Origin of the sequence: Rhizobium sp. NPDC090279, from assembly GCF_044769665.1 — a bacterium.
GTDB lineage: Bacteria > Pseudomonadota > Alphaproteobacteria > Rhizobiales > Rhizobiaceae > Rhizobium.
The window spans coordinates 227,534-282,556 of the sequence record NZ_JBIVYI010000002.1 but is presented as its reverse complement, the minus strand read 5'-3'; the positions used below and the strand labels follow the sequence as shown (position 1 = coordinate 282,556).

Here is a 55,023-nt window from a genome sequence, read left to right as displayed (position 1 = left end):
CCGCGCCTTTTCGGGCTTCATCTCCGTCATCGCCATCATCGCGCTGTTGACCGGCATCATCGTCGATCCGATCTGGTGGGTGGCGTTGCGCGCCGTCACCGGCTTCTGCACCGCCGGCACCTCGATGATTATCGAGAGCTGGCTCAACGAGCGCGCCACCAACGAAAGCCGCGGCGCGATCTTTTCGCTCTATATCGGCATCACGCTGATCGGCGCCGTCGCCGGCCAGATGATGGTCCCCTTCGCCGACATCCATACGCCCATCCTCTTCATGATGTGCGGCATCTGCTATTGCGTCGCCATGCTGCCGACCACGCTGTCGACCGCCGCCTCCCCGCAGCCGCTCAAGGCCGTCAGCCTTGACCTGAAGGCGCTCTACCGCAATTCGCCCGTCGCCTCGATCGGTATCCTGCTCGTCGGCATCGCCAACGGCGCATACGGCACCCTGGGCGCCGTCTTCGGCGCCAATGCCGGCCTTTCCGAGAGCGATATCGCGTTGATGATGAGCTTGACCATCTTTGCCGGCGCCGTCATGCAGCTACCGGCCGGCCGCCTTTCCGATCGCATCGACCGCCGCTATGTGCTGGCGGGAATGGCGGCGGTCGCCGCACTCGACGGCCTCCTGCTCTTCCTTTTGAAGCCGGGCAGCCCCTTCTTCCTCATCGGCATGGTCGTCGTCTATGGCGCGGTCGCCAACACGCTCTATCCGATCGCTGTCGCCCATGCCAACGACTTCGCCGCGCCGGAGGATTTCGTCAAGGTTTCGGGAGGCCTGCTGCTGCTCTATGGCATCGGTACGATCATCGGCCCGACGCTGAGCGGCCCGGTCATGTCCTCCATCGGCCCCTACTCGCTGTTCTTCGTGACCGCCATCGCGCATGTACTGATCACGGCCTATTCGATCTTCCGCAGCCGCCGTCGCGCCGCCAAACCCGCCAGCGATCGCGACGCCTACACGACCATGCCATCCGCCAATGCGCAGATGATCACGCCGGAGAGCATGACGCTTGCGCGCAGTGACACTTCAAAAAAGGACGATATATCTGTAAATTACGGCACCTGATCCCGTTTGAAGGGAAAGGAGGAGCCGAAATGAGCATTTTCGACGATGATCGCCCGAAGCAACCGTCCGCCCACGAGATCGGCAGCGATCTGTCGCTGCTATCAGTGGACGAGCTGAAAAGCCGCGTAAGCCTGCTCCAGGGCGAAATCGCCCGGCTGGAAGAGGAAATCGCCACCAAGGCCTCCGGCCGCAAGGCGGCGGATAGCCTTTTCCGTTTCTGAAGCGCTTGTTCCAGGACGCCTGCCGCAGCACAAAATCTGTGCGGCGCAGTCCTGGATTAAGGCATGTTCAACTGAATATTAAGCTTTACGACATATTACTATGACCATCCAGATTCGCTCTGGACTCAGACAGTTCCTCCACTTGGCGAATTGGTCTGATTTTTCTCCCTGTTTTACCTTGAGAGCCGCTTTTGCGGCTCTTCTTTTTTGTCCTGTATCACGGACCCCGCCGAAACTGTGGAGATTAACCCTTTCTTAAGAATCGCCTTGCGAATTTCAGTTAAAACAACCATCTTAAAGTCATAAAAGCGGATGCCGAAAGCTCTTAGGGACTTGACCGGCTTTTCCTGAACAAAAGTGTTGCGTGAAGCAGGGATTTATTCGATGTCGGAACTTGGGTTGAACACGATCAGCTTTGCTGGCCATGCCGCATCGTCGGCGCAGTTCAGGGCACTATATTCTGAAGGCATGTCGCTGGTCGAGGAAACCGCAGGCTATCTCGATGGCCAGGGCCGCGCAGCCTCCAAGGTTCTGCCGCGCATGGCCTCCGTGCTCTACGCCGCCGAATCCATGCGGTTGACCACCCGCCTCATGCAGATGGCCTCCTGGCTGCTTTTGCAGCGCGCCGTCAACAATGGCGAAATGTCCCGCGATCAGGTGCTGGCCGAAAAGAACAAGGTTCGCCTCGACGGCTTCAACGTCGATCGCACGGCACCCGGCTGGAACGATCTGCCGGAATCCTTCCGCGATCTCGTCGAGCGCTCGCTGCGCCTGCAGAACCGCGTCGCCATCCTCGATCGCGAAATCTACCGTCCGACGGAAGCTGCCATCGTTCCGGACAACCAGAACAGCGTCAAGGCGCAGTTGACCTTGCTGCAGACCGCATTCGGCGGCAACTAAGCGTTAGACCATCCGCAATGACTTTGAACCGGTCGCGCCTGGCGCGACCGGTTTTGTTTTGGCAATCCAACACGCAGAAAAGCCACATGAAGCCTAAGCCCAGGGTAGAAAACGGGCAAAGCTTGACGGATTCCGCGAAACATCTGTAGAAATGACGGTCTGTTTCTCCCGATCGGAGAGACAGACAAGCCGATATCGAACATGCTTGGAGGACCCAATGCGCCGACTCACTTCTCACGAAAATCAAATCCGAAATTCTGAGAAGATGATGGACCATGCGCACATTGAATCTGGGCATTCTCGCCCATGTAGACGCGGGCAAGACTAGCCTTACCGAACGGCTCCTTTTCGACACCGGCGTTATCGCCAAGCTCGGCAGCGTTGACGCCGGCAACACGCAGACCGATAGTCTCGAGCTCGAAAGACAGCGCGGCATCACCATCGCCGCCGCGGTGGTTTCCTTCACCATCGGCGATGTGTTGGTGAACCTCATCGACACACCAGGCCATCCAGACTTCATCGCCGAGGTCGAGCGAGTGCTGCAGCTGCTCGATGCAGCCGTGGTCGTTGTGTCGGCGGTCGAGGGCGTGCAATCGCAAACCCGCGTGCTCGTGCGGGCCTTGCGGCGTCTCGGCATCCCCTTCGTGTTCTTCATCAATAAGGTCGACCGCCTCGGCGCGCGTTACGATGAGGTTCTTGAGGATCTTTCGACCCATCTGTCGGTTCGCCCTATTGCGATGTCTGATATCAGCGAGGCCGGCGGCAGGCTCGTCGGGGTGGAGGATGTCGATATCGGAAGCAATCCTCATGTCTCGCCTCTATGCGAGGCGCTTGCGGCGCACGATGAGGAATTGCTTGAGGACTATGTCCTGACACCCGAGCGCCTGACGAAGGAAAGGCTGGAGCATATCCTTGCCGATCAGGTGGCAAGAGCTTTGATCCATCCGGCATTTGCCGGCGTGGCGACGACGGGTCTCGGCGTCCCCGCCCTGATATCGGCAATCGAGACATTGCTGCCGAGCCGCAGGCCGAACCCGGATGGACCTGTCTCCGGCACAGTCTTCAAGATCGAGCGCGGATGGGGTGGGGAGAAGCTTGCCTATCTCCATCTGGCATCGGGCACGATCAAGGTTCGCGACGATCTGGCGCTGCCAAACGGCCCGGCAAAGGTCAGCAGCATCCAGCTTTTCCGAGACGGTCGGGCAGACAAGGTCACCCATATGAGCGCGGGGCAGATCGCCAAGGTCGGCGGGCTCGCCAATGCCCGCATCGGCGATTGGATCGGCACGGAAACTCCAGCCGGCACTCTTCGTCATTTTGCTCCACCCACCCTGGAAACCCGCATCCGGCCGATGCGTCCCTCCGAAAACGCGGCACTCTGGCTCGCCCTTGCCCAGCTCTCGGAGCAGGACCCGCTCATCAACTTGCGTACCAATGAGGAAACCGGCGACATCTATGTCTCGCTTTACGGCGAGGTGCAGAAGGAAGTCATCCAGGCAACCTTATCGAGTGAATTCGGCCTGGATACCGTCTTCGAGGAAAGCACCGTCATCTATGTCGAGAGGCCGGTTGGAACCGGGAACGCTATCGAGATGATCTTCAGGGAACCCAATCCGTTCTTGGCCACGGTCGGGTTGCGTGTCGAACCGAGGCCAGAAGGCGCCGGCAATAGCTTTGCCTTGGAGGTGGATGTGGGCCAGATGCCCGCAAGCTTCTATCGCGCCGTCGAGGAAGCCACGCTCGAGACACTGAAGGAAGGGCTCTTCGGCTGGCAGATCATCGACTGCCATGTCGCCATGACGGCGGCTCGACAGACTTCGCCGGCGAGCACGGCGGTCGACTTTCGCAAGCTGACGCCGCTGGTGCTGGCATCGGCGCTTTCCTCAGCGGGCACGATCATATGCGAGCCGATCGAGTATTTTCACATCGAAATACCGGCAACGGCACTGGCAGGCGTGCATGGCCTGCTCGCAAAATCCGGTGCATCGACGAAAAAATCGCTGATCGACGATGGCGTGGCGCGGCTTGAGGGCACGGTAGCGTCGTCCATGATCCAGACCATTCAAAGACCGCTGCCGGGATTGTCAGGTGGCGCGGGCGTCCTCGATCATGCCTTCGATCACTATGCGCCGCTGACCGGTCCGCAGCCTTTGCGAGAGCGCACGGGCGTAAACCCATTCGACCGTGCCGATTACCTGCGGCGCATGCGATGAAGCGCCGAGGCATTAGTTCAACGCAGAAAAGCCCGGCAAAACCGGGCTTTTTTCAGACAGAAAATCGCAATGCGATTAGATGCCGAGACCGCCGAAGCGCTTGTTGAACTTCGAAACGCGACCGGCGCGGTCCATCATCTGCTGATTGCCGCCGGTCCAAGCCGGATGGGACTTGCTGTCGATTTCGAGGTTCATGACAGCGCCTTCAGAACCCCAGGTCGAGCGGGTTTCATATTCGGTGCCGTCGGTCATGACTACCTTGATCGTGTGGTAGTCGGGATGGATGTTGGCCTTCATAACAATCTTCCTGTCATGCCAGGGTCCATTTGTCGCAAGCCATTGCGGCAACCGAACCGATTGAATAAATGAAGCCGCAGTCCGCTAAAGGCCACGGCTTCCAATTAAGATGGCGTGCCTATACATGAAGGCTGCGGCGATAACAAGGGGCGAAACGCCGAGTCCCTTGCGGATATGGGGATTGGAGACGACTTGTCAGAGACTGGCCAGGCTGAGGAAACGAAAAACCGATCAATCCGTCCTCTCGGGCGACTTGCGCCATATATCAGGCGTTATCGAGGCATGGTGGCCGGGGCATTCATATCGCTCGTCATCGCCGCGGTTACGTCGCTTGCCCTGCCGGTCGCCGTCCGCCGCATGATCGACCACGGCTTCGATGTGGCCGACCGCGGTCTGATCGACAGCTATTTCGTCGCAATCATGATCATGGCCCTGCTGCTCGCCGCGGCAAGCGCGCTGCGCTACTATTTCGTCATCTCCATCGGTGAGCGCATCGTCTCCGACATGCGCCGCGAGGTCTTCGACCACGTCACGCGGCTGTCGCCCTCCTTCTTCGACGTCAATCAATCCGGCGAGATCGTCTCGCGGCTGACGGCGGACACGACCCAGATCAAGTCTGCGGTCGGCGCCACAGCCTCCGTCGCGCTGCGCAACCTCATCCTCTGTCTCGGCGCCATGGTGATGATGATCTTCACAAGCCCGAAGCTGTCGAGCATCGTGCTGATCGCCATTCCGATCATCGTCCTGCCGCTTTTCAGCTTCGGACGCTCCGTGCGCAAGCGCTCGCGTGCCGCACAGGAGACCCTTGCGCAGGCATCGGCCTATGCCAACGAGACCATCGCGGCCAACCGCACCATTCAGGCCTATAACGGCGAAGATGCCGCCGCATTACGCTACGGCAGCGCCGTCGAGGACGCCTATCAGGCGGCGCGCGCGGCGATCAGATCCCGCTCGCTGCTGACGGGTTTTGCCATTGCCATGGTCTTTGGCAGCATCGTCGCCGTTCTTTGGGTCGGTGCGCAGAACGTTCTCGCGGGCACGATGTCGGCCGGCACGCTCGGCCAGTTCCTGCTCTATTCCGTCATCGCCGGCTCCTCGCTCGGTTCGCTGTCGGAAGTCTGGGGCGAGCTTTCGCAAGCTGCAGGCGCTGCCGATCGCCTGGGCGAGCTGCTTGCCGAAGTATCGCCGATCGCGCCTCCGGCAAATCCCCTGCCCTTGCCGCAGCCGCCGCAGGGCCGCGTGGAATTCTCCGACGTCCATTTCTTCTACCCGTCACGGCCAGGCAGATCCGCGCTGCACGGGCTCTCTTTCTCGGTGAAGCCGGGCGAGACTGTCGCGATCGTTGGCGCCTCGGGCGCCGGCAAGAGCACCATCTTTTCGCTGTTGCTGCGCTTCTACGATCCGCAGAAGGGCCGCGTCGCCCTGGATGGCGTCGATGCGCGTGATGTCCTGCCGGATGCCTTGCGCGAGCGCATCGCGATCGTGCCGCAGGACACCACGATCTTTGCCGCCTCGATCCACGACAATATCGCCTTCGGCCGGCCTGGCGCCTCCCGCGACGAAGTACGCGCCGCCGCCGTCGCGGCGCAGGCGGACGAATTCATTTCTCGCCTGGAGAGTGGATACGACACCCAGGTCGGCGAGCGCGGTATCACCCTTTCCGGCGGCCAGCGCCAGCGTATCGCCATTGCCCGCGCCATCCTGAAGAACGCGCCGATCCTCCTGCTCGACGAGGCAACGTCCGCCCTCGACGCCGAAAGCGAGACCCTGGTTCAGAAGGCACTGGAAGGTCTGATGGAAGCCCGCACGACGCTCGTCATTGCCCACCGTCTGGCAACCGTGCTCAAGGCAGACCGCATTCTGGTGCTGGATCAGGGCCGCATCGTCGAGGAAGGCACGCATCAAAGCTTGATCCGCCACGGCGGCATCTACGCCAAGCTTGCGCGCCTGCAATTCGACGCCGGCATCGAGGAACATATGCTCGCCGCGAAATAGCGATAACCGGGCAAATCATGCCCAATACAACCTTGTAGAAATAGCTTCGAAATTGCGTTAGATTTTCAACGTTATCCCGCGCTGACGCGATTCTAGGAGACGAGAAACCATGTATAAATTTGAAGTCTACAAGGACAAGGCCGGCGAGTTTCGCTTCCGCTTCAAAGCTTCGAACGGCGAAACCATGTTCGGTTCCGAAGGCTACAAGGCGAAAGCTTCGGCCCTGCATGCGATCGAATCGATCAAGGCCCATGTCGGCGGCGCCGTCATCGACGACCAGACCATCGCCACCGCATAATATCTCGCGTCACACATTCGCTGCAAAGCCACTCGCGGCCGGCTGCCCTTTGGGCATGCCGGCCGTTTTGTCTTATCGAGAATAAATTTCAGAAATCCGAACACTTCTGTCGAAATCATCCTTGCCCGAGGCTCATTGTATCGAAGCGGCAGGACGCCGTTTCGCGGGCGGCGTTGCTCATTCTGGAATCAGGTCCACAATGATGCGCCGACCGGTCTCCAGCCAAAACAGCGAGTGGGAGTAGCTCCATGCAATATGCCTTGATCATCCGAGAAGCACCCGAGGATTTCAAACGCCGCGAAGATCCCGTCTACAAGAACGGCTGGGTCGCCTATACCCAGGCCCTTGTCCAGGCCGGCATCATGACCGGTGGCGCCGGCCTGACCCCGCCCGAGACGGCAACCGTCATCCGCCGCCGCGGCGAGGATCACGATGTCCAGGACGGCCCCTTCCCCGAAGGCAAGGAACAGCTTGGTGGCTTCTATCTGATCGACGTGCCGGATCTCGACGCGGCGCTGGAATGGGCCGTGCGGGTGCCGATCTCGCAGCATGGCTCGGTCGAAGTCCGGCCGCGCCTGCAGATGTAGACCTTCATGCTATCCGATGCCCAGCGTGCCACCGAACAGGTGGCGCGCCAATCCTATGGCAAGCTGATCGCCTTTCTCGCCGCACGCTCGCATGATGTGCCGGCGGCGGAAGATGCCTTGTCGGAGGCGATTGCGGCAGCGCTGCGCAGTTGGCCCGAACGCGGCATTCCCGACAGCCCGGAAGCCTGGCTGCTTGTCGTTGCTCGCCGCAATCTGCTTCACAGCGCCCGACATGAAACTGTCAAAGCCGCGGGCCGCGCCAGGATAGCAATGGCGATGGAGGAAGCGGAAGAGCGCATGAACGCGGATCATCAGGTCTTTCCGGACGAACGACTGAAACTGCTCTTTGCCTGTGCTCATCCCGCGATCGACGCCTCCGTTCACGCAGCATTGATGCTTCAAACAGTGCTCGCCATCGATGCGGCCACCATAGCAAAGGCCTTCATCGTGTCGCCTCAGGCCATGAGCCAGAGGCTCGTGCGGGCAAAGATCAAAATCCGCGAAGCGCGCATCCCCTTCAGCATTCCCGAGCAGCCCGTGCTGCCGGAGCGGTTGACGGGCGTGCTTACGGCTATCTATGCCGCCTATGGCCTCGGATGGGAGGGGCTCGGAGACAGCGAAAAGCAAGGCTCTCTGGCGGACGAAGCCATCTGGCTAGGCCGCGCGCTGTATGCAACCCTGCCGCAGGAACCGGAAGCAATCGGCCTGCTGTCGCTCATGCTTTATAGCCACTCCCGCCATGGCGCCAGGCGCGATGCGAACGGACAATACGTCCCTCTCGATGAACAGGAGACGGATCTCTGGAATACAGAAATGATCGTCGAGGCCGACAAGCTGCTGCGAAAAGCTGGCGCATTCGGCCGTTTCGGCCCGTTCCAGTGCCAGGCGGCGATTCAATCCGTGCATGCCGAACGGCGACGGTCCGGCACCACCGACTGGCACGCGCTTGCCAAGCTTTACGAGGCGCTCCTGATGATGAAGCCGACGACAGGCGCACGCATCAGCCAGGCAGCCGTTGTCGCCAAGGTAAGAGGCCCTGGCGCGGGGCTGGATCTCCTGAACCGGATGGCCGCACGCGATATCGCCAGCTATCAACCCTATTGGGCCGTTCGCGCTCATCTGCTCGCCGAAGCCGGCGACACGGACAATGCGACGATCGCTTACCGCTCGGCGATCGGATTGAGCGGCAGTGAAGCAGTGCGGCAATTTCTGCTGCGGCGCCTTGAACTCATCTCGCCGATCAGCGACTGACGATTATTTTTCAGTCAGCTTCAGCTCGATACGGCGGTTGGTGGCGCGAGCATCCGGCGTATCGCCAGGGGCGATCGGCTGGAATTCGCCGAAGCCTGCGGCAACAAGCCTGTCGGCGGGAACGCCCTGCGAGATCAGGAACTTGACGACGGCGATGGCGCGTGCCGAAGACAGCGCCCAGTTATCGGGATAACGGCCAGTTCCCGAAAGCGGTACATTGTCCGTATGTCCGTCGACGCGCAGCACCCAGTTGATTTCAGGCGGAATTTCTTTGGCGAGATCAATGAGAGCCGCCGCAAGCTTGGCCATCTCCGTCTGGCCGGCCGGATTGAGATCGGCCGATCCGGACGGGAACAGCACTTCGGATTGGAATACGAAACGATCGCCGACGATACGGATATTGTCCCGGTCGGAAAGGATTTCGCGCAGGCGGCCAAAGAAGTCGGAGCGATAGCGGTTCAGTTCCTGCACTCGCTGCGCCAGCGCCACGTTCAAACGCCGCCCGAGATCGGCGATCTTCACCTGCGACGATTGATCCTTGGACTCGGACGCCTGAAGCGCCGCCTCGACCGCAGCAATCTGGCTGCGCAGAGCGGCAATCTGCTGATTGAGGAGGTCGACCTGGCTCAGCGCCCGCGCGCTCACCTGCTTCTGCTCATCGAGATCCTGCGAAAGCGAACCCACACGCTGCTCCGCTGCCTGGCTGCTGCCGGAACCGGCAGCAAGCAGGGACTGCAGCCGCGAGCGCTCGCTCTCCGCCGCTGACAGCGATGCCTGCAGATTGGCGACGGCATCCTCCAGATCCTGCTTGCCGCCCTTTTCCAGCGCCAGCTGCTGCACCAGATCGTTGATGCGGCTGTTGAGACGGTTGAGCACCTCGTCACGCCCGGAAATTTCACGGCTGAGGATGAACTGGCCGACGACGAACACCGTCAGCAGGAACATGATGGCCATCAGCAGCGTGGACAGCGCATCGACGAAACCGGGCCAGTAGTCGACGCTTCTCTGGTGGCGTCGGTTGCGGGCGAGCGCCATGGCCTACTTGCTCCCGGTCTTCTCGGTGTGGCTGATGCGGTCGGCGAGACGATCGAGCGTGCGACGCATCGATTTGGCCTCTTCCTGCTGCGCTTCGATCCAGTCACGCAGCATCTGCTGTTCGTTGCGCATGTTCTTGACCAGTCCCTGAATGCCTTCGGCAAGGTTGGCCATGGCCGTCACCGAGCGCTGGCCGCCGCCTTCATCGGCAATCTTGCGCAGATAGTCCGACAGCGCCCGCACGTCCTCCGAAGAGGCGCCGGCAGCATTTTCGATGACGGGCGCGATATCCGAGCCGACATCGGTGACGGAGGAAAGCCAGTTTTCGAGCTCGGTATAGAAGCGGTTCTGCGCGCGGCCGGCCTGCAGATCGAGAAAGCCGAGAATCAGCGAGCCGGAAAGACCGAGCAGCGAGGACGAGAAGGCCGTGCCCATGCCGACCAGCGGGCCGGAAAGGCCCGACTTCAGGGCGCTCAGAATATCGCCGCTGTCGCCGGTGCCGGCATCGAGGCCCTGGATGACGTCATTGATCGAGCCGATGGTGCCGATCAGACCCCAGAAGGTGCCGAGCAGGCCGAGAAAGACGAGGAGGCCGATGAGATAGCGCGAGGTATCGCGCGATTCGTCGAGGCGGGTGGCGATCGAGTCGAGGATCGAGCGCAGCGTTGCCGTGGAAAGCTGCATCGCGCGACGGTTGCCGAGCAGCGCCCGCATCGGCGCCAACAGCCGCGGGTTGCGGCCAACCTTGTCGGCATTGCCGACAGCGCGGAAATGATTGAACCAGCGAACCTCCGGCCTCAGCATCAGCACATGGTTGAAGACCAGCAGGATGCCGACGACGAGAACGCCGACGATCAAGCCGTTGAGGCCGGGATTGTGGAGGAAGGCAACCTGGGCCTGACGGAACAGGATGGCCACGATGAAGCCGACGATGACGAGGAAAAGAACCATCGTCCAGAAGAAGGCCATCGGGCTTGAGAGCTTGTAGGCGTAGCTGCCCGACACGTTGTCGGTCGACCCCAGATCCGCCAATTTCACATTTTCCATCACACGCTCCGCCAACGCATCTTCCGCAGGCGGAGACTAGAGCAACATTGTGCCGAATTGAAGAGACGGAAAGCACAAAACAGCCCGTTGGCAACAGACTGTTTTGTCATTCGAAAAAGCGAATGGGGGAATGGCTTACTTCGTCGGGATCGGTCGCTTAACCACTTCGGCGAGTGCCTTCTGGATATGCTCATTGCCGCAGATGATCGAATTCGTGCCGAGCATGTCCGTGCCGCCATGGAAATCCGAAACGAAGCCGCCGGCTTCGCGGATGAGCAGAATGCCGGCAGCGATGTCCCAGGGAGACAGGCCGGTTTCCCAGAAGCCGTCGAAACGACCCGCCGCCACATAGGCGAGATCAAGCGATGCCGAGCCGACACGGCGAACGCCGGCAACTTCGCCCATGACGTGGCGCAGCTCGACCAGGAACTTGCCGTGATTGCCGCGGCCGAGATGCGGGACACCACAACCAATGACGCTATCCGACAGAACGCGGCGCGAGGCTACGCGCAAGCGGCGATCATTGAGGAATGCACCACCGCCGCGTTCGGTCGTGTAGAGTTCGTCGGTGGCCGGATTGAAGATAACGCCGGCAACGATCTCGTCGTTGCGCTCGAGCGCGATCGAAACGGCGAACATCGGAATGCCGTGCAGGAAGTTGGTGGTGCCGTCGAGCGGATCGACGATCCAGCGATGGGCACCGTCCGTGCCCTTGACCTCTTCGCCTTCCTCACCGAGGAAACCGTAGGTCGGACGTGCCTTCATCAGTTCGTCGCGGATGATCTTCTGCGCCTTCAGATCCGCCTGGCTGACGAAATCGCCCGGACCCTTCACCGACACCTGCAGGTTCTGCACTTCGCCGAAATCGCGGCTGAGCGACTTGCCTGCCTTAAGGGCAGCCTGAACCATGACATTGAGAAGAGCAGAACGGGCCATCGGGATTCCTTGGATAATGCACAAAGCGCTGACCGGGCCCGAAAGCAGGCCCCGACGGAGCGGGAGCGTCAGCGGAAATAAAAGATTGGCGGCCTCAAGACCATAAAATCGGGGGAATTTCAAGTGGTGAGGCTACGGCAGGCGCAAACTGACGTCAGATCGGCGCCGATAAGGCTGAATTCGACATCGTCCTACCGCGCCCGCCGATACTTGTTGGCGGCGTCGATGGCCGCCTTCTGCTGGTAATCCTCGATGCCCTGGTAGAAATCCTCGAGTTCAGGGTCCTTGAGGCCGGCGCGGCGGGAAATAACATACCAGGTCGCCCCCGCCACCCGGTCCTGCTTGGTGCCGATAGCGTTGATATAAAGGTGCGCCAGCTTGTTTTGCGCGACGACGTTGCCGCGATAGGCGGCGACGCGCATCCAGTTGAAGCCGTTTTCGAGATCCTGCTTGCCGCCCGTGCCGTTGATGAGCCAGAGGCCCATATCGAGCTGTGCGGTATCGAAGCCGGCATTGGCAGCGCGCGACAGCCATTCGCGCGCGCGCGCCTTCTTTTCCGGCGGCAGGTCGGGAAGGTTGAGATAGAGCTGCGAGACGGCATATTGCGCGTCGGCAATGCCCTGCTCGGCGGATTTCTCATAATAGGGAAGCGCCATCTGCAGGCCCTTCAGCCCGGGATTTTCCGCCGTCAACATCTGGGCTACGTTGAATTCGGCCGAAGGCTGACCCGCTTCGGCCGCCTTCTTCATCCAGTCGTCGGCCTTCTTCTGATCGCGGGGCACATCGCGCCCTTCCATCAGGATCAGCGCGTATTTGAACATCGACGTGGGATCGCCGCCCTCGGCGGCCTTGCTGTACCAGAAGGCCGCATCCTTGGTGTCGCGCTTGACCCCCAAGCCCTGCGTCATCAGCTCGGCAATGAGGGTCTGCGCGGCCGGATCGCCAAGCTGTGCCCGCGGCAATGCCCTCTGAAAGGCGGTCAGGTAATAGCCGCGCTGGAAGGCGCCATAGGCGTCATCCACCTTGCCTTTGAAAGGTTTTTCCGGCGGCAGGTCGGGCAAGTTTGCCCCCATGCGCTCGAAAACGCCGACACCTTGGGATGGCTTGATATCGCTGTCGGCCTTCGGTTCGGCGCCCGGCTGGATTTTTTCGCTCTTGAAGGTGCCCGCATCGGCGCCCAAAGGCCGCGTCATGACGTTGTCGTTACGCTGCGGTGCATCCGGCACGGTAGAGTCGTCATCGGATTGTGCGTTGTCGTCCGGGCGCGCGCCCTTGTCCGCCGGCTGCGAAACGCCCGGCAGCGACGTATCGCCGTTACCCGATTGGGCTACAGCCAAAAATGGAAATGCCACAAGCCCGGCTGCAAGCACGGCAAGAAAGGATCGATGGCGGAATCGAGGCGTCGACGACATGAATCGCTATCAATCCTCAAACCGTGGCGCTTTTTCGTCCAGAAGCGCATTCACCTCCGCAACGATGGACGGGGCTGCCGCAGGATCGGCAAAAACCGCCCGATGCAGCGCGACGAACTCGGCACCCGTCAGGGCCACCTCCAGCGCCGACTTCGGATCGGTGCCGCCCATGATGACGCAGGGAATCTCGATCATCGAGGCCCACCATTCGCCGAGCGCGAGGTTCTTCGGATGCGCCTCAGGCTTGATGTCGCCATCCAGCTTGCCGAAGAAGATATAGTCGGGCCGAAGCTCGCCTATGTCCAGCGCGCTGTGTCTCTCGGTGGCGCTGCCGCCGCCGACGATCAGCTTCGGCACGAATTTCTCGACAGCCTCGGTCATCTCCGCGAGATTGCCCGTTATATGCAAGCCGTCGGCCCTGGCGCGGCCAGCGACGCGGCTGTCGCCGGCAATGAGCGCCGCCGCACCGGCGGCCTGAATGACCGGCACAAGCTTTTCCGCATGTTTCTGGAAGCTACCGTCGTCAAGGCCATATTGGGGAATGATCACCGAAGCAACGTCCCCACCCCTTAAGGCATCGGCCACCGCCTTCGCCCGCTGCTCAATATCGGCAATGTCGGGAACGATGAGAACGAGGCGGCAACGGTCTTCGGGCACGGTCATGCGAGCTTCCATATTTGCGTTCATTTATCAGGGATGGCGCACCCATTCGATGCTTGTGAGTAAATCCGTTAGAACTCGCTGACAAGAGGAAACCGACGCTGACCCGCGCACCGCCAGCCCATAAGTTGAATGCCGATGTGAATACAATCCACAGGTTGGCATTTTCGCTCGAACCCAAATAGGCTTATGGAATGGCTCGATGGCATTCGAAGAAAGATCCGTATGAACCAAATGAAACCAGGTCGTTTGATAGCGGCATTGATGATAAGCGTCGCACTTTGCACTGCTCATACCGGGGCTTTGGCTGATCCGGATGAAGCGTTCGCCGCATATCTGAAATCTGACTATGCAACGGCCTTCACACTCTATCGCGATAGAGCACTGAAAGGCGACACAGCCGCACAAGGCATGCTCGGAAGCCTGTATGCTTACGGACGCGGGGTGAAACAGGACGACGCCCAGGCGGCCTACTGGTTCCAGAAGCTGGCGAATCAGGGCATTGCGAAGGGGCAGTTCGCGCTTGGTGAAATGTATCTCGTAGGCCGCGGCGTACCGCAGGATTACACCAGGGCAAGCGAATTGTTCCGCAAAGCCGCGGAGCAAGGCGAGCCATTTTCCGCATTTTGGCTGAGCAAGCTATATGAGCTGGGACAGGGCGTCCCCCGAGACCCGTTACAAGCCGCCTATTGGGAGAAGAAGTCTGACCAGAACATGCCCGACCTTTCCAATATTTTGCCGCCGCAGCTGCAAAAATAGGATGTAACGGGCGCTAGTTATCATGCAGCGCACAATTAACTTGCCGCCCTTTGGCGTTTGACGTAGCTTTCCGCCATGTCGACCATGGACCCTTTCGCAGCCATCGCGGACCCGAACCGGCGTCACCTGCTGGAGGAATTGCGCCGCGCACCCAAGACGGTCAACGAACTGGCGCAGGGCTTGCCGATCAGCCGTCCTGCCGTTTCACAGCATCTCAAGGCACTGCTCGACAGCAATCTCGTTTCCGTCACCAATGAAGGCACGAAACGCATATATGCGGTGAACAGCCGCGGTTTCGACAAGCTGAATCTGTGGCTGGATCAGTTCTGGTCCTGAAAAGATCCGCTTCGCATTCGCGGCATTCTGGAAGATTGCAGAATTCGATCGCGGCTGCCGACAGCCGTGACGATACGCCAGCCGCGATCATGGTCTGCCGCCAGTTCACGCTAAGCCAGGGATAGAAACGGCATGATCTCTGGATGGGCAAGCGGCACGACGAACTTGACCTCGTCCAATGCGACCCAGGCCATATCCGTATGTTCATCCCCGATCAATTTGGGCAATCCGGCGGACCAGTCGGTTACCTTATATATGTGATAGGTCGTTTCATACTGGCTGTCCTTGAAGAAACCTAAATAGCGGAAGACGATAGGTGTAACGCCGACTTCCTCGCGAGCCTCCCTGACAAGGGTGACATCAATAGGCTCATCCGGCTCGGCATGGCCGCCGACCAGATCCCAATGCCCCGGATAATGTTGTTTGCTTGCCGCACGACGCGCCATCAACACCTGGCCGCTCTCAATGAACGCCGCCAGTACGATTGTCGTCATGATATCATCCCGGCACTTCGAACTTCGACAGTTTGCAAGAATTGCCTGATGACCGCACCGAGCCGAAACTCGGTGCTGGTAGCATCATCTGCTACACAAGATGGGAAAATTGCGCCAACCCCTACCTCCGACGCATGACGCTGGCGCATCCGTTTTAACGGAAATGCTCATCGATCCTGGCTGGGAAATTGCCTTAAGACCTTTCGATCCGCCTCTCTTGCCCCCAAGATCGATGGCTCTTTGAACTTTGGAAGCGTTGCCTCAGTGAACCGAGGAACGCAGACGCTGGATTTCGTCCTTGACGCGCAGTTTCCTGCGTTTGATGTCGGCTATTTCCGTATCATTGCTAGAGGGAGATGACATTGCCATGTGCAGCGCCTCCTCGAGCGCGACATGTTTCTTTTCGAGCGATTCAAGATGAGCTTGAACAGTCATATGACCCTTCCTTCCTCTGAAGAGCCCTGACCATCCATTCGCCAAGGCCCTAGGTGTCAACCCTCCCACTGTGCCATAATATCGAGCCTTTGTCGAAGGCGAAAACGTGGCCTATAGGCGGCAAATTCGTGATGAAGGATAACTTCCCGTTACCGCCATTTGGTGATAGGAGCTTGCGGAATTCAGGAGGCGGAACGAGTGCGATTCCGCGATATGCTGGGGAAATGAACATGGCCGATCAGGAACAGGCGGAAATCAGGCTGATCGTGGCGCGCTTGCGCCAGGAACACGAGGATTATGATGCCGCAATCAATGCCATGATCCAGACGGGCTGCGATGCCCTTCGCATCCAGCGCATGAAGAAGAAGAAGCTTGTCATCAAGGACAAGCTGAGCAAGCTGGAAGACCAGATCATCCCCGACATCATAGCCTGAGGAGCACAACGCAACGATGATGACCGAAAGACCGCCTGTCGCCATCATCATGGGAAGCCAGTCCGACTGGGAGACCATGAAGAATGCCGCAGACACCTTGGAAGCGCTCGAAATCACCTATGATGCGCGCATCATTTCCGCTCATCGCACGCCCGACAGGCTCATGAGTTTCGCCAAGAGCGCAAGGGACGAAGGCTTCAAGGTCATCATCGCCGGCGCCGGCGGTGCCGCGCACCTGCCGGGCATGGCCGCTTCCATGACGCCTCTGCCTGTCTTCGGCGTGCCGGTGCAATCGCGCGCGCTCTCCGGACAGGACAGCCTTCTCTCCATCGTGCAGATGCCGGCCGGCATCCCCGTCGGAACGCTGGCGATCGGCAAGGCCGGCGCGGTCAATGCCGCCCTTCTTGCCGCCGCCGTCCTCGCCCTCGGCGACGAAGAGATCGCCGACCGGCTCGACGAATGGCGCGCGCGCCAGAGTGCTGCCGTCGCCGAATATCCGATGGACGACCTATGAGCGCTAAGACGATCGGCATCATCGGCGGCGGCCAGCTCGGCCGCATGCTGGCCATGGCGGCAGCGCGCCTGAATTTCCGCACCGTCGTCCTGGAGCCGCAGACGGATTGTCCGGCAGCCCATGTCGCCAACGAGCAGATTGTCGGTGCCTACGACGACGCGGCCGCTCTTGCCGAACTGGCGAAGCGTTGCGATGTCGTAACCTACGAGTTCGAGAACGTCCCGGTTTCCGCCGCCAAAGAGCTTGCCCGACAGGTAGCGGTCTATCCGCCGCCGAAAGCGCTGGAGATGGCGCAGGACCGCCTGACCGAAAAGAGCTTCATCAACGGCTGCGGCATTCCGACCGCTCGCTTCCATGCCGTCGACAGCCAGGCCGATCTCGAAAGGGCGCTCGCCGATTTCGGTGGCCAGGGCGTGTTGAAGACCCGCCGCCTCGGCTACGACGGCAAGGGGCAGCGCGTCTATCGCTCCGCGGCCGACAGCGCCGACGGCGGCTATGCTGCCTTGGGCAATGTGCCGCTCATTCTCGAAAGCTTCGTATCCTTCGAGCGCGAAATCTCCATCATCGCCGCGCGCGGCATCGACGGCACGGTTGCCTGCTACGACCCAGCCGAAAACGTCCATCGCAGCGGCATTCTCCACACCTCGACGCTGCCGGCAGGCATTTCGGAGCAGACGACGGTTGCCGCCCGGGAAGCCGCGGAAAAGATATTGGCGGCGCTCGGCTATGTCGGCGTTATCGGCATCGAGTTCTTCGTGCTCGCCGACGGCAGCCTGATCGCCAATGAAATGGCGCCGCGCGTCCATAATTCCGGCCACTGGACGGAAGCCGCCTGCGTCATCTCGCAATTCGAACAGCATATCCGCGCCGTCGCCGGCCTGCCGCTCGGAAATCCTCGCCGGCATTCGGATTGCGTCATGACGAATCTGATCGGCGACGACATCGACGCCCTGCCGGAATGGCTGCGCCTTGACGACACGCTGGTGCATCTTTATGGCAAGACCGAAGCCCGGCCGGGCCGCAAGATGGGGCATGTTACACAGCTTCTCCGCTAAGAGCGGCGGGAAAAAGCCCCTGACATGGTTGACAGGGCACGGGCGACAGGGTATTTGCTCCCCACCCTAAAGAGCGCGCCCTGAGCGCGCTTTTGATTGTTAAAAGACACGGGCGAATGTGACATTCCCCCTCAGAGATCGCGGATCAGAAAAATGAAGATCAAGAATTCGCTCAAGTCGCTCAAGGCGCGCCACCGTGACAACCGTCTCGTCCGCCGCAAGGGCCGCATCTACATCATCAACAAGCTGAACCCGCGCTACAAGGCTCGTCAGGGCTGATATAGCGCGCGGCTCAGGTCCCATGGATCGGGCCTCAGTTTTAGTTGATCGCATCAAATTTGGTTTGATCTTCGACATTGGCGGGCTACTATGCCCGCCATGCGCGTTTTTGCTTTGTCATATCTAACCCTGCCGATTCTGCTTGCTCTGACTGCCTCCGCACCCCATGCGGCACTGGCGGATGAGCTGAACCCTGCGGAAAAGCAGAGCCCGGGCGATTCCTCCGGCACCCTGTCGCCCAGGCAGCAGCTCGATAATCTGTTTACGGCGCTGAAGCGGCAGCGCGATCCCGATCAGGCAAGCCTGATTGCCGATCAAATCAATGCCGAACTCAGCGATTCCGGCAGTGCCACCATCAATCTCCTGATGCAATGGGCCGACAAGGCCATTCAGGAAAAGCGCAATGCCGCCGCGATGGACTATCTCGACCAGGTAATATCGTTGAAGCCCGACTATGTCGAAGGCTGGAACCGGCGCGCCACGCTCAATTTCGCCATCGGCGACTATCGCAAGTCGATGGAAGACATCAATCAGGTGCTACGGATAGAGCCACGCCATTTCGGTGCGCTGGCGGGCATGGCGGCCATGTTGACCGAGCGCGGCAACGACACTCTCGCCCTCAAGGCCTGGAATCGTTTCCTCGAAGTCTATCCGGCGAACAGATCGGCCCAGGAAGAAGCGGACAAGCTGTCGGAAAAGATTGCCGGCAGTCGCACCTGATTTTCTGCCACCGCCGCGTCTTACAACATCGAAGTCGCGTCCGACGGGGTGAAAATCCGCAATGATGCGCTAGATTAGTGGCTCACAATATTTGATCCGTGCCGCAATGATCGATTCTCTGCTCACTGCCGTCGTTACGCTTGTCGTCCTTGCTGCGGGCTTTTCCGCCTACAAGACCCGCGCCATCGAACAGGCCTATCCCAATATCGGCGAGCTTACCGACATCGGCGGCTATCGCCTCAACGCCGTGCATCTGCCGCGCCCGGCAACAGCGGATCTGCCCGCGCTCGTCTTCATCCATGGCGCAAGCGGCAATCTGCGCGATCAGTTCGAAGCCTTTGCAGCGCCTTTGGGCGGCCGGGCCGAAATGCTGTTCGTCGATCGTCCCGGCCACGGCTATTCCGAGCGTGGGACAGCCGAAAACGCTTTTCCCTCCGGCCAGGCCGACGCCATCGCCCGGCTGATGGATAAGCGCGGCATCAAGAGCGCCATCATCATCGGTCACTCCTTCGGCGGCGCGATCGCCGCCGCCTTCGGCATGCGTCATCCCGAGAAGACCAAGGGGCTGCTTTTCCTCGCTCCGGCGACCCATCCCTGGCCCGGCGGCGTCGACTGGTATTATACGCTTGCCGCCATGCCCGTCCTCGGCTGGCTCTTCACACATTTGTTCGTCATCCCGATCGGCCTGCGCCGGGTCGAGACCGGCACACTCAGCATCTTCCGTCCGAATACGCGACCGGCAGACTATATAATGAAGACGGCCCCGGAGCTGGTGCTCCGTCCGCACACCTTCCGCCACAACGCAACCGACGTGGTCAACCTGCTTGCCTATGTCTCTGTTCACGCACCGCGTTACAGCGAGATAAAGGCGCCGACGGTCATCATCACCGGCGACAGCGACGATATCGTGCTGGAGGAATTGCATTCGCGCGGGCTCGCACGGGATATCGCAGGCGCCGAACTCGTTACCATCCGCAATCTCGGCCACAAGCCAGATTATGTGACGACTGATGTGGCGATCGCCGCCATGGAGCGGCTGGCGGGCCAGCCGCGCGATCTGCAGACAATGGCTACGCAGGCGGAAAGCCGCATCGCCAGCCCCGATAGCGAGATATCTGGACGAGAATCCTCGTCTCAGGCCGTCACCACATCATAGTCAGGCGCATCCTCGAATACCCGGCTCTGTGGCACGGCCTCGACGGTCTGTCGCACCGCTTGCAACATGATCGATGCCAGCCGCTCCGTCGCCGGGCTCGCCTCCTGCTCGGCGCGATGCAGCACGAGATCGAGCTTCGGCAAAGCCGGCAGACCGGCTTCGCCCGGCGTCATCTGCCGCACCTTCTGCGGCAGGCCGAGCGGCGTGCGCAGTGCCAGGCCGAGGCCGGCCGCTGTTGCCGCCCAAAGCCCCCCAAGGCTCGGGCTGACAAAGGATATCCGCCAGCCGATGCCGGCCCGATCGAGCGTCTTCGTGGCGATGGTGCGCAGTAGGCACGGTGCCTCGAGCGAAGCCAGGGGCATGACCTCGCCGCTATCGGCGTGCCAATGCACAGCGCCACTCGCCGGACCGACCCAGCAGAGCGGCACCTCGGCTATACGATCCATATGCGCCGTGCGGAAACCGTCGCTCCAGGCCAGCGCCAGATCGAGCTTGCCCGAGGTCACCCGCTCCACAAGCTCGACGTTGCGGACCACACGCGCCTCGATACGCACCTTCGGATGCGCGCGGGCGAAGCGGCCCAATACTTCCGGCAGCAGCGTTTCCCCGAAATCCTCCTGTAACCCCAGGCGAACCCAACCCTCAAGCTCTGTTCCGTGCAGCGCCGTGGCCGCCTCGTCGTTCAGGTCCAGCAGCCGCCGCGCATAGCCAAGCATCGTCTCGCCGGCCTCCGTCAGCGCCAGTCCCCGGCCTGCCTTGCGGAAGATCGGCATGCCCGCCTGCTCCTCCAGCTTCTTCAGCTGGGCGCTGATCGCGGAGGTCGAACGCCCGAGCCTGTCGGCCGCCTTGGCGTAGCTGCCGAGGTCCATGCCGGTGACGAAGCTGCGCAGCACATCGAGATCGAAGATAATCTTCCGCATGGATAACCATCCATATTTTTAGGACTATAAATCCTGAATTATCTGATTTTCAGGATGATTATCCGCTGGCATTCTATGATCGTCAAGTGACACGGAAACAGGAGCAATCCCATGCCATTCACCCGCATCACCCTTCTGCGCGGCAAGTCGCCGGAATATTTGAAGGCACTCTCCGACAATTTCCACCGCGCCCTGGTCGAAGCCTTCGAGGTGCCGCCGACAGACCGTTTCCAGGCCATCCACCAGCTGGAGCCGCATGAGCTCGTCTTCGATCGGACCTATTTCGCCAGCACTCCGCGTTCGGACGACTACGTCTTCTTCGATGTCACGACTGGCAAGCCGCGCAGCACCGAGGTCAAGAAGGCTTTCTATCGCCGCGCCGTCGAACTTCTTGGCGACGCCCCCGGCGTCCGTCCCGAAGACATCATGATCACCATTACGACGGCAACGCGCGAAGACTGGTCTTTTGCCGACGGCCGCGCGCAGATGATCGAGCAGGTCTGAGAGCGATGGCTCAGACCACATCGACCCAAACGCCCGCCATCCACCGCGCCGGCACGAACATGCGGCCATCGCCCGACGGTATCGCCAATGCGTCGTTCCTGGTGGAGTCGCTCGTCGAAGGCAGCGAAAACGGTGGCCTGACGGCCATGCGCTGCGCCCTTGAGCCCGGCGTGATGACACGCTGGCACACGCATCCGCACGGACAGATCCTCTATGTCCTGTCCGGCATCGGCCTCGCCGAACGCTTCGGCGGCCCGGCCGAGGAGCTGCGGGCCGGCGACTGCATCAGCTTCGCGCCGAACGAACGCCATCGGCACGGTGCGGCGCCTGAGCACGACTTTTCCTATATCAGCATCCAGGCGGCGCAAGATGGCAGCGCCGTGACCTGGCTGGAGGAATGACCGATGATCGCCATGCAGTATGATTTCCCCCTCCCCGCGGATTACGACATGGCGATCATCGACCGCCGCATCCGCGACAAAGGTCCTTTGCTCGACAATCTCCCAGGCCTGAAGTTCAAGGCCTATCTCACCGCGAGAAAGGGTGACACAGCAACGGGGAGCCGGCAGAATCTCTACGCGCCCTTCTACGTCTGGCAGCAGGAGGAGGGTCTCAGCGATTTCGTCTGCGGCCCCGGCTTCCTCGCTCTGACCGAGAACTTCGGCCGCCCTCAGGTCAATAGCTGGATCGCCTGGCACGCCGAGACGTCCGCGGATATTCGCACCGCCAAATTCGCCACGCGCGAAGTGGTCGCAATCGACGTCGACACATCACTTGCCGAATTCCGCGCGAAGGAGACCGAGACGGCGGCGCGAGCTATAACGAACGGCGAAGCGCTTGCCTCGGTCGTTGCTTTCGAGCCAACTCACTGGACGCTGGTGCGCTTCCACCTGCTGGCCGAACCGCCGAAAGATCCGGCCCGATCCCGTCTGCAGACCTATAATGTCGGGCACCTCTCGCTGCCCGGCGTCGCCTGAAGTGTCACGGAGACAATCTCCCTGTTCCAAAGGAAAGCCAGGCGCTCTATGGATGGAAAGCCTTTCTAAATCAGAAGAGTGATCCCCCATGGTCGATATCGCAATGATCGAAGCCGCCCGCACTCGCCTCGGCGGTCGGGCGCGACGCACGCCGCTTCTCTCCTCGCCCTTTCTCGATGAGATTGCTGGGCGCCGCCTGTTCGTGAAGGCCGAGTGCCTGCAGCATTCCGGCTCCTTCAAGTTTCGCGGCGGCTGGTCGGCTGTTTCGGCGCTGGAACCGGCCGTGCGCGCCAGGGGCGTCATCGCCTTCTCGTCCGGCAATCACGCGCAGGGCGTGGCGCTGGCCGCAAAGCTGCACAGCATTCCCTCCGTCATCATCATGCCGACGGACGCGCCCAAGCTGAAGATCGCCAATACCCGCGCCTTCGGCGCCGAGGTCGTCCTCTATGACCGCATCAGGGAAGATCGCGACGAGATCGGCACACGCATTTCCAAGGAGCGTGGCCTGACGCTCATCAAGCCCTTCGACGAACCGCAGGTGATCGCCGGCCAGGGAACGACCGGGCTGGAAATCGCCGAACAGGCCGCCGAGGAAGGCATTGATATCGCCAGCGTACTCGTCCCCTGCGGCGGCGGCGGCCTGACCTCGGGTATCGCTCTCGCGCTCGAATCCCGCGCTCCGGGCCTCAAGGCGCGCCCGTGCGAGCCGGAAAATTTCGACGACACCACCCGCTCGCTGGCCTCGGGCAAGATCGAGCGCAATGTCGCGCTGCAAGGCTCGATCTGCGACGCCATCATCACGCCGCAGCCGGGCAACATTACCTTCCCGATCCTGAAGCGCCTTTGCGGCCCCGGCCTCGTCGTCACGGATGAGGAGGCGCAAAAGGCTATGGCACTCGCCTTCACTCGGCTGAAGATCGTCGTGGAGCCGGGCGGCGCAGTCGCGCTCGCCGCAGCACTCTTCCATGGCAAGGATATCGACGGCGATACGGTGATCGCGGTCACATCAGGCGGCAATGTCGACCAGGACGTCTTCGAAGCGGCTCTGAGCCGCCACTAACCTTCAGTTTGCGGCGCGACGGTAGAGCGCCAGCGACCCGGCAAGAGCCAAAAGCGCGCCGCCACAGGCGCGCTCGAGCCACTTTGCCCCTTCGGACTTCAGCACACGCACAGCCTGCGAGCCGAAAACGGCATAGCCGAACATGATCGTGAAATCGAGCGCGGCGAAGATGGCGCCCAGAACCACATATTGCTGCAGCTGCGGTGCAGCCGGTTCGATGAACTGCGGCAGGAAGGCCGAGAAGAAGAGATAGCCCTTGGGGTTGGTGACCGCGACCATGAAGCTTTTCAGGCCGATGGCAAAGGCCGTGCCCTTCGGCTGACTTGCGCTCGCCTGCAAGGCGCCGTCGATCGTGCCCTTCGAACGCAGCATCATGATGCCGAGAAAGGCGAGATAGGCCGCACCCACCCATTTCAGGGCCGAAAACCAGAATTCGGAAGCGGCCAGCAGCGCCCCGAGGCCGATGGCAACGGCGCTGATGAGGACGGCATCGGAAAGGACGGCACCGATCATACCCGGCAAGGCCCGCCTGACGCCGAAACGCGAACCGTTCGTCAGCGCCAGAAGCACGGTCGGGCCCGGTGTCGCGATCCCAATGAAGGAGACGGCGGCGAAGGCTAGCAGCGTGGTGAGATGCATGGTGGTCCCTCCTCTGGAAGGGAGGAAGGTTGCATGTGGTGTGGCGGTTAGCAAGGGGGTTCAAAGAGGCCTTGAGTCTGCCGCACCTCTGATACCCCCTCTGTCCCTGTCGGGACATCTCCCCCACAAGGGGGGAGATCGTTGGGAACATGCTGTCCGTTCTTTTCCAACCAACAGGCTGTGTTTCTGTATACTCAATATTCGTTTGAGGAGCATCGACGCCCCGAGTTACCAATCTCCCCCTTGTGGGGGAGATGTCCCGGAGGGACAGAGGGGGGTGCCGCACCCTCCACAAACGCGGCAACCGATGACCACAACCTCAAGCGCGCCAATTACTCAACCAACCCCGCATCCTTGGCCGCCAACGCGCCAATCGCCGACCAGTCCAGGTCCTCGCCGCCATGCGCCAGCAGGGTCAAAAAGCGGTCACGCAGCAGGCTCGCAAGCGGCAGCGGCACATTCAGCGCCTCGCCGGCGGCCAGCGCGAGGCGAATGTCCTTCTGGCCGAGCGGTGCGGTAAAGCCGGCCGGCTGGAACTTGCGGTCGGCGATCAACCCGCCATAGGTCTTGTAGACGGACGCATTGAACAGCGTCGACGTCAGGAGATCGAGATAGGCAGTCGGTCGACACCGCCCTTCTCGACGAGCGCCATGGCCTCTCCGAGTGACTCGATGACCGAGGCTATGAGGAAATTGCCGCTGAGCTTGACAAGATTGGCAGCCTTCGGCTCCTCGCCGAGAACGAAGGTGCGCTGGCCGATGGCCTCGAAAAGTGGGGTGACCGTCTCCATGGCATCCGGTGCGCCTGCGGCGGCAACAAATAGTTTCGCGGCGGCAGCCGCTTCCGGCCTGCCGAAAACCGGTGCGGCAACGAAGCGTTGACCGGCCGCTGCATGTTCCCTCGTCAGCCGCTCGGACATGGCGACGCTGATCGTGCTCGCGGAGATGTGGACAGCTCCCTTGCCCAGGCTTGCGAGAACGCCGCCATCGCCATGAACGACGGCCGACAGTGCATCGTCATGAGCAAGCATCGTGAAGACAGCTTCGCCGCCGCAGGCTTCCGCCACCGTTGCGGCAACCTTGGCGCCCTCGCCGGCCAAAGCCTCAGCCTTGTCGCGCGAGCGATTGTAGACGGTCACCTCATGCCCAGCCTTGGCGAGGTTGACGGCCATGGCGCTGCCCATCTGGCCCAATCCGATAAATCCGACTTTCATTGGCATATCTCCTTCTCAATTCGCCTGCCTGGGGGATCGCAGGCGCTTCGACCTCAAGAAAAAACCCGCCGTCTTTCGACAGCGGGTTTCGGATGTTTCAGGGTGCTGCCGTACTCTTATGCCGGCAATCACACGCCGGACTGGCCGTCAGAACCGATATAGGCAATGCGCAGCATGTTGGTGGCGCCCGGCGTGCCGAGCGGTACGCCTGCCGAAATGATGATGCGGTCGCCCGGCTTGCCGAAGCCCTCTTCGGCAACGATGCGGCAGGCATTGTTGACCATATCGTCAAGGTCGGTCGCATCATGCGTGACCACACAGTGCATACCCCAGACGACCGACAGGCGACGGGCGGTCTGGATGATCGGCGACAACGCCAGGATCGGAACCTGCGGGCGCTCGCGCGAGGCGCGCAGACCGGTCGTGCCGGATGAGGTGTAGCAGACGATGGCGGCGAGCTTCAGCGTCTCGGCGATCTGGCGGGCGGCAAGCGAGATCGCATCGGCGCCGGTCGCTTCCGGAAGCGCGCGCTGGGCATAGATGATGCCCGGATAGTGCGGCTCGCGCTCGATCGTGCCGGCAATCGAGGCCATCATGGAAACGGCTTCGACCGGATAATCACCCGACGCGGATTCTGCCGAGAGCATGACGGCATCCGCACCTTCGAAGACGGCGGTCGCAACGTCGGAGACTTCGGCGCGGGTCGGCACCGGCGCGGAAATCATCGATTCCAGCATCTGCGTGGCGACGACCACCGGCTTGCCGGAGCGGCGGCAGGCGCGGATCAGCTGCTTCTGAATGCCCGGAACCGCCTCCAGCGGCATTTCCACGCCGAGGTCGCCGCGAGCGACCATCAGCGCGTCCGAAAGCTCGATGATTTCCTCGATGCGCTCGACAGCCTGCGGCTTCTCGATCTTCGACATCAGGCCGACGCGGCCATGCGAGATCTTGCGGACTTCCGTCAGGTCTTCAGGGCGCTGAATGAAGGACAGCGCCACCCAGTCGACTTCATTGGTGGCGAGAACGGCATCGAGGTCGACACGGTCCTTGTCGGTCAACGCGCCGACGCCGAGTAGCGTGTCGGGCAGGCTGACGCCCTTGCGGTCGGAAATCTTCGTACCGGAAATGACTGTGGTGACGATGCTCTTGCCGTCGCACTTTTCGGCGCGGAGCGCCAGCTTGCCGTCGTCGATCAGCAGGCGATGGCCGGGCTGAACCGATTCCAGGATTTCCGGATGCGGCAGGAAGACGCGGGTGTTGTCGCCGGGGATGTCTTGATTGTCGAGCGTGAAGGTCTGGCCGGGCTTGAGATCGACCTTGGTTTCAGCAAACTTGCCGACGCGCAGCTTGGGACCCTGCAAGTCGGCGAGAATGCCGATCGGACGACCACAGCGGCTTTCGACGGCGCGAATGCGCTGGATCAGCGTGCGCATCACATCATGGCTGGCATGGCTCATGTTGATGCGGAACAGGTCTGCCCCGGCCTCATGAAGCTTCTGGATCATCTCCTCGGTGGAGGAGGCCGGGCCGAGCGTTGCGAGGATTTTGACTTTTCTGTTGCGTCTCATCAATTTTGGCTTTCTTGGCTGCCCGAGGGTTCGGAAAGCTGAACCATCCAGCTCGCCTGGCGCCCGGTGTCATATTCCTTGAATCCCATCTTCTGATAGCCACGAGCGTAGCAGTCCTTCACACCTGGGATTTTGAATTCATTTTCCGCCACGCACATTTCGACGTCGCCCGTCCAGCGGCCGCCACGGGCCGCATCTTCTGCGTAGAGATAATAATAGCGGGATTGAAGCGGGCCCTCGATCAAGGTGGCGCAGGTATTGGCCGGAATCTGCCACCAGCCCTCCGTCACCCAGCCTTCCTTTGCGCGATAGCCGATGGCTACTCCAACGAGGTTTTGCGTGCCATTGCACGTTCGGAAATCGGCATGAGCCGCATTCGGCATGAAAAAGAACGGCGCTGCGGCTGCGAGAATGAGGAAGGCGATTCGGGCTAGCGGACCTGACCGCTTAACGAAACGTGGCGCGACTTGGCTGGACACGGCTTCCAATTGGCTCCCGGTTATTCGTTGTTGTTGCTTCTTGCGCCGCCATCCCATGAATGTCAACGCAACTCTAATCGATTATATTTTCTTCACGAGATGCTGATGGCGCCATGCGCCGCTCTTCATCCGATCGAAGTTGCGAACCTTGCACCTTCCATCCGCACATGCAATCAAACAAAGAGTTGAAAATTTCAATAACCGACAATCCGCAATGACCGATTTCAGACCGTTTGAATTCATACCCGGCAATCGTGACAAAGGCATGGTCATTCTCGGCGACCATGCCATGCGGCATCTGCCCGCACGCTATGGCAGCCTCGGCTTGCCGGAGACCGCCTTTTCCCGCCATATCGCCTATGACATTGGCATCGAACGTCTGTGCCGCCATCTCTGCGAGCGATTGGGCGTACCGGGCGTGCTCGGGGGTTTTTCCCGCCTGCTGATCGATCCGAACCGTGGCGAGGACGACCCGACCCTGATCATGAAGATCTCGGACGGTGCTATCATCCCAGGCAATCATCCGATTACGGATGAAGAGTGGAACCACCGCATCGAGGCTTTCCACAGGCCATATCACAAGGCGGTCGACGAGACGATTTCCGCAGTAGCTGAGGCGACGGCCAAGGCGCCGCTGGTTTTCTCGATGCATTCCTTCACACCGGCGTGGAAGGGTGTGCCCCGCCCCTGGCACGCGAGCGTGCTCTGGGACAGCGACGACCGTGCCGTCGTGCCGCTTCTTGCAAAGCTCGGTGCCGATACCGATCTCGTTATCGGAGACAATGAGCCTTACGACGGTGCCTTGCGCAACGACACCATGTTCCGCCATTGCATGATGAAGGGCATTCCGCATGCGCTGCTGGAGGTCCGGCAGGATCTGATTGGCGACGAGGCCGGCATTATCGAATGGGCCGAGCGGCTGGCACCGATCTTCGCCGAGATCAATGCCGACCCGGCACTGCATGAATATGAGCGATATCCTTCGCGCACCGGTCCCTACGAGGCGTGAGCCGGCAAGCGAATCGAGGAGAAAGAGATGACCACACTCACCAAGGAACAAGAGATCGAGCTGGAAGCCGCAGCCTTCCGCCGCCTTGTTGCACATTTGCGTGAACGCAGCGACGTTCAGAACATCGACCTGATGAACCTCGCCGGCTTCTGCCGCAATTGTCTCTCCAACTGGTATCGCGAAGCCGCCGAAGCGAAGGGCCTGCCCGTCAGCAAGGACGAGTCGCGCGAGAGGATCTACGGCATGCCTTATGAGGATTGGAAAAATCTGCATCAGGAAGAAGCCTCGCCTGTGCAAAAAGCCGCTTTCGAGCAGAACAAGCCGAAAGATTAACGCTCCCTTCACCAATCCGGCTTGACCTTGCGCGCCATTCGCGGCACGTCAACTGCCCGATCGAATTCGAAATACCGCGCAGGCCCTGAAGCGATGTGCCGTATCGGTGATCAGCCGATCTCATTGCGACCGTCTGCAAGCGACCCTTTAGGACCTTTAGGAGAAGTGCATGGAAGAGAACAGCGTCGAGAACGTAGCCGCCGCGGAACTGCGTCAATTCATCGAGCGGATCGAGCGGCTGGAAGAAGAAAAGGCCGCGATCGGCAGCGACATCAAGGATGTGATGGGCGAAGCCAAGGGACGTGGCTACGACACCAAGGCAATCCGCACCATCATCCGCCTTCGCAAGAAGGACGCGAACGAACGTCTGGAAGAAGAATCCATCCTGCAGACCTACATGGCCGCACTCGGCATGGAATAATCGAGGCCCCTCAGCCTTGCGAGATAAACGGGAGCCGGCTTGCCGGCTCCTTTCTTTTGAGCGCATTACTCCGCGAAAAGGAGATCGATCAGGTCGGCAGTACCGCCCCGCCAGAGTTCGCCCTTACCGGTTCCCGACCATAGAGACAGGAAATCCGGCAATCCCTTCGCTGTCGATGCCCCCCGCATATCCCTCGTGAACTTGTTTTGCGCCGGAAAGGGAAGAATGGCGTCCGGCTTCGCATCCATCTCGTCCATGAAGCGGTTTTCAAGGCCGCGTGCGAAGCGGCCCGAAAAGGCGCGTGTCGTCCGCGTTCTCCGCTCCGGCGTTTCGAGCAGCTTTTTGCGATAGGGCGCCGATGTTCCGGCTTCCGTGCAGGCAAGGAAGGCCGTGCCCATCTGAACGGCCCGCGCGCCCGCCAGCAGCGCCGCCCGGATATCCCCAGCCGTCATGATGCCGCCGGCTGCGATCAACGGCACGCGAATGATGCCGACGCATTGCGCCAGCAGATCGCGAAGGCCGATTTCCGGATCTGCCGCCCTGGCATCGAAAATGCCGCGATGGCCGCCGGCCTCGAAGCCCTGCAGCGTGACCGCATCCACACCGCTCTCTTCCAGCGCCCTCGCCTCATCGAGCGTCGTCGCCGTGCCGATCAGCGGAATACCGGCCTTTTTGGCCTCGCGCACATGATCGACGGGCAGCAAGCCGAAGACAAAGCTCAGGCACGCAGGCTTGAGACGCAACACGGCCTCGAACTGCGCGTCGAAATCCTCCTCGTAAGGAGCCTCAAGCTTTGGCGATGGCAGCTCCAACTCCTGGCGATATCGTGCAGTCGCCTCCAACGCGCGCTCGACCCGATCCGGGGCGACGTCCGGGATCGAATGCGGAATGAAGAGGTTGATCGAAAATGGCTTGTCGGTTCGCTGGCGCACCTCGGTCGCAAAGGCCTCGATGGCCGAGGCATTGTAATAGGCGCCACCCATGGCGCCCAGCGCGCCGGCGGCCGAAGCTGCCGCAACGAGATCCACCGACGTGGGGCCGCCGGCCATCGGCGCGACGATCAACGGATGCTTCAAACCAAGTTTTTGAAAGAGATTGCTGTCCGTAACGGCAGACATGTCCGTTTTCCTTTCAGGAATGTCTGTTCGGGTCTCCATGCAACATAGGCGCGGCGCGGTCGCTTCCCAAGTGGAACCTTGAGAAAAACTGCTGTTCCATCAGCTCCGTCTGAGTGTTGCGGTGCGGGCCTCGATGGCTGCAAACACCGACACCATGTCGAGCCGGCCATTGCCGAGATCGACGCTCTCGCCATAGAGAGTGCGGCAGAGATCGAGAACCGGCGACGCCGTATTGACGGCACGTGCCGCCTCGGCAATCAATTTGGTGCTGTTGAACGCGTCCGCCGTTGCCGCCTGAACTGAAAAATCCCGGGCAATAAGCTTCGGAATTTTCACGCGCGTCAGATCGCTGGCCATCGGGCCGGAATCGATGGCGGCCTGGAAAGTCTTGAGATCGAGCCCGTTGCTCTCGGCAAAATGCGCCGCCTCGGTGAGCCCCGCCAGCATCGTGCAGAGATAGAGATTGACGGTCAGCTTCATCAGCAACCCATTGCCGACAGGACCGCACAGGATCGTTTCGCGGCACATGGGCGCAAGCAGCGGCCGCACCTGCGCAACCGTTTCCGCATCGCCGCCAAGCAGCGCGACGAGCTGCCCCGTCTCTGCCGGCTTCCTTGATCCCGATACGGGAGCTTCGACATAACGCCCGCCGGCGGCAAGGATATCGGCGGCAAGTCGACGCGAATAGTCGGGCGGATTGGAGCCCATCGAAACCACGATGTGCCCGGACACCAGCTTTTCGAAGCCCGGCGTCCCGCGCCGCAGCACCTCGTCCAGCACCATTTCGTTGACCAGCATCAGGATGACGACGCGGGTGCGCTCGAACACCTCCTCGACGCTTGCCGCTACAGTCGCGCCGGCGTCACGCAGGGGGTCGCCGGCGGCAGGTGAGCGGTTCCAGACCACGAGCTTCGTGCCTGCCTTCGCCAGATTGAGGGCCATCGGCTGGCCCATGACGCCGAGACCGACAAAGCCGATCTCCTCGCCCGGCTCGACGCCGGGACGTTCGCTGATGTTGGTCATCATAACAACTCCGATGTTTCGGGTGACGATGCGATCTCTTGTGTCAGAGCCGGCGGGAGGGCTCACATGCCCTTCCCGCCGGGTATCGGTCTATGATCCGCTTAGAACAGTCGGTCCAGCCATTCATGCTTGTCGGGCGCGCGGCCGAACTGGATGTCGGTCAGCGCTGCCTTCAGGCGCAGCGTCGTCGGGCCGGCATTGCCGTCGCCGATGGTGAAGCCGTGCTTGCGGCCCTTCAGCTTGCCGATCGGCGTCACGACGGCTGCCGTGCCGCACGCAAAGGCCTCGCTCAGGCGCCCGCTCTCGGCATCGGCCTGCCACTGCTCGATCGAATAGGGCTCCTCGCGAACCGTCAGGCCCATGTCGCGTCCGAGCTTGATGAGAGAGTCGCGGGTGATGCCCGGCAGGATCGTACCCGTCAGCGGCGGCGTCTGCAGCGAGCCATCGTTGAAGACGAAGAAGACGTTCATGCCGCCAAGCTCTTCGATCCAGCGCCTTTCGACAGCATCAAGGAAGACGACCTGATCACAGCCTTCACGCTGGCCCTCGGCAAGCGCGGAAAGGCTTGCGGCGTAATTGCCACCGCATTTGGCAGCACCGGTGCCACCGGGAGCAGCGCGCGTGTAGTTCTCGGAAACCCAAAGCGTAACTGCCGATCCGCCGCCCTTGAAGAAAGACGCAACGGGAGAGGCAATGACGCAAAAGAGGTAGTCGGTCGCCGGCCGTGTGCCGAGCGCGACTTCCGAGCCGATCATGAACGGCCGCAGATAGAGCGATGAACCCTCAGCCGTCGGAATCCACGCACGATCGATCCTGACCAGCTCGCGAACGGACTCGACGAACAGATCCTCAGGCAAGGTCGGCATCGCCAGGCGCTCGGCCGAATTGTGGAAACGCCGCGCGTTGGCACCCGGACGGAAGAGTGCCGCCCCGCCGTCGGGCAGGTGATAGGCCTTCATGCCTTCGAAGATTTCCTGGGCATAGTGAAGCACCACGGTCGCCGGATCGAGGGCAAGCGCCTTGCGCGCCTCGATCTTGGCACTGTGCCAGCCGCGATCCTGCGAATAGCGGATCGTCGCCATGTGATCGGTGAAAACACGGCCGAAGCCCGGATTTTGCAGCAGCGCGTCCCGCTCGCTGGCCGTTGCGGGGGTCGAGTTTTTCTCGATATCGAAAGTCAGTTTGCCGCCGTTGCTCATGGCTCCTCCAATGCTTTATCCATCGCGGTTTTCGCCGCCTATCTCCCGAACCGAAATCTAAACCAGATCGGGTGGTGTTTGATTGCGTTTACGCCTGTTCCCGCGCAAGTTTAAGAGTGATTTTCACAAATTTATGAGGTGAATCGCCATTTCCCGATCGGAAGCGGCTCGCTTCTCCCGGAAAGCGCCGATCACAAGGTTTTTGCCAGGGCTTCAGCGGCAGAGGCGCCGGTTTCGTAAGCGCCGTGCGCCGTCGAGTAGCGCGCCCTCGAACAGGCTTCTCCAGCAAAAAACAACCGTCCGTCGCGGGGCTCGCCGAGAACACCCCGAAGATCGGAGGCTCGGGGTGTCGCATAGGAATAGGAGCCGCCGACGAAGGGCTCTCCGGCCCATGCCGAGGCAGCCAGCGGCGATAATTTCTTGCCGATATCTGCGCCGAAGACGCGCGTCAGCTGCTCCACCGAAAAATCAAACATCGCATCGATGCCTTGCCGCTCCAGATCGAGCGCCAGATCCGCGGCGAAATAGGCCTCGATGACCGGCGCGCCGAACGGCTTCAGTTGATAGCCTCCGGTCCGGCGACTGTGCGGCGATCCCATCATATGCGTATCGTCCGGAAACATCTGAGGTTCGGCGACGCGAAGGAAGAGCTTGTTTGCCAGGCCGAGCGGCAGGCGTGACGCCGCCTCGATCTTCTCCGGCAGCGGCGGCCAGAAGGCGATGCGTTCGGCGGCGAGCACATTGGTGGAAACGGTGACGATGACGGCCTTTGCCCGCAGTTCGCCCTTGCCGGTCGAAACTACGATATGATCGGCACCGCTGTGGTCGATGCGGCTGACCGCCGCTCCCAAAACGGTGGGCACCGGCAAGCCATAAGTCGCAACCAAGGTCCCGTAGCCCTGCCGCACGCGCCAGTCGGGACCGGGGCCGGGATCGTAACGACCAAGATCGATTACCGAGGACTTGTCGAGCTCTCCTCCGGTCATGAACGCGCCAACGGCATAAATCCTTTCGCTCCACGGATCGTCGGGGGACAGCATGGCCGACAGATCCGCGTCTTCATCGCCCTCATAGTCATCGACGCGCTCGAAGAAGTCGTTGACGGCAGCGCCTGCTGCCCTGGCATCGGCATCATCCTGCCCCAACCGGTGGCCGCCGTCGCTCCATGGCGCGGGCGTGCGGTCGACGGTCAGGCCGACGTCCTCGGCAATCCCCGTCCAGGCGTTGCTGCGCGCACCATGCAGCCAGCCGCAGCCGAGATCGAGCGCGACAGCATCAGTTCCGAACGGATGGATCGAGCGAGCGCGACCCCCGACGCGATCGGAGGCTTCGAGCAGCACGACCGAGAGATCCGGCCGAAGCAATTGCAGTTGCCGGGCCGCACCCACGCCGGCCGCTCCGGCACCAATGACGGCAACGTCGACCTCGCCGCCTTTCCAGGACTCGATAGGCATTCCAATTCCTCTTCGCGCAGGCGCCGGAGAACGATCCGGCCGCGCGACCTTGGCTGATATGAGGCTCGCCAATCCGCCAGCGCGAACCCTTGCAACCATCTGTAGCCGACCTCAGCGCGGCCTGTAAACGGCCTGAGGACGGCGATACCAAATTGCCGCATTGAGCTGAAACGGCGAATGTCGTAGGTGCTTCACCCAGACAGACGATGAGGAAAGATCGTGCAGAAGCGGATCTTCGCAACAATGCAAGCGCTGATGCGCATTCTAGGCGCCGTCGCATTGTTATCCGTCGGCTTTGCGCATCATCCGGCCATTTCCAACGCCGCCGAACTGCCTTCCCTGGAGCTTGCGCAATACCGCTTACCGGATGGAAGCCTGCCGATCATCTGCACCACCGAGAAGACGGCGGACGGCAGGCAGCACGGCAAGACCCACATGCTGGGCTGCGAGGCCTGCCGGATTTCCGCCGCAGCGCTCCTTCCCCTTCCGCCGACTGAAATCTGCAGCCATCTCGCATTCGTGCGGCGGGATATGATCGCTCCTGAAGATGCGACATTCCGCCGACAGCTCCATCCCCCCAATTGCGGACCCCGCGCGCCACCCGCTTTCCAAGAGCTTGCCTGAGGCTGATTGCGGCAGATGCCGCGGTTGCCGGGCGAGCACCCCTTGTGCCGCCAGCGGATCGGATCGCCATCCGAGCCAAGTCGGCAAACACCCTTGCCATGAAAGCCTTGCGGGCAGCCCCTGCCACGAGGCGCAGAACCCCTCCGAGGAAACCGATCATGATCCGATTGATATGCCGTCGCGCTGCCTTCGGCCGCCACCTTGCCGAGACAGCCGACACCGACACCCCTCTTGCGGCCGAGCCGCACAGCCTTGGAGGCGACCATGCCGACACAGCTCAATAAGACGACGGCCGGGCGCAGCGCCTCTCTCAAGTCCCGCCCGGAAACGCCGATGTTCAAAAAAGAATGGTCCATTCCGGCGATCCTGACCGTCTTTCTGCTCGGCGTCTGCGGCCTGATCGCCTATTTCACCTGGACCCTCATGCCGCCCGCGACGACGACGGTACAGGACCATGTTGGCGGTCCCGTCACGTTTAGCGACGGCAATAGCCATCCGGTCGCCGATCCCGCACCGAAGAAGCTGCCATAGTTAGCGTCGTCGCAAATTGACGGCCGACTATCCCAGGACGCACTTCTTGACGAAATGCAGCCAGCTGTCGTTGCGTCGGACGGTCGCGCGCGGCAGGCCGAACGGATCGCTGCCCGGTCGGGCCCGGCCGCGCAGCGTCGTCGTCGCCGCGCTGTAACCGGCTTCATAGACAAGCACGCGATCGAGCGGCGTTTCGTCGCCATAGGGAAAGCAGAAGGACGAGACGCCCTCATCGAGCAGGTCTTCGAGCATCTCGCGCGAATGCGTGATCTGACGACGCGCCTCTTCCATCGGCAATCGGGGCAGGCGAACGTGATCGAGCGTGTGCGACCCCACCTCATGCCCCAGGCTGTGCCAATGCTTCAGCTGTCCGACCGTCATGCAAGGCGCCTGCGCCACGCCGAGGGGCGCATCCCAGACATTGCCGCCGCCGATCTGATTCACCACCACGAAATTCGTCGCGGTAAAGCCGAATTCCTGCAACACGGGCAAGGCGTTTTCGTAGACATTGGCATAGCTGTCATCGAAGGTGATGGCAGCGACCTTGCCGGTCTTTTCGCCGCGGATGTAAGGCATCGCCTCACGGAGCGTCATGCCCTGGATACCAAGCCTTTTCAGCCACTCCATCTGACTGTGGAAAGCTTCCGGATGGACGACCATGCTTCTGAACGGCGCCTTGCGCGACGGCGGCACCGCAATCTGATGATATGCGAGGATTGGAACAGCCACGATGGATCGCTCAGATCATGCGGCGCGAGCGAAGGGCGATCTTCGCGCGATAGAGCGGCCGCAACACCTCTCTGGACAGCCTCTCGGCCAGCGTCTTGTGGCTCTTGATCGTGCTGCCGCCGAGCTGGGGGGAAATTTCATGCACACCGCCCGGCAGCACCGCCAGCGGGGACACCCGGGTAAACCAGCTCATCTGCACGGTCGTATCGACAGGCCGGTCGAAGACGGAGGTCACCTCCAGCAGACGGATGGCGGCGTCGCGGCTGACGAGCTGGGCCACCATGCCGAGCCCTATGCGCTTCGGCTGAATGACATTGGTCTCTCCCTGGGAGAGAACGCATTGGCCATGCTCCTTGCCCATGCGAAAGGGGAAGCGAATGAACGAACCTGGCTTCAGGCAGGCCTTGGCAGCCGCAAAGGCCGCATGGAACGCATCGTCGATCTCGACGTCATCCTCGAAGATAAGACCCGCATCGATCCCCTGCTCGACAATGGCAGCCCAAGCTTTGCGGTGCGACAGGAAACAGGCGACCTCGCCCATGCTCATGGCAAACGGATAGTATGGCTTCTGCAGCCGACGGCGATAGACGCTTTCGATCTCGGCGGCACTCAGGGTGCGGCCATCAACCGCCTCGATGATCTCGCTTGGCACCGGAAGCTTCGCGGCAAGCCTTTCGACCTGCGGCAAGCGATCGCGGGCGCGATCCAGATGAATGATGAAGCCACGAATCACGAGCTGGTCTGACTGGTCCGGAGCGACGCCGACCGGATTGGGCGCATGAGCAAACTCGAATCCCGCATGAGATCTTTCGAGCGGCATCGCCGAAGACGGGCTGAGTTCCTGGGCTTGCATGAATGGATACCTCGAGGTCATATTTCGCGAGGCTCTAGCAACCCTGAATGAAAGCGAGCTTAGGCAAACCTGAGGCGAAACTGAAATTGGTTGTTTTCAACCGATCTGAACAACTGAAGGAAGGCTAGACGAGCATATTGATGCGGCCGCTCGTCATTTTGTCTTCGACCCAGCGGCGCTCATCCAGCCAGGCATGGCGCTTCCACCCCTCCCAGCTGAAGCCACACAGCTTCACGTCCCATTCGTCCGCGGGCAATCGCGACAGCACATATCGGATGCCGAAGAAGCCGGTGCTGGGAAAGAGCTGATGCATCCGACACTCGGTCACGCCGAGGTCCTCGCAGCCCTCGATGTAGAACTGTGGCGGCATGATTCGGATTTCCTTGCCGGCAGCGCCGACCAGTTCGATCGTGCGCATCGTCCAATCGCTTCTTCTGCCTTTCAGGCGCGAGAGAAGATTGGGCTTGGGGTGATATTTGCCGATGATGTCGGGATGGTAGGCAAGCACGACCTCTTTGGCGGCCATGAAGGTCGCGCTGGTCAGGAAGGCCGGGTCCGTCAGGCGCCGCTGCATCGGCTTGCTGGACGCTGCAAGCATGAGAACATCGGTGCGCGAGCCGCTCATGCCGATCGAGGCTTTCGGCTCGTTGAAGCGCATTGCAAATTCCGCATTGTCCACGATCTCCGAGAGATCGCGCTGCAGCTTGCCGTTGCCAATGATGATTGCCGTCTTGCGAGTCAAATATGCGTATCCATCAGGTCCGAGATCGCCGACCTAATCGAGCCAAATGAAGCCAAACTGAATGACGGACGGAAGAACGACGCAGAAATCCTGACACGAAACTGAAAGCTGGCCCAATGTCACCTACAAGCAACAGATGCGCCCTGAAACCACGCTTCAGCTCCAGTTTGCACGAAGTCTGCGTGTCATTCGGCCCAAGATTGCGATCGCAGATGATTGCCATCCAATCGAATCAAAAAGGAGCCCGAACGGGCTCCCTGAAGCGATGCTGGCACCGATGCCTAGCCTATTCGACTGAATTGAATTTCTTCACCTGAAGGAAATTCACTGCCGAACCGCTGAAGCGTTCGGGATCGATCGACGCCGTCTGCACCTTGAACCCATCGGTATAAACGGCGGTCGGCTGCGCACGCAGCGTCGGGCTCACGAAGCGCGGCGCCTTGACCGGGCGGTTCACGATCTCGACCCGGGCCTTGGCGATCGCCCATTGCGAGATCATCTTCTCCGTCAGCGTCGGCGCGGTCGTCACCGTAGCCCGGCCCGAATCGGCGTCGACGGCATCCTGCTTGTTCGGCCGGCCGCCCTTGGCCGCGATACCGGCGGCAATCGGGCGTTCCTGCTGAATGGTAGGCTCGAAACCATCGTTGAAGCGACGGCTGCTGGCCTTCACCTCGTTGCGGATCGGCGCGAGCGCGGCGACCTGCATCGGCATCTGCTGAGCCGGCCTCTGCTGCGGCAGGACGGCGGCAATTGCCTGTGCGGCGTCATCACCCATGCCATTGCTTGCGGGCGGCAGCTGATCCTTCGACGCGACGCTGTTGGACGACTGGGTCACCGGAACCGCATTATTGGCGTCCGATCGATCCGGACGGCTCTGCTCCAGAGCCGCAATGACCGAAGGCGAAAGCGCACCTGCGTCGGCCTGGTCGTCGGCGGCCTCCTGATCGGCATCGGCGGCAGCCAGAAGGCTTTCAGCCACTTCCGGACGCTGCGCCGGCACCGGGACGGCAGCCAGCTGACCCTTCATGTCAGCCTCGGCCGATGCCACTTCGGCATCACCGGGCGAACGACGATCGAGCAAGGACGGCACGGGCACGTGATAGGAGCGAAGATCGGCATATTGCGGCTGATCCTCCGCATCCGGCATGGCGGCAGCGAGCGCATCCTGAGCAGCGTTACGAGACGGCGAGACGAGAGCGGACGCAACGTCGCTACCGGCAGGCTGATTGCCGAATGCCGGGCGAACCTGCGGAACGGGCGCGTTTACGCTGGCGACCTGAACCTGGACCGGAGCCGGGGCAGCGCTATCGTCACCATCATCACTTGCGGCCGGAGCCGGCTGACCCTTACGAGCAGCCGAAGCGACAGCCACCGGCGCGGCGGCCGTTCCGGTATCCGCATTATCCTCTTCCTCATCCGCACCACCACCGCCGCCGAACAGGCGGGCAAAGAAACCGCGGCGCGGGGAAGAGGAGCTGGCAATCTGGATATCGTCGGACGACATGCGGCGCTTATAATCGGCGACCGCCTGCTGATAGCCCGGCAGCGGCCGGCCGTCTGCAGGAATATGCATCGTCTTCCCATCCGGGAAGAGGCGCACGAGATCCTGGCGATCCATGCGCGGCCATGCGCGCACGCCGCCAACATCCATATGCACGAAAGGCGAACCGGAGGTCGGATAGTAGCCGACGCCACCCACCTGCAGCTTCATGCCGATTTCGCGCAGCTTGGTGAGCTTGACGTCGGGAATATAGAAATCCATCGCGTTGCCGAGCATATGCTGGCTCTTCTTGGCAACGCCGGTATGGGCGGAGCGCGTGCGCAGCATCTCGTTGGTACCCGGCGAACGGAAACCGCAGATCACATAGATGAATTCGTGGGAGCCGCTTTCGCGGTAGACTTCCCAGATCAGGTCGAACAGGTGCGGATTCATCTTGGTCGGCTGATTCTTGCGCCAGTCGCGCAGGATGCGGTTCAGCTTCTCCAGGCCGTCCGGATCGAACTTGCCATTGCGCTTGTAGGTAATAACGGCCTTCTCGCCGGTATGGACGTAATAGATCTTCAGGCTACGGGTTTCCCCGCCGGCCTGGGAGGGAGTGCCAACGAAAACAGGGGTAGAAACAGCCAAAGCAAGGAGGCCAACGGCTACAACCTTGGCCACCTTGCTAAATAGGCTAGAGCACGCAGAATGCCAGCTCAAGCTATTAGGCTTGGTATTTGCACTCAAATTCGGCAATTCGATCCCCGTCCGACAGACAATGTCGCATCGTGTTCCAAATGGCTGTCAATTGCGGTGACACGATGGCAAAAATGCCACACATGGCCGGCCCCTTCATACATGGTGAACGATGCACTAACAAGTGCTTTACGACGGGTAACAAAATATGCTTGCCTAAACGTTAAGCCTTCCCTCATGCGGCGCTTTTTTGCGGGTCATCCGGGTCTATGCCGTAGTCTTTCAACTTGCGGTAGAGAGTTGAGCGGCCGATACCGAGCTTTCTTGCCACTTGGCTCATCTGCCCGCGATAGAATTTGAGGGCGAACCGGATCAATTCTTCCTCGACATCCGCCAGTTTCCTCACATCGCCCGATGTGTTCGTGCTGACGATAACGTTGTCGGAAGCACCGGCCGATGCATCGACCGCAGCAAGCGGAGTGGTTGCAGCCCCCCCATGGGAAATCCCGTAAGAGACCCGTTCGCTCCTTTCAGCCGCAGGAACATCGGCCGAGGAGATATGCGAATTATCCACAACTAAGGTCGGATGCTCGGCGGCGAAATAGCCGGGCAGCTGCGCGGCGATCTGCGGGAAATCCGCATCCAGCAGCTCCGGTCCTTCGGACAGCACCACCGCGCGGAAAATCGCATTTTCGAGCTGGCGGATATTGCCCGGCCAGTCATAGGCCGTCAGCAGCGCGAGCGCGTCGCTGCTGATCCCGAGCGGATGATCGAGCTTCTGCTCCAGCGCAAACCGGTCCGCAAAGGCGCGCGCCAGATGCGGAATATCCTCCTTGCGGCGGCGCAGGGCCGGCATGGTGATCGGGAAGACATTGAGGCGATAGTAGAGATCCTCGCGGAACCGCCCTGCCTTGACTTCTTCGATCAGGTCCTTGTTGGTGGCGGAAATCAGCCGGACATTGACCTTCTGCGCGACGCGCGCGCCGACGGTCTCGATCTCGCCCTGCTGCACGGCGCGCAGCAGCTTGACCTGGACTTCCAGCGGCAGATCGCCGATCTCGTCGAGGAACAGCGTGCCGCCATCGGCCTCCATGAACTTGCCGACATGGCGTTCGGCCGCACCGGTGAACGCACCCTTCTCATGCCCGAAGAGGATGCTCTCCACGAGATTGTGCGGAATGGCGCCACAGTTGACGGTCACGAACGGCTTGCCGGCACGATCGCTGGCGGCCTGGATGGCGCGAGCCACCAATTCCTTACCGACGCCGGATTCGCCTTCCAGCACCACCGGGATGTTCGATTGCGCCGCGCGATGGGCGAGATCGATGACGCGCATCATCGCCGGGCTTGCCGAGACGATGTCGTCGAAGGAGATACTGCTCGAGCGCGACTTGCGTCCGGCGCGGGCCTTCGCCTCGCGCTGGTCGAGCTTCATGGCGTTGGCGATCGATGCCGCGATGCGCTCCGGCGATACCGGCTTGACGACAAAATCGAAGGCGCCGGCCCGCATGGCCTGCACCACGGTATCGATACCGCCCTGCCCCGTCTGCACGATAACGGGCAGGTCGATGCCCATATCGTTCAGCGCACCCAGAAACTCGATGCCGTTCATTTCCGGCATCATGAGATCGAGCACGATCACATTGATATGATCGCTGCCGCGCTTCAGAAACTCGAGGCCGAGACGGCCATTTTCTGCCAAATGGGCAACGTGTCCGTGCCTCTCGATGGCATTCTTCAGCAGACGACGTTGAATCGGATCATCCTCAACAACGAGAATCTGCGCGCCCCCCTTGGCGCTATTATAAACGGTCATTGGTGCCTCACTTCATGCGAAACCTGACGCGAACATTCGCAGAAAGGCTTGAACATGAAGTTTTGCCAAAGCGTCGCATTTTAATCATTATGACGAATGTAAAACCGCTTATGATTCAACCTTCGGTGCAGGAAAATCAGGCCTTGCGGCGGGCTTTCCAGCCGAATAGACACGAACGGATCGGACGATCCGAACAATAAAAGCAGAGGAAATATCGCCCATGAGCCCGACCTCGCTCCACTCACCTCTTAATTCCGCCGCCAGCCAGGCCGCCGGCCAGGTGCTCGGCGACCTCCCCGCCTGGAAGCTCGGCGATCTCTATCCGTCCGCGACCTCGCAGGCTTTCCTTGGCGACATGGAAAGGGCCGGCAAGCTGGCCCTCGGCTTCGAGAAGAAATGGAAGGGAAAGCTTACCGACGCAGCGACGAAGACCGGCGAGACCGGTATCGGCGCGGCCATCAAGGAGTATGAGGCGCTTGATGACATCATGGGCCGCCTCGGCTCGTATGCCGGCCTCACCTATTTCTCCAACACCATCGATCCGGCCAACGGCAAGCTCTATGGCGACGTGCAGGCGAAGCTGACGGACTATGCCGCGCATCTGCTGTTCTTCCCGCTGGAGCTCAACCGCATCGACGATGCTGTCATGGATGCCTGCATGGCGAACGACCCCTCCGCCGGCCACTATCGCCCCTGGATCGTCGACCTGCGCAAGGACAAGCCGCATCAGCTCGACGACCGACTGGAGCAGCTGTTCCTGGAAAAATCCATGACGAGTGCGGCCGCCTTCAACCGGCTGTTCGACGAGACGATGGCCGAGCTGCGCTTCGAGATCGACGGCGAAAAGCAGCCGCTGGAAGTCGCCTTGAACATGCTGCAGGAGCAGGACCCGGAGGCACGCCGCAAGGCCGCCATGGCGCTTGCCGAAACCTTCAAGGCCAATCTGCGCACCTTCACGCTCATCACCAATACGCTTGCCAAGGACAAGGAAATTTCGGACCGCTGGCGCGGCTTCGAGGATATTGCCGACAGCAGGCATCTGGCCAACCGTGTCGAGCGCGAGGTGGTGGATGCCCTGGCGGCGGCCGTGCGCGAAGCCTATCCGCGCCTCTCGCATCGCTATTACAAGCTGAAGGCCAAGTGGCTCGGCATGGAGCAGATGAACTTCTGGGATCGCAATGCACCGCTGCCGGAAACGCCCAATGCGCTGATCCCCTGGAGCGAGGCAAAGGAAACGGTCCTATCAGCCTATGGCAATTTCGCGCCGGAAATGGCTGCGATCGCCAAGCGCTTCTTCGATGAGGAATGGATCGATGCGCCCGTTCGTCCGGGCAAGGCACCGGGCGCCTTCGCGCATCCGACCGTGCCGTCGGCGCATCCTTACGTGCTGGTCAACTACATGGGCAAGCCGCGCGATGTCATGACCCTTGCGCACGAGCTCGGCCATGGCGTGCATCAGGTGCTGGCCGGCGGCCAGGGCGCGCTGATGTGCCAGACGCCGCTGACATTGGCCGAGACTGCGTCGGTCTTCGGCGAGATGCTGACCTTCCGCACGCTCCTCGACAAGACCACCGACAAGCGCGAACGCAAGGCAATGCTCGCTCAGAAGGTCGAGGACATGATCAATACGGTCGTCCGCCAGATCGCCTTCTACGAATTCGAGCGCAAGCTGCATACCGCCCGCAAGGACGGCGAGCTGACATCGGACGACATCGGCGAGCTGTGGCTCTCCGTGCAGGCGGAAAGTCTGGGCCCGGCGATCAAGATCTCCGAGGGCTACGAGACTTACTGGGCCTATATCCCGCATTTCATCCACTCGCCGTTCTACGTCTATGCCTATGCCTTCGGCGATTGCCTGGTGAATTCGCTCTACGCCGTCTACCGCAACGCCGACAAAGGCTTCCAGGAGAAGTATTTCGAGCTCTTGAAGGCCGGCGGCACCAAGCATCACTCCGAACTCCTGAAGCCTTTCGGCCTCGACGCGACCGATCCGTCGTTCTGGAGCAAGGGTCTGTCGATGATCGAAGGGCTGATCGACGAGCTGGAAGCGCTAGATAAGGACTGAGCTGAAAAGAAGCAGGACAGGCACGTCCGCCGTTGCAGCAATTTCCGTGCCTGACAATCGACATAACAACGAGCCGATAGACACTCGCGCATGGCCGACGCCATACCTTACGTCCTCTTCAGGGACGACAGCACTGGACAGGTGATGCTCTTTGCCGAACCGGCCGAGATCATCACGGCTCGCACGCGTGCTGAGTTTTTCCTTGCGCTCGACCGCCTGGAGGAAGCCAGGCGGCAGGGAAAATGGCTTGCCGGCTATTTGGCCTATGAGGCCGGCCATCTCTTCGAGGAAAAACTCGCATCCTTCGCCGAGGAAAATAGGGAAACGCCGCTGCTCTGCTTCGGTGTTTTCGATGCGCCCGCCGCTGGCGGCCATCCGCTTGCTCAGCCCGCACAGCGCCAGGAAAACCAGGAGTTCCTCACAGAGCCGAGAGCCGCCTGGAGTTTCGAGACCTATCGCGAGCGCTTCGACCGGCTGCACCAGCATCTGCGCCTGGGCGATTGCTATCAGGCAAACCTCACCATGCCGATCCATGCCCGCTGGAACGGCGATCCGCGCGCCGCCTTCTGGTCGCTGATCGAGCGGCAACCGGTGAAATACGGCGCGTTTGTCGATCTTGGCGGCCCGATCATCCTGTCGCGCTCGCCGGAACTCTTCTTCCGCACGGATGAAGACGGCTGGATCGAGACGCATCCGATGAAGGGCACGGCCAGGCGCGGCGCCAATGCCGCCGAGGATGAAGAAATCATCGCCGCCATGCTCACCGACGAGAAGACGCAAGCCGAAAACCGCATGATCGTCGACTTGCTTCGCAACGACATCTCGCGCATCACCGAGGTCGGCACGCTCGACGTACCCAAGCTGTTCGAGATCGAAACCTATCCCACCCTGCACCAGATGGTGAGCCATGTGCAGGCGAAGCTGCTGCCTGATATATCGATTCGCGACATCCTTGCCGCACTCTTTCCCTGCGGCTCAATCACCGGCGCGCCGAAGATGCGGGCGATGGAAATCCTGCATGACCTCGAAGACGGCCCGCGCGACGCCTATTGCGGCGCCATCGGCATGATCTCGCCTGATGGAGCCATGCGTTTTTCGGTGGCGATCCGCACGATCACACTTTTCGAAGACGGCCGCGCGGTGTTCAATGTCGGCGGAGGCATCGTCTTCGATTCGACGGCGGAAGCGGAATATGAAGAATGCCTCCTCAAGGCGCGCTTCGCCGTGGGGGACAGATGGATCGACCGGTAGAGGATTTTTCCCTGATCGAGACGCTGCGCTACGAGCCGGAAACCGGTTTCGTGCGCCTGCGCCTGCATCTTGCGCGGCTGCAACGATCCGCCCGCCGCCTTGGCTTTTCCACCCCGAAGAACGTGCTCGGAAAGCTGGAACAGGCCGTCGCCGGGACTACCGGACCTTTGCGGGTGCGGCTGACGCTGGATCGCGAGGGCCGAACGGAGGTGACGACGGCGCCGTTTGTGCCGCTTTTGCCCGACACCGTCTGGCGCGTCCGCATCGCCTCGACCCGGCTCGATTCTTCCGACAAGCTATTGCGCGTCAAGACCACGCGCCGCGGCGTCTATGAAGCGGCGCGCATGGAATATCGACCCGATGACGCAGAGGAGGTCTTGCTCCTCAACGAGAAGGACGAGGTTTGCGAGGGAACGATCACCTCGGTCTTCCTCGAGGATGGCGCAGGCCCGCTCCGCACCCCGCCCATATCAGCCGGCCTGCTCGCCGGCGTCCTGCGCACCGAACTCATCTGCCAGCGCAAGGCCCGCGTCGGTCGTATCCGGCTCGACGAGCTGAAAGACCGCACGCTTTACGTCGGCAACTCCCTGCGCGGCCTGATCCGCGCACAACTCATATGGAATTGATTGAATGTTCATTCTCTCGCTCACCTACCTCAAGGGCAATGACGAAGCCGACAAGCACATGGACCCGCACATGGCCTGGGTGAAGGAAGGCTATGCCAGGGGTTGGTTCCTCGCATCGGGCCGCAAGGTGCCGCGCACCGGCGGCGTCATCTTCGCCCACGGCGAGCGTGCCGAGCTGGAAGCCTACGTCGCCGCCGACCCCTTCACCATCCATGGCGTCGCCGTCTACGAGGTCCAGGAAATTGCACTCACCACGGTCACCGATGGCCTGGAAGCCCTGAAAGGGTGAACGGCCACGAGATTGTGGCTAACGCCATATTCGGCTTATGTCAGCGAAAACCAACCTTGAAGGCAACAAACTCGTCGCATAAGGCGTGTATGTTGGCCTCCACTTGACTTTGTCCGGCTAACCCTGAACAGCTCTTTATTGTGACATCAAATTATGATTAGAGCCGCTCACTTCGCGTTTTCGCGCAAACCCTGCCCGCGTTTTCGCGCAAACTCTGATTGAATTTCGTGAACCGAACGGCGTCCTGCCTTTCGAAGGAGAAAAGAATGACGAAACACAACTATCCGGTATATGCCGAAATTACCGGTCCGATCGTGATGATCGGCTTTGGCTCCATTGGCCGTGGCACTCTGCCCCTGATCGAGCGCCATTTCAAATTCGACAAGAGCCGGATGGTCGTCATCGACCCGCGTGAAGAACCAGCCGATATGGAAATCCTGGCGAAGCACGGCGTCCGTCATATCAAGGCGCATGTCACCAAGGAAAATTACAAGGATCTCCTGAAGCCGCTCCTCACGGAAGGCGGCGGTCAGGGCTTCTGCGTCAACCTATCGGTCGATACCGGCTCGCTCGACCTGGTCAAGCTGTGCCGCAAGCTCGACGTGCTCTACATCGACACCGTCGTCGAGCCGTGGCTCGGCTTCTATTTCGACAAGAGCCTGAAGAACGCCGACCGCACCAACTATGCCCTGCGCGAAACCATGCGCAAGGAGAAGGAAAAGAACCCGGGCGGCACCACGGCCGTTTCCACCTGCGGCGCCAACCCGGGCATGGTCTCCTGGTTCGTCAAGCAGGCGCTCGTCAACCTCGCCAAGGATATCGGTCTGAAGTTCGAAGAGCCGGATCAGCATGACCGCGAAGGCTGGGCCAAGCTGATGAAGAAGGTCGGCGTCAAGGGCGTCCATATCGCCGAGCGCGACACCCAGCGCACCAAGCATCCGAAGCCGCTCAACGTCTTCTGGAACACCTGGTCTGTCGAAGGCTTCATCTCCGAAGGTCTGCAGCCGGCCGAACTCGGCTGGGGCACGCATGAAGAGTGGATGCCGAAGAACGCCAAGAAGCACAAGAAGGGCTGCCAGGCCGCCATCTATCTGGAACAGCCGGGCGCCAACACCCGCGTCCGCACCTGGTGCCCGACGCCTGGCCCGCAATACGGCTTCCTCGTCACGCACAACGAATCGATCTCGATCGCCGACTATTTCACCGTGCGCGACAAGGATGGCGAAGTCACCTTCCGTCCGACCTGCCACTACGCTTATCATCCGGCCAACGACGCCATCCTTTCTCTGCACGAGATGTTCGGCAACGGCGGCACGCCGCAGCCGGTCCATCACGTTCTCGATGAAGACGAGCTGGAAGACGGCATCGACGAACTCGGCGTGCTGCTCTACGGCCATGCCAAGAATGCCTATTGGTACGGCTCGCGCCTGTCTCTCGAAGAGACCCGCCGTATCGCTCCCTACCAGAACGCCACCGGCCTGCAGGTGACATCAGCCGTGCTCGCCGGCATGGTCTGGGCCCTGGAAAACCCGAAAGCCGGTATCGTCGAAGCCGACGAAGTAGACTACAAGCGCTGCCTCGAAGTGCAGCTGCCTTATCTCGGCCCGGTCGAAGGTCACTACACCGACTGGACCCCGCTTGATGGCCGCCCGGGCCTCTTCCCGGAAGACATCGACACCAAGGACCCCTGGCAGTTCCGCAACATTCTGGTTCGCTAAGATCACAGCGTCAGCCCGATTTAAGCTTCGAATGCCCGCACAGGTCGTGCGGGCATTTTTGTTACGCAAGCCAGATAAATCAAGCAGATCGCCTGTGAAGCCTTGCTTTAGCCCGATGGTCGCGCCATCTTCCTTGCAACCGATGCGCCTTTAGTCCGCCCCTATTCGCGGGAGATATTTATGAAGATGAGAACCGCTCTTGCCCTCCTCGCTGCCGCGGCAGCTTTGTCCGCCTGCGTCGATTTCGGCGGATCGAGACCACCGCCGATGGCGATGAACCCCGGCGCTCAGCCGCGGACGAACTCGGTGGAAGGCAGCTGGGCTGATTCGAATGGCCTGAGTTCGACTTTCAACGCCGGCCGATTCGAAACGCATACCACGGACGGCACGAACCAGCAGATGGCCTCGGGAACCTATACGACCGATCCGTCAGGCGTGATCCAGATCAATCTCTATTCGAACATCAAGCGCAGCTCGTCGAAGGTCAACTGCTTCCTCGCCAATCCGAGCCAGCTCAACTGCACCTCCGAAACCGGCGGCCACTTCTCGCTCAACCGCCAGGGCTGATAGGGTCCAGATGGACGGATAAGGCATCATGCGCGCCATCTTGGTCCTCTATCTGGCGCTTGTCGCGGCATTGCCCGTCGCCCTCCTGGCGACGGTGCTCCCGGTCAACAGCTATCGGGCCCAGGGCATCGAGGCCCTCGATTGCGACGGGCCGGCGGGTGTTCTCCTCTTCGCTCTGCCCGCTTTGCTCCTCTACGGCGCGGGCGCTATCCTGCTCTACCGAAAGCGGAATCGGCGCCTTCATCTTGTCGCCTCACTCTGCTGCCTGCTCGTCTTCCTTGCCGTCGGCTGGAATGCCGTCGCGGCGCTGCGCGAATCTCATGGTGCGGCCTCCGTTGAAGCCTGCGCCTGATCCGGCGGCCCATTCCGCCGCTTTGTAAAATCCTAATGAAGCCAACAGCTTTTGCTTGCGCTCGCCACGCCGGGATGAAAACATCTGCGCGGGGGACCGCCGTGGGGGCACTGGCGGGCCGGATAGCAATGACCAACAGGAGAGACAGATGAAGCAGCCCTTCGGAGTGGGTCTTTTGTCCGCCACGCTGCTGGCGCTCAGCACCAGCGCCGCCTTCGCGGACTATCAGCTCAACATCCTGCACTTCAACGATTTCCATTCACGCGTCGAATCGATCAACAAGTTCGATGCCAGCTGCTCTGCAGCCGAAGAAGCCAAGAACGAATGCTTCGGCGGCGCAGCCCGGCTGAAGACGGCGATCGACCAGCGCCGTACCGCCCTTGCCGGCCAGAACGTGGTGGTTCTCGATGCCGGCGACAATTTCCAGGGCTCCCTGTTCTACACCACCTACAAGGGGGCGGCCGAAGTCGAATTCCTCAACGACATGAAGATCGACGCCATGACGGTCGGCAATCACGAATTCGACGACGGCGAAGGCCCGCTTGCCGCCTTCCTCGACAAGGCGCAATTCCCGGTCGTAACCGCCAATCTGGTGGTCGACGATCAGTCCAAGCTCGGCAACCGCATCAAGAAATCGATCGTCCTCGACATCGGCGGCCAGAAGATCGGCATTGTTGGCGCCGTGACGACCGAGACGCCGGAGCTTGCCTCTCCCGGCCCGCATGTGAAGATCACCGACGATGCCGCCGCCATCAGCGCCGAAGTCGACGCGCTGAAATCGCAGGGCGTCAACAAGATCATTGCGCTCACCCATGTCGGCTATCCCCGCGATGTCGAAAAGATCGCCAAGATCGCTGGCGTCAGCGTCGTCGTCGGCGGCCACTCGCACACGCTGCTGTCCAATACCGACCCGAAGGCAGCCGGCCCCTATCCGACCATGGTCGACAACCCCGCGGGCTATAAGGTGCCCGTCGTACAGGCCGCCTCCTACGGCAAGTATCTCGGCGATCTTGTCGTTACTTTCGACGATAACGGTGCCGTCAAGGATGCCAAGGGCGACCCGATCCTGCTCGATTCTTCCATCAAACCAGATCCGGCGATTGCCGCGCGCGTTCAGGAGATGGCAAAGCCGATCGAGGAACTGCGCAAGAAGGTGATCGGCAATTCGCAAGGTCCGATCGAAGGCGCGCGCGAAGTCTGCCGTGTGCAGGAATGCTCGATGGGCAATCTCGTTGCCGACGCGATCCTCGACCGCACCAAGGCGCAGGGTATTTCCATCGCCATCCAGAACGGCGGCGGCCTGCGCGCCTCCATCGGCGCCGGCGACGTCTCGATGGGCGATGTTCTCACAGTGCTACCCTTCCAGAACACGGTCGCGACCTTTCAATTGACGGGCGCGGATGTGAAGGCGGCGCTTGAAAACGGCCTCAGCCAGATCGACGACGGTGCCGGCCGCTTCCCGCAGGTTGCCGGCCTCAAATACAGCTTCGACAAGTCGAAGCCGCCGGGCAGCCGGCTGGTCTCTGTCGATGTACAGGAAGGCACGGAATTCAAGCCGATCGACCCGGAAAAGACCTATGGCGTCGTCAGCAACAACTACATGCGCGCCGGCGGCGACGGCTACACCGTCTTCGCGAAAGACGGCAAGAATGCCTATGACTTCGGCCCCAATCTGGAATCGGTCGTTGCCGACTATCTCGGGGCGCACAATCCCTACAAGCCCTATACCGACGGCCGCATAACCCAGGTTGCCGCCGCAGCGGCAACCGCACAGCCGGAGCCGGCAAAGCCCGCCGATACCACGCAGCAGGCCGCGCCCGAGCAAAAGCCGGCCCCTGCTGCCGCTGCCGCTGCCGATAGCGGCGCTGTCTCGTCCACAGCAACACCGCCAGCCTCTTCGGCTCCCGCGGCGGCCACACCAAGCACGACCACGCCGGCAAACCCGACGGCTACGCCGTCCGCTCCGGCAAAGTCGGACCCGGCGCAATCGACTTCAGCCCCGGCTGTCTCCGCACCGGCGGCCACGGCTCCGGCCGCAGTGGCGCCGGAAGCCAAGGTCAGCGAACCGCCGAAGACACCGGCGACGCATGTTGTCGTCGCCGGCGACACGCTGTGGGATCTCGCCAAGACCTATTATGGCAACGCCCGGCAATGGCGCAAAATCGTGGCCGCCAACCGCAACATCAAGCCGCATCATCTATCGGTCGGCGAAAAGTTGAGGATTCCGGCCAAGTAAGGACGATTTGTCTCGCATGAGAGGGCCGGTCCGGGCTTTCCCGGGCCGGTTTTTGTTCCTATGTGAAGTGCTTCGTTTCGCTCAGAGGGTATGATTGATGACAGCAGAAGTCGCGACCGGCCAAACACAACAAAAATCCGGCAAGATCGGCGTCCTCCTCGTCAACCTCGGCACCCCCGACGGCACCGACTACACATCGATGCGGCGCTATCTGCGCGAATTCCTGACCGACCAGCGGGTAATCGAATGGTCGCGCTGGAAATGGTATCCGATCCTCTTCGGCATCGTCCTCAACACCCGGCCGCAGAAAGTCGGCAAGGCCTATGAGACGATCTGGAACAAGGAGAAGAACGAAAGCTTCCTGCGTACCTACACCCGCAACCAGTCCGACCTCATGGCGGCGCGCCTGGCGGATTTGCCTGATGTGATCGTCGATTGGGCGATGCGTTACGGTACGCCGTCGATCGGCGAGCGTATCCAGGCACTGCAGGATCGCGGCTGCGACCGTATCGTGCTCTTTCCGCTCTATCCGCAATATGCGGCGGCAACGACCGCCACGGTCAACGACAAGGCATTCGAGAAACTGGTGAAGATGCGTTGGCAGCCGGCCCTGCGCACCGTGCCGGACTACCATACCGATCCGACCTATATCGAGGCACTCGCCAATTCCATCACCCGACATCTGGCGACGCTCGACTGGCAGCCGGAAAAGATCCTCGCCTCCTTCCACGGCATCCCGCTTTCCTATTCGCAGAAGGGCGACCCCTATTACGGCCAATGCATCGAAACCGGCCGCCTGCTGCGCGAAAAGCTCGGACTTACCGAGGATCGGTTCATGGTTACTTTCCAGTCCCGTTTCGGCCCGGAGGAATGGCTGCAGCCCTACACCGACAAGACGGTGGAGCAGCTCGCCAAGGATGGCACCAAGCGCATCGCCGTGCTCAATCCCGGCTTCGTCTCCGACTGCCTGGAGACGCTGGAGGAGATCGCCGAACAGGCCGCCGAATCCTTCCATCACAATGGCGGCGAGAAATTTGCGCACATCCCCTGTCTCAACGACAGCGAAGACGGCATGAACGTGCTGGAAAAGGTCGTGCGGCGGGAGCTGCTCGGCTGGGCCTGACGAGTTCGCCGGGATTGACCCGGCGACCGCTTTACTGAAGCTGCGGCTTCCTGAGGAAACTGCCGCGATCGGCGGATTTGATGCGCAGCCAGGCCTCCCGGCCGTCGCGCAGCACCCGCATCGGTATCTCGGCGCCGGCCGGACCGCTCTGCCAGACCTTGCGGTAGAAATCGGCGAGCCCGTCGACCTCCCCGTCGCGGATTTCCGAAATGACATCGCCCCGGCGTAACCCCGCCTTGGCGGCCGGGCCGCCTTCGGTGACGCTCATGACGACGACCTCGCCATTGCTTTCGGCCGAGAAGGCGCCGAGCCAGGGCCGCGGCGGCTTGTTGACGCGACCGCGCTTGACCAGATCATCGAGGATCGGCATCAGAATGTTGATCGGCACGATCATGTTGATATCGGCGCTGTCGCCGTTCTGCGTCGCCATCTGCAGATGCAGCGAGCCGATGCCGAGAAGCTTGCCGTCCTCGTCGACAAGCGCCGCTCCGCCCCAAGAGGGGTGTGCGGGTGCCGTGAAGATCGCCTCGTCGAGCAGATATTCCCAATAGCCGGCAAACTCCTGCTTGGCGACGATCTTCGCCTCGACGAACTGGCCAATCCCGTCGGCGACGACGACTTCATCGCCGATCTCGGCCTTGTTGGTGTCGCCAAATTCCAGGGCGGGCACATCGAGCGGCCCGAGCGCCTGGACGAGGCCGAACCCCGTTTCCTGATCGTAAGCGAGCGCATGGCCGGGCACGACTCGGCCGCTACTGGTCGTCAGCCAGACCTCATCCGCTTCGGTAATCAGGTAACCGATCGTCAGCACCAGGCCATTGCCCCGAATGACCACGCCACTGCCTTCCCTGCGGGTGCCGAGTGTTGCGGCGGTAAAGGCATCTTCCGGAATTGAGGCGTGCACGGCCACAACCGACCGCAAGGTCCTATCTAAGTTCATAGCTTCACCCTGATGATGCGAAGTGGCTTGGCCCGAAAGGCTGCGTGGCAGCGGAGCCGGAAATTTCCATATAAGGTATGAAGATCAATCGCCGGGCGCAAGACCCAGACGGCGATTGGTTGAGCGGTCTCGCGGCAAAGTGCCCGCTGTAGCCCCATTCCTCACTTGCCGAGAACATGCTAACCCACCACATCTGATTGAGCTGCCGCCTCATGGGCTCGACCGAGCGTATGGAGGCCGAACGGCAGCGATTTACGCGACGCGAGCCTGCTAAGGCGGGCGCGTCCATGGAGGAATTCAATGGTAGTCGGTGGTTTCAGTATCGTTGTGGTTGCCCTGGTGGTCTTGGTCATCCTGGTGCTGTTCGCCGGGATCAAGACGGTGCCGCAGGGCTATCGCTACACCGTCCAGCGCTTCGGCCGCTATATCCGCACCCTGGAGCCGGGACTTAACCTGATCGTGCCCTTCATCGAAACGATCGGCATGCGGATGAACGTGATGGAGCAGGTGTTGGCCGTGCCGACGCAGGAGGTCATCACCAAGGACAATGCCAGCATCTCCGCCGATGCGGTCGCCTTTTTCCAGGTGCTGAACGCGGCTCAGGCCGCCTATCAGATCACCAACCTGGAAAGCGCGATCCTCAACCTTACCAAGACCAATATTCGCTCGGTCATGGGCTCGATGGACCTGGATGAGCTGCTATCCAACCGCGATGCCATCAACGAACGGCTCTTGCGCGTGGTCGATGAGGCCGTCGAGCCCTGGGGCATCAAGGTGACGCGCGTTGAAATCAAGGACATTCAGCCGCCGAAGGACCTGGTCGACGCCATGGGCCGGCAGATGAAGGCGGAGCGCGAAAAGCGCGCACAGGTTCTGGAGGCCGAGGGCCTGCGCAATGCGCAGATCCTCCGCGCCGAAGGCGCCAAGCAGGCCGCCGTGCTGCAGGCCGAAGGCCAGCGCGAGGCGGCGTTTCGCAATGCCGAGGCCCGTGAACGCCTGGCGGAAGCGGAAGCCAAGGCAACCCGCGTGGTCTCCGAGGCCATCGCCGAAGGCAACGTCCAGGCCATCAATTACTTCGTCGCGCAGAAGTACACCGAAGCCCTGACCGCAATCGGCTCGGCCAACAATTCGAAGATCGTGCTGATGCCGATGGAGGCGAGCTCTCTCATCGGTTCGCTCGGCGGCATCGGCGCCATCGCCCGCGAAGTCTTCGGCGACAATGGCGACGGCAATGGCACGCCGCAACCTCTGCGGCCACGGCCCGGCCCTGGCCCGGCTCGCACCACGCCGTCGATCAATCCGCTGACGTCGAGGGAGACTTGAGATGTTCGACAACCTCATCGTCGAACTTGGCCCCTGGAGCTGGTGGCTCGTCGGTCTGGTGCTGCTTGCCGCCGAATTGATCCTGCCGGGCTTCTTCCTGGTCTGGATCGGGCTCGCCGGCATCATCGTCGGCGCCTTGTCGCTTCTGTTCTGGGAGAACAGCTTCTGGATCTGGCAGGTGCAGGGGCTGGTCTTCGCCGCAACCGCCGTCATCGTCACGCTCATCGGCCGCCGCTATCTCTATAACAACAACCAGGTCACGGACGAACCGTTCCTGAACCAGCGCGGCGCCAGCCTGGTGGGGCGCACGGCAACCCTCGACCAGCCGATCGCGGAAGGCCGGGGGCGCATTCGCCTGAACGATACCTATTGGACGGTCAACGGTCCGGACCTGCCTGTTGGTACCCGCGTCAAAGTCGTCGCCAGCAACGGTCGCGACCTCACGGTCGAACCGGTCTGATCAGGCGACGCCGATCCGCAGCAGATCGTGGAAGTGTACGAGACCGATCGGTCGGCGCTCATTGTCGACAACAATCAGCGCCGAGATATTGTGGCGATTGAGCACGGCCATGGCGCTGGTCGCCAGCGTCGTTTCCTTGACCGTCTTCGGATTAGGGGTCATCACATCATCCACCAGCTTTTCGGCAAGGCTGGCGCCGAGGTTGCGGGCGATATCGCCATCGGTGACGATGCCGCACAGGCAACCGTTGTCATCGATCACCCCGACGCAGCCAAACCGCATCTTCGATAGCGTCATCGCCGCCTCCGGCATGCCGGTTCCGAGCTTGACCAGCGGCACGCGGTCGCCCTTGTGCATGATATCGGCGACATGCGAGAGGCTGGCGCCCAGCTTGCCGCCGGGATGGAAGGTGCGGAAATCCTCGGCCGAGAAGCCCCGTGCCTCGAGCAGAGCCACGGTCAGCGCATCGCCGATGGCAAGCTGCAGCAGCGTCGACGTTGTCGGCGCCAGCCCGTGCGGGCAGGCTTCCTGCTCCTTGGGCAGCAGCAAGACCACATCCGATTCGCGTGCAAGCGTGGAGGTCTCGCC

Annotated in this window: 59 protein-coding genes and 3 pseudogenes (2 of these 62 only partly in view); 37 read left to right on the top strand and 25 right to left on the bottom strand. The window is 61.3% G+C overall.

Features of this window, described 5'->3' with window-relative positions; all coding sequences use genetic code 11:
- The 4 genes from ACIQWP_RS05450 to ACIQWP_RS05435 all read left to right on the top strand — a co-directional run.
- A protein-coding gene (locus tag ACIQWP_RS05450; RefSeq protein ID WP_402783251.1) for an MFS transporter crosses the window boundary here: on the top strand, nt 1-1,063 show its 3' portion. The gene continues 212 nt to the left of window position 1, outside the view; only the last 1,063 of its 1,275 coding nucleotides appear in the window; its start codon lies beyond the left edge, outside the window; its stop codon occupies nt 1,061-1,063.
- Nucleotides 1,064-1,092: 29 nt separating this feature from the next.
- A complete protein-coding gene (locus ACIQWP_RS05445) occupies nt 1,093-1,284 on the top strand; it encodes a DUF1192 domain-containing protein (protein ID WP_402783249.1) in 192 nt (63 codons plus the stop codon).
- Nucleotides 1,285-1,668: 384 nt separating this feature from the next.
- Nucleotides 1,669-2,184 (top strand): DUF1465 family protein, encoded by a 516-nt coding sequence (locus ACIQWP_RS05440; RefSeq protein WP_069611865.1) that lies wholly within the window; start codon nt 1,669-1,671, stop codon nt 2,182-2,184.
- 275 nt (nt 2,185-2,459) lie between these two features.
- Entirely contained in the window at nt 2,460-4,397 is a 1,938-nt protein-coding gene (locus ACIQWP_RS05435) for a GTP-binding protein (RefSeq protein ID WP_402783245.1), read from the top strand.
- A 75-nt stretch (nt 4,398-4,472) separates the two neighbouring features.
- Here the strand turns inward: ACIQWP_RS05435 and rpmE are convergent, their stop codons facing one another.
- Nucleotides 4,473-4,694 carry a 50S ribosomal protein L31 gene (rpmE, locus tag ACIQWP_RS05430; RefSeq protein ID WP_034503571.1) on the bottom strand — a complete coding sequence of 74 codons (222 nt, stop codon included), beginning with the start codon at nt 4,692-4,694 and terminating at the stop codon, nt 4,473-4,475.
- Nucleotides 4,695-4,886: 192 nt separating this feature from the next.
- On the opposite strand from rpmE, the gene ACIQWP_RS05425 reads away from it, so the two are divergent.
- The 4 genes from ACIQWP_RS05425 (at nt 4,887) to ACIQWP_RS05410 (ending at nt 8,825) form a co-directional block, all read left to right on the top strand.
- Entirely contained in the window at nt 4,887-6,689 is a 1,803-nt protein-coding gene (locus ACIQWP_RS05425; RefSeq protein WP_402783242.1) for an ABC transporter transmembrane domain-containing protein, read from the top strand.
- 109 nt (nt 6,690-6,798) lie between these two features.
- The gene (locus ACIQWP_RS05420; protein WP_068400257.1) at nt 6,799-6,987 is read left to right on the top strand and encodes a YegP family protein; all 189 of its coding nucleotides are present in this window, start codon (nt 6,799-6,801) and stop codon (nt 6,985-6,987) included.
- 248 nt (nt 6,988-7,235) lie between these two features.
- Nucleotides 7,236-7,574, top strand: coding sequence for a YciI family protein (locus ACIQWP_RS05415; protein WP_402783237.1), 339 nt, complete (start codon nt 7,236-7,238; stop codon nt 7,572-7,574).
- 6 nt (nt 7,575-7,580) lie between these two features.
- Nucleotides 7,581-8,825 (top strand): RNA polymerase sigma factor, encoded by a 1,245-nt coding sequence (locus ACIQWP_RS05410; RefSeq protein ID WP_402783235.1) that lies wholly within the window; start codon nt 7,581-7,583, stop codon nt 8,823-8,825.
- A gap of 3 nt (nt 8,826-8,828) precedes the next feature.
- Here the strand turns inward: ACIQWP_RS05410 and ACIQWP_RS05405 are convergent, their stop codons facing one another.
- The 5 genes from ACIQWP_RS05405 to ACIQWP_RS05385 form a co-directional block, all read right to left on the bottom strand.
- Entirely contained in the window at nt 8,829-9,860 is a 1,032-nt protein-coding gene (locus ACIQWP_RS05405; RefSeq protein ID WP_402783233.1) for a peptidoglycan -binding protein, read from the bottom strand.
- A 3-nt stretch (nt 9,861-9,863) separates the two neighbouring features.
- Entirely contained in the window at nt 9,864-10,907 is a 1,044-nt protein-coding gene (locus ACIQWP_RS05400) for a hypothetical protein (RefSeq protein WP_047629077.1), read from the bottom strand.
- A 135-nt stretch (nt 10,908-11,042) separates the two neighbouring features.
- Complete coding sequence (locus ACIQWP_RS05395) at nt 11,043-11,843, bottom strand: inositol monophosphatase family protein (RefSeq protein ID WP_402783230.1); 801 nt, start codon at nt 11,841-11,843, stop codon at nt 11,043-11,045.
- 191 nt (nt 11,844-12,034) lie between these two features.
- Nucleotides 12,035-13,255: a tetratricopeptide repeat protein gene (locus tag ACIQWP_RS05390; protein ID WP_402783228.1), complete on the bottom strand. Its 1,221-nt coding sequence runs from the start codon at nt 13,253-13,255 to the stop codon at nt 12,035-12,037.
- A 9-nt stretch (nt 13,256-13,264) separates the two neighbouring features.
- Nucleotides 13,265-13,918 carry a thiamine phosphate synthase gene (locus ACIQWP_RS05385; RefSeq protein WP_402783226.1) on the bottom strand — a complete coding sequence of 218 codons (654 nt, stop codon included), beginning with the start codon at nt 13,916-13,918 and terminating at the stop codon, nt 13,265-13,267.
- 186 nt (nt 13,919-14,104) lie between these two features.
- Here ACIQWP_RS05385 and ACIQWP_RS05380 point away from each other — a divergent pair, with 186 nt between their 5' ends.
- Together ACIQWP_RS05380 and ACIQWP_RS05375 are read left to right on the top strand one after the other, a co-directional pair.
- Nucleotides 14,105-14,674 carry a tetratricopeptide repeat protein gene (locus tag ACIQWP_RS05380; RefSeq protein ID WP_402783224.1) on the top strand — a complete coding sequence of 190 codons (570 nt, stop codon included), beginning with the start codon at nt 14,105-14,107 and terminating at the stop codon, nt 14,672-14,674.
- Nucleotides 14,675-14,749: 75 nt separating this feature from the next.
- The gene (locus ACIQWP_RS05375) at nt 14,750-15,010 is read left to right on the top strand and encodes a helix-turn-helix transcriptional regulator (RefSeq protein ID WP_015341040.1); all 261 of its coding nucleotides are present in this window, start codon (nt 14,750-14,752) and stop codon (nt 15,008-15,010) included.
- Nucleotides 15,011-15,120: 110 nt separating this feature from the next.
- Here ACIQWP_RS05375 and ACIQWP_RS05370 read toward each other — a convergent pair whose 3' ends face one another.
- Both ACIQWP_RS05370 and ACIQWP_RS05365 read right to left on the bottom strand, forming a co-directional pair.
- A complete protein-coding gene (locus tag ACIQWP_RS05370) occupies nt 15,121-15,504 on the bottom strand; it encodes an NUDIX hydrolase (RefSeq protein ID WP_402783221.1) in 384 nt (127 codons plus the stop codon).
- A gap of 261 nt (nt 15,505-15,765) precedes the next feature.
- The gene (locus tag ACIQWP_RS05365) at nt 15,766-15,939 is read right to left on the bottom strand and encodes a YdcH family protein (RefSeq protein ID WP_402783219.1); all 174 of its coding nucleotides are present in this window, start codon (nt 15,937-15,939) and stop codon (nt 15,766-15,768) included.
- Nucleotides 15,940-16,169: 230 nt separating this feature from the next.
- On the opposite strand from ACIQWP_RS05365, the gene ACIQWP_RS05360 reads away from it, so the two are divergent.
- The 6 genes from ACIQWP_RS05360 (at nt 16,170) to ACIQWP_RS05335 (ending at nt 20,097) form a co-directional block, all read left to right on the top strand.
- Nucleotides 16,170-16,373 (top strand): YdcH family protein, encoded by a 204-nt coding sequence (locus tag ACIQWP_RS05360; protein ID WP_112800742.1) that lies wholly within the window; start codon nt 16,170-16,172, stop codon nt 16,371-16,373.
- A 19-nt stretch (nt 16,374-16,392) separates the two neighbouring features.
- Complete coding sequence (gene purE, locus ACIQWP_RS05355) at nt 16,393-16,887, top strand: 5-(carboxyamino)imidazole ribonucleotide mutase (RefSeq protein WP_402784342.1); 495 nt, start codon at nt 16,393-16,395, stop codon at nt 16,885-16,887.
- Nucleotides 16,884-17,942 carry a 5-(carboxyamino)imidazole ribonucleotide synthase gene (locus tag ACIQWP_RS05350; protein WP_402783216.1) on the top strand — a complete coding sequence of 353 codons (1,059 nt, stop codon included), beginning with the start codon at nt 16,884-16,886 and terminating at the stop codon, nt 17,940-17,942. Before purE ends, ACIQWP_RS05350 begins: the two co-directional genes overlap by 4 nt.
- 153 nt (nt 17,943-18,095) lie before the next feature.
- Nucleotides 18,096-18,221 (top strand): type B 50S ribosomal protein L36, encoded by a 126-nt coding sequence (gene ykgO, locus ACIQWP_RS05345; protein ID WP_003582204.1) that lies wholly within the window; start codon nt 18,096-18,098, stop codon nt 18,219-18,221.
- A gap of 90 nt (nt 18,222-18,311) precedes the next feature.
- Nucleotides 18,312-18,941: a hypothetical protein gene (locus ACIQWP_RS05340; RefSeq protein ID WP_402783214.1), complete on the top strand. Its 630-nt coding sequence runs from the start codon at nt 18,312-18,314 to the stop codon at nt 18,939-18,941.
- A gap of 106 nt (nt 18,942-19,047) precedes the next feature.
- The gene (locus tag ACIQWP_RS05335) at nt 19,048-20,097 is read left to right on the top strand and encodes an alpha/beta fold hydrolase (RefSeq protein ID WP_402783212.1); all 1,050 of its coding nucleotides are present in this window, start codon (nt 19,048-19,050) and stop codon (nt 20,095-20,097) included.
- On the opposite strand, the gene ACIQWP_RS05330 is transcribed toward ACIQWP_RS05335, so the two are convergent.
- A complete protein-coding gene (locus ACIQWP_RS05330) occupies nt 20,076-21,017 on the bottom strand; it encodes a LysR substrate-binding domain-containing protein (RefSeq protein ID WP_402783210.1) in 942 nt (313 codons plus the stop codon). The two genes, ACIQWP_RS05335 and ACIQWP_RS05330, sit on opposite strands and share 22 nt — an antisense overlap.
- Nucleotides 21,018-21,128: 111 nt before the next feature.
- On the opposite strand from ACIQWP_RS05330, the gene ACIQWP_RS05325 reads away from it, so the two are divergent.
- The 4 genes from ACIQWP_RS05325 to ACIQWP_RS05310 all read left to right on the top strand — a co-directional run bounded on the left by ACIQWP_RS05325 (nt 21,129) and on the right by ACIQWP_RS05310 (nt 23,558).
- A complete protein-coding gene (locus ACIQWP_RS05325) occupies nt 21,129-21,521 on the top strand; it encodes a tautomerase family protein (protein WP_402783208.1) in 393 nt (130 codons plus the stop codon).
- Between the two features lie 5 nt (nt 21,522-21,526).
- Nucleotides 21,527-21,922 carry a cupin domain-containing protein gene (locus ACIQWP_RS05320; protein WP_402783206.1) on the top strand — a complete coding sequence of 132 codons (396 nt, stop codon included), beginning with the start codon at nt 21,527-21,529 and terminating at the stop codon, nt 21,920-21,922.
- A gap of 3 nt (nt 21,923-21,925) precedes the next feature.
- Nucleotides 21,926-22,498: a DUF4865 family protein gene (locus ACIQWP_RS05315; RefSeq protein ID WP_402783204.1), complete on the top strand. Its 573-nt coding sequence runs from the start codon at nt 21,926-21,928 to the stop codon at nt 22,496-22,498.
- 88 nt (nt 22,499-22,586) lie between these two features.
- On the top strand, nt 22,587-23,558 hold the full coding sequence (locus tag ACIQWP_RS05310; RefSeq protein ID WP_402783202.1) for a threonine/serine dehydratase: 972 nt from the start codon (nt 22,587-22,589) through the stop codon (nt 23,556-23,558).
- A 3-nt stretch (nt 23,559-23,561) separates the two neighbouring features.
- On the opposite strand, the gene ACIQWP_RS05305 is transcribed toward ACIQWP_RS05310, so the two are convergent.
- The 4 genes and pseudogenes from ACIQWP_RS05305 to ACIQWP_RS05290 all read right to left on the bottom strand — a co-directional run bounded on the left by ACIQWP_RS05305 (nt 23,562) and on the right by ACIQWP_RS05290 (nt 27,466).
- Entirely contained in the window at nt 23,562-24,197 is a 636-nt protein-coding gene (locus tag ACIQWP_RS05305; RefSeq protein ID WP_402783200.1) for a LysE family translocator, read from the bottom strand.
- A gap of 332 nt (nt 24,198-24,529) precedes the next feature.
- Nucleotides 24,530-25,410, bottom strand: a pseudogene (locus ACIQWP_RS05300) (NAD(P)-dependent oxidoreductase).
- Nucleotides 25,411-25,538: 128 nt separating this feature from the next.
- Nucleotides 25,539-26,978, bottom strand: coding sequence for a pyruvate kinase (gene pyk / locus ACIQWP_RS05295; RefSeq protein ID WP_402783198.1), 1,440 nt, complete (start codon nt 26,976-26,978; stop codon nt 25,539-25,541).
- Nucleotides 26,978-27,466: a DUF1036 domain-containing protein gene (locus tag ACIQWP_RS05290; protein ID WP_402784339.1), complete on the bottom strand. Its 489-nt coding sequence runs from the start codon at nt 27,464-27,466 to the stop codon at nt 26,978-26,980. Before ACIQWP_RS05290 ends, pyk begins: the two co-directional genes overlap by 1 nt.
- A gap of 139 nt (nt 27,467-27,605) precedes the next feature.
- Between ACIQWP_RS05290 and ACIQWP_RS05285 the strand changes: the two genes are divergently transcribed.
- The 3 genes from ACIQWP_RS05285 (at nt 27,606) to ACIQWP_RS05275 (ending at nt 29,220) form a co-directional block, all read left to right on the top strand.
- Nucleotides 27,606-28,466, top strand: coding sequence for an N-formylglutamate amidohydrolase (locus tag ACIQWP_RS05285; RefSeq protein ID WP_402783196.1), 861 nt, complete (start codon nt 27,606-27,608; stop codon nt 28,464-28,466).
- A 27-nt stretch (nt 28,467-28,493) separates the two neighbouring features.
- Nucleotides 28,494-28,799, top strand: coding sequence for a DUF1244 domain-containing protein (locus tag ACIQWP_RS05280; RefSeq protein WP_402783194.1), 306 nt, complete (start codon nt 28,494-28,496; stop codon nt 28,797-28,799).
- Nucleotides 28,800-28,968: 169 nt separating this feature from the next.
- On the top strand, nt 28,969-29,220 hold the full coding sequence (locus ACIQWP_RS05275; protein WP_015341059.1) for a DUF2312 domain-containing protein: 252 nt from the start codon (nt 28,969-28,971) through the stop codon (nt 29,218-29,220).
- A gap of 65 nt (nt 29,221-29,285) precedes the next feature.
- Here ACIQWP_RS05275 and ACIQWP_RS05270 read toward each other — a convergent pair whose 3' ends face one another.
- The 4 genes from ACIQWP_RS05270 to ACIQWP_RS05255 form a co-directional block, all read right to left on the bottom strand.
- Nucleotides 29,286-30,338 carry an NAD(P)H-dependent flavin oxidoreductase gene (locus tag ACIQWP_RS05270; RefSeq protein WP_402783191.1) on the bottom strand — a complete coding sequence of 351 codons (1,053 nt, stop codon included), beginning with the start codon at nt 30,336-30,338 and terminating at the stop codon, nt 29,286-29,288.
- Between the two features lie 99 nt (nt 30,339-30,437).
- Nucleotides 30,438-31,361, bottom strand: a complete 924-nt coding sequence (locus ACIQWP_RS05265) for an NAD(P)-dependent oxidoreductase (protein ID WP_402783189.1) — start codon at nt 31,359-31,361, stop codon at nt 30,438-30,440.
- Nucleotides 31,362-31,462: 101 nt separating this feature from the next.
- On the bottom strand, nt 31,463-32,560 hold the full coding sequence (locus tag ACIQWP_RS05260; RefSeq protein ID WP_402783187.1) for a branched-chain amino acid aminotransferase: 1,098 nt from the start codon (nt 32,558-32,560) through the stop codon (nt 31,463-31,465).
- Between the two features lie 191 nt (nt 32,561-32,751).
- Nucleotides 32,752-34,014, bottom strand: a complete 1,263-nt coding sequence (locus ACIQWP_RS05255) for a flavin monoamine oxidase family protein (protein WP_402783185.1) — start codon at nt 34,012-34,014, stop codon at nt 32,752-32,754.
- 219 nt (nt 34,015-34,233) lie between these two features.
- Here ACIQWP_RS05255 and ACIQWP_RS05250 point away from each other — a divergent pair, with 219 nt between their 5' ends.
- The 3 genes from ACIQWP_RS05250 (at nt 34,234) to ACIQWP_RS05240 (ending at nt 35,169) form a co-directional block, all read left to right on the top strand.
- Nucleotides 34,234-34,638, top strand: a complete 405-nt coding sequence (locus ACIQWP_RS05250; protein WP_402783183.1) for a hypothetical protein — start codon at nt 34,234-34,236, stop codon at nt 34,636-34,638.
- Between the two features lie 158 nt (nt 34,639-34,796).
- On the top strand, nt 34,797-34,922 hold the full coding sequence (locus ACIQWP_RS05245) for a hypothetical protein (RefSeq protein ID WP_402783181.1): 126 nt from the start codon (nt 34,797-34,799) through the stop codon (nt 34,920-34,922).
- Nucleotides 34,903-35,169, top strand: coding sequence for a hypothetical protein (locus ACIQWP_RS05240; protein ID WP_402783179.1), 267 nt, complete (start codon nt 34,903-34,905; stop codon nt 35,167-35,169). The genes ACIQWP_RS05245 and ACIQWP_RS05240 overlap by 20 nt, the downstream gene beginning before the upstream one ends.
- A gap of 27 nt (nt 35,170-35,196) precedes the next feature.
- Here the strand turns inward: ACIQWP_RS05240 and ACIQWP_RS05235 are convergent, their stop codons facing one another.
- From ACIQWP_RS05235 to ACIQWP_RS05210, 6 genes and pseudogenes are all read right to left on the bottom strand, one after another.
- The gene (locus tag ACIQWP_RS05235) at nt 35,197-35,898 is read right to left on the bottom strand and encodes a polysaccharide deacetylase family protein (protein ID WP_402783177.1); all 702 of its coding nucleotides are present in this window, start codon (nt 35,896-35,898) and stop codon (nt 35,197-35,199) included.
- Nucleotides 35,899-35,908: 10 nt separating this feature from the next.
- A complete protein-coding gene (locus ACIQWP_RS05230) occupies nt 35,909-36,751 on the bottom strand; it encodes a glycosyltransferase family 25 protein (RefSeq protein ID WP_402783175.1) in 843 nt (280 codons plus the stop codon).
- Nucleotides 36,752-36,875: 124 nt separating this feature from the next.
- Nucleotides 36,876-37,493, bottom strand: coding sequence for a hypothetical protein (locus ACIQWP_RS05225; RefSeq protein ID WP_402783173.1), 618 nt, complete (start codon nt 37,491-37,493; stop codon nt 36,876-36,878).
- A gap of 286 nt (nt 37,494-37,779) precedes the next feature.
- Nucleotides 37,780-39,729, bottom strand: a complete 1,950-nt coding sequence (locus tag ACIQWP_RS05220; protein ID WP_402783171.1) for a DUF882 domain-containing protein — start codon at nt 39,727-39,729, stop codon at nt 37,780-37,782.
- Between the two features lie 175 nt (nt 39,730-39,904).
- Nucleotides 39,905-40,117: pseudogene (locus ACIQWP_RS05215) on the bottom strand (helix-turn-helix domain-containing protein); the annotation flags it as partial.
- Nucleotides 40,118-40,233: 116 nt separating this feature from the next.
- Nucleotides 40,234-41,485 (bottom strand): annotated as a pseudogene (locus ACIQWP_RS05210) (sigma-54-dependent transcriptional regulator); the annotation flags it as partial.
- A 220-nt stretch (nt 41,486-41,705) separates the two neighbouring features.
- On the opposite strand from ACIQWP_RS05210, the gene ACIQWP_RS05205 reads away from it, so the two are divergent.
- The 9 genes from ACIQWP_RS05205 to hemH all read left to right on the top strand — a co-directional run bounded on the left by ACIQWP_RS05205 (nt 41,706) and on the right by hemH (nt 51,712).
- Nucleotides 41,706-43,550, top strand: coding sequence for a M3 family oligoendopeptidase (locus tag ACIQWP_RS05205; RefSeq protein WP_402783169.1), 1,845 nt, complete (start codon nt 41,706-41,708; stop codon nt 43,548-43,550).
- Between the two features lie 90 nt (nt 43,551-43,640).
- Nucleotides 43,641-44,801, top strand: a complete 1,161-nt coding sequence (locus ACIQWP_RS05200; protein ID WP_402783167.1) for an aminodeoxychorismate synthase component I — start codon at nt 43,641-43,643, stop codon at nt 44,799-44,801.
- A complete protein-coding gene (locus ACIQWP_RS05195) occupies nt 44,786-45,427 on the top strand; it encodes an aminotransferase class IV family protein (protein ID WP_402783165.1) in 642 nt (213 codons plus the stop codon). The genes ACIQWP_RS05200 and ACIQWP_RS05195 overlap by 16 nt, the downstream gene beginning before the upstream one ends.
- A 4-nt stretch (nt 45,428-45,431) precedes the next feature.
- Nucleotides 45,432-45,716: a YciI family protein gene (locus ACIQWP_RS05190; protein ID WP_402783163.1), complete on the top strand. Its 285-nt coding sequence runs from the start codon at nt 45,432-45,434 to the stop codon at nt 45,714-45,716.
- A 266-nt stretch (nt 45,717-45,982) separates the two neighbouring features.
- The gene (locus tag ACIQWP_RS05185; RefSeq protein WP_402783161.1) at nt 45,983-47,434 is read left to right on the top strand and encodes a homospermidine synthase; all 1,452 of its coding nucleotides are present in this window, start codon (nt 45,983-45,985) and stop codon (nt 47,432-47,434) included.
- 180 nt (nt 47,435-47,614) lie between these two features.
- Complete coding sequence (locus tag ACIQWP_RS05180) at nt 47,615-48,001, top strand: hypothetical protein (protein ID WP_402783159.1); 387 nt, start codon at nt 47,615-47,617, stop codon at nt 47,999-48,001.
- A gap of 28 nt (nt 48,002-48,029) precedes the next feature.
- Entirely contained in the window at nt 48,030-48,353 is a 324-nt protein-coding gene (locus ACIQWP_RS05175; protein ID WP_402783157.1) for a hypothetical protein, read from the top strand.
- A 148-nt stretch (nt 48,354-48,501) separates the two neighbouring features.
- The gene (locus ACIQWP_RS05170) at nt 48,502-50,589 is read left to right on the top strand and encodes a 5'-nucleotidase C-terminal domain-containing protein (protein ID WP_402783155.1); all 2,088 of its coding nucleotides are present in this window, start codon (nt 48,502-48,504) and stop codon (nt 50,587-50,589) included.
- Between the two features lie 97 nt (nt 50,590-50,686).
- On the top strand, nt 50,687-51,712 hold the full coding sequence (hemH, locus tag ACIQWP_RS05165; RefSeq protein WP_402783153.1) for a ferrochelatase: 1,026 nt from the start codon (nt 50,687-50,689) through the stop codon (nt 51,710-51,712).
- Between the two features lie 31 nt (nt 51,713-51,743).
- Here hemH and ACIQWP_RS05160 read toward each other — a convergent pair whose 3' ends face one another.
- Complete coding sequence (locus ACIQWP_RS05160) at nt 51,744-52,652, bottom strand: S1C family serine protease (RefSeq protein ID WP_402783151.1); 909 nt, start codon at nt 52,650-52,652, stop codon at nt 51,744-51,746.
- A gap of 300 nt (nt 52,653-52,952) precedes the next feature.
- Here ACIQWP_RS05160 and ACIQWP_RS05155 point away from each other — a divergent pair, with 300 nt between their 5' ends.
- A complete protein-coding gene (locus ACIQWP_RS05155; RefSeq protein ID WP_402783149.1) occupies nt 52,953-53,975 on the top strand; it encodes an SPFH domain-containing protein in 1,023 nt (340 codons plus the stop codon).
- Nucleotide 53,976: 1 nt separating this feature from the next.
- Nucleotides 53,977-54,435: an NfeD family protein gene (locus tag ACIQWP_RS05150; protein WP_402783147.1), complete on the top strand. Its 459-nt coding sequence runs from the start codon at nt 53,977-53,979 to the stop codon at nt 54,433-54,435.
- On the opposite strand, the gene ACIQWP_RS05145 is transcribed toward ACIQWP_RS05150, so the two are convergent.
- Nucleotides 54,436-55,023, bottom strand: the 3' portion of a protein-coding gene (locus ACIQWP_RS05145; protein ID WP_402783145.1) for an SIS domain-containing protein. The gene runs 408 nt beyond the window's last position; only the last 588 of its 996 coding nucleotides appear in the window; its start codon lies beyond the right edge, outside the window — the gene reads right to left on this strand; it ends in the stop codon at nt 54,436-54,438.

Bases quoted from the DNA above. Each gene is read 5' to 3' on its own strand.
- ACIQWP_RS05360 (WP_112800742.1), top strand. From the start codon at position 16,170: ATGGCCGATCAGGAACAGGCGGAAATCAGGCTGATCGTGGCGCGCTTG.
- ACIQWP_RS05415 (WP_402783237.1), top strand. From the start codon at position 7,236: ATGCAATATGCCTTGATCATCCGAGAAGCACCCGAGGATTTCAAACGC.
- pyk (WP_402783198.1), bottom strand. From the start codon at position 26,978: ATGAGACGCAACAGAAAAGTCAAAATCCTCGCAACGCTCGGCCCGGCC.
- ykgO (WP_003582204.1), top strand. From the start codon at position 18,096: ATGAAGATCAAGAATTCGCTCAAGTCGCTCAAGGCGCGCCACCGTGAC.
- ACIQWP_RS05175 (WP_402783157.1), top strand. From the start codon at position 48,030: ATGCGCGCCATCTTGGTCCTCTATCTGGCGCTTGTCGCGGCATTGCCC.
- ACIQWP_RS05335 (WP_402783212.1), top strand. From the start codon at position 19,048: ATGATCGATTCTCTGCTCACTGCCGTCGTTACGCTTGTCGTCCTTGCT.
- ACIQWP_RS05260 (WP_402783187.1), bottom strand. From the start codon at position 32,560: ATGAGCAACGGCGGCAAACTGACTTTCGATATCGAGAAAAACTCGACC.
- ACIQWP_RS05375 (WP_015341040.1), top strand. From the start codon at position 14,750: ATGTCGACCATGGACCCTTTCGCAGCCATCGCGGACCCGAACCGGCGT.
- hemH (WP_402783153.1), top strand. From the start codon at position 50,687: ATGACAGCAGAAGTCGCGACCGGCCAAACACAACAAAAATCCGGCAAG.
- ACIQWP_RS05190 (WP_402783163.1), top strand. From the start codon at position 45,432: ATGTTCATTCTCTCGCTCACCTACCTCAAGGGCAATGACGAAGCCGAC.
- ACIQWP_RS05385 (WP_402783226.1), bottom strand. From the start codon at position 13,918: ATGACCGTGCCCGAAGACCGTTGCCGCCTCGTTCTCATCGTTCCCGAC.
- ACIQWP_RS05350 (WP_402783216.1), top strand. From the start codon at position 16,884: ATGAGCGCTAAGACGATCGGCATCATCGGCGGCGGCCAGCTCGGCCGC.
- ACIQWP_RS05405 (WP_402783233.1), bottom strand. From the start codon at position 9,860: ATGGCGCTCGCCCGCAACCGACGCCACCAGAGAAGCGTCGACTACTGG.
- ACIQWP_RS05245 (WP_402783181.1), top strand. From the start codon at position 34,797: ATGATCCGATTGATATGCCGTCGCGCTGCCTTCGGCCGCCACCTTGCC.
- ACIQWP_RS05400 (WP_047629077.1), bottom strand. From the start codon at position 10,907: ATGGAAAATGTGAAATTGGCGGATCTGGGGTCGACCGACAACGTGTCG.
- ACIQWP_RS05160 (WP_402783151.1), bottom strand. From the start codon at position 52,652: ATGAACTTAGATAGGACCTTGCGGTCGGTTGTGGCCGTGCACGCCTCA.
- ACIQWP_RS05440 (WP_069611865.1), top strand. From the start codon at position 1,669: ATGTCGGAACTTGGGTTGAACACGATCAGCTTTGCTGGCCATGCCGCA.
- ACIQWP_RS05280 (WP_402783194.1), top strand. From the start codon at position 28,494: ATGACCACACTCACCAAGGAACAAGAGATCGAGCTGGAAGCCGCAGCC.
- ACIQWP_RS05240 (WP_402783179.1), top strand. From the start codon at position 34,903: ATGCCGACACAGCTCAATAAGACGACGGCCGGGCGCAGCGCCTCTCTC.
- ACIQWP_RS05340 (WP_402783214.1), top strand. From the start codon at position 18,312: ATGCCCGCCATGCGCGTTTTTGCTTTGTCATATCTAACCCTGCCGATT.
- ACIQWP_RS05380 (WP_402783224.1), top strand. From the start codon at position 14,105: ATGGAATGGCTCGATGGCATTCGAAGAAAGATCCGTATGAACCAAATG.
- ACIQWP_RS05370 (WP_402783221.1), bottom strand. From the start codon at position 15,504: ATGACGACAATCGTACTGGCGGCGTTCATTGAGAGCGGCCAGGTGTTG.
- ACIQWP_RS05365 (WP_402783219.1), bottom strand. From the start codon at position 15,939: ATGACTGTTCAAGCTCATCTTGAATCGCTCGAAAAGAAACATGTCGCG.
- ACIQWP_RS05180 (WP_402783159.1), top strand. From the start codon at position 47,615: ATGAAGATGAGAACCGCTCTTGCCCTCCTCGCTGCCGCGGCAGCTTTG.
- ACIQWP_RS05195 (WP_402783165.1), top strand. From the start codon at position 44,786: ATGGATCGACCGGTAGAGGATTTTTCCCTGATCGAGACGCTGCGCTAC.
- ACIQWP_RS05310 (WP_402783202.1), top strand. From the start codon at position 22,587: ATGGTCGATATCGCAATGATCGAAGCCGCCCGCACTCGCCTCGGCGGT.
- ACIQWP_RS05170 (WP_402783155.1), top strand. From the start codon at position 48,502: ATGAAGCAGCCCTTCGGAGTGGGTCTTTTGTCCGCCACGCTGCTGGCG.
- ACIQWP_RS05395 (WP_402783230.1), bottom strand. From the start codon at position 11,843: ATGGCCCGTTCTGCTCTTCTCAATGTCATGGTTCAGGCTGCCCTTAAG.
- ACIQWP_RS05330 (WP_402783210.1), bottom strand. From the start codon at position 21,017: ATGCGGAAGATTATCTTCGATCTCGATGTGCTGCGCAGCTTCGTCACC.
- ACIQWP_RS05200 (WP_402783167.1), top strand. From the start codon at position 43,641: ATGGCCGACGCCATACCTTACGTCCTCTTCAGGGACGACAGCACTGGA.
- ACIQWP_RS05205 (WP_402783169.1), top strand. From the start codon at position 41,706: ATGAGCCCGACCTCGCTCCACTCACCTCTTAATTCCGCCGCCAGCCAG.
- ACIQWP_RS05320 (WP_402783206.1), top strand. From the start codon at position 21,527: ATGGCTCAGACCACATCGACCCAAACGCCCGCCATCCACCGCGCCGGC.
- ACIQWP_RS05410 (WP_402783235.1), top strand. From the start codon at position 7,581: ATGCTATCCGATGCCCAGCGTGCCACCGAACAGGTGGCGCGCCAATCC.
- ACIQWP_RS05185 (WP_402783161.1), top strand. From the start codon at position 45,983: ATGACGAAACACAACTATCCGGTATATGCCGAAATTACCGGTCCGATC.
- ACIQWP_RS05435 (WP_402783245.1), top strand. From the start codon at position 2,460: ATGCGCACATTGAATCTGGGCATTCTCGCCCATGTAGACGCGGGCAAG.
- ACIQWP_RS05275 (WP_015341059.1), top strand. From the start codon at position 28,969: ATGGAAGAGAACAGCGTCGAGAACGTAGCCGCCGCGGAACTGCGTCAA.
- ACIQWP_RS05155 (WP_402783149.1), top strand. From the start codon at position 52,953: ATGGTAGTCGGTGGTTTCAGTATCGTTGTGGTTGCCCTGGTGGTCTTG.
- purE (WP_402784342.1), top strand. From the start codon at position 16,393: ATGACCGAAAGACCGCCTGTCGCCATCATCATGGGAAGCCAGTCCGAC.
- ACIQWP_RS05270 (WP_402783191.1), bottom strand. From the start codon at position 30,338: ATGTCTGCCGTTACGGACAGCAATCTCTTTCAAAAACTTGGTTTGAAG.
- rpmE (WP_034503571.1), bottom strand. From the start codon at position 4,694: ATGAAGGCCAACATCCATCCCGACTACCACACGATCAAGGTAGTCATG.
- ACIQWP_RS05325 (WP_402783208.1), top strand. From the start codon at position 21,129: ATGCCATTCACCCGCATCACCCTTCTGCGCGGCAAGTCGCCGGAATAT.
- ACIQWP_RS05265 (WP_402783189.1), bottom strand. From the start codon at position 31,361: ATGACCAACATCAGCGAACGTCCCGGCGTCGAGCCGGGCGAGGAGATC.
- ACIQWP_RS05315 (WP_402783204.1), top strand. From the start codon at position 21,926: ATGATCGCCATGCAGTATGATTTCCCCCTCCCCGCGGATTACGACATG.
- ACIQWP_RS05305 (WP_402783200.1), bottom strand. From the start codon at position 24,197: ATGCATCTCACCACGCTGCTAGCCTTCGCCGCCGTCTCCTTCATTGGG.
- ACIQWP_RS05230 (WP_402783175.1), bottom strand. From the start codon at position 36,751: ATGCAAGCCCAGGAACTCAGCCCGTCTTCGGCGATGCCGCTCGAAAGA.
- ACIQWP_RS05420 (WP_068400257.1), top strand. From the start codon at position 6,799: ATGTATAAATTTGAAGTCTACAAGGACAAGGCCGGCGAGTTTCGCTTC.
- ACIQWP_RS05255 (WP_402783185.1), bottom strand. From the start codon at position 34,014: ATGCCTATCGAGTCCTGGAAAGGCGGCGAGGTCGACGTTGCCGTCATT.
- ACIQWP_RS05445 (WP_402783249.1), top strand. From the start codon at position 1,093: ATGAGCATTTTCGACGATGATCGCCCGAAGCAACCGTCCGCCCACGAG.
- ACIQWP_RS05390 (WP_402783228.1), bottom strand. From the start codon at position 13,255: ATGTCGTCGACGCCTCGATTCCGCCATCGATCCTTTCTTGCCGTGCTT.
- ACIQWP_RS05150 (WP_402783147.1), top strand. From the start codon at position 53,977: ATGTTCGACAACCTCATCGTCGAACTTGGCCCCTGGAGCTGGTGGCTC.